The 44,805-nt window shown below is 38.3% G+C and carries 40 protein-coding genes and 1 tRNA gene; 12 read left to right on the top strand and 29 right to left on the bottom strand.

Translation table 11 applies throughout. From position 1 onward, the window contains the following. Window positions 1-74: 74 nt before the first annotated feature. Window positions 75-587: a GNAT family N-acetyltransferase gene (locus tag RTP55_RS09065; RefSeq protein WP_312175919.1), complete on the bottom strand. Its 513-nt coding sequence runs from the start codon at window positions 585-587 to the stop codon at window positions 75-77. Between the two features lie 82 nt (window positions 588-669). On the opposite strand from RTP55_RS09065, the gene rlmN reads away from it, so the two are divergent. The 9 genes from rlmN to RTP55_RS09020 all read left to right on the top strand — a co-directional run bounded on the left by rlmN (window position 670) and on the right by RTP55_RS09020 (window position 12,178). After that, window positions 670-1,857 carry a dual-specificity RNA methyltransferase RlmN gene (gene rlmN, locus RTP55_RS09060; RefSeq protein ID WP_312385680.1) on the top strand — a complete coding sequence of 396 codons (1,188 nt, stop codon included), beginning with the start codon at window positions 670-672 and terminating at the stop codon, window positions 1,855-1,857. A 209-nt stretch (window positions 1,858-2,066) separates the two neighbouring features. After that, window positions 2,067-3,017 (top strand): type IV pilus biogenesis/stability protein PilW, encoded by a 951-nt coding sequence (gene pilW, locus RTP55_RS09055; protein WP_159676350.1) that lies wholly within the window; start codon window positions 2,067-2,069, stop codon window positions 3,015-3,017. A gap of 1 nt (window position 3,018) precedes the next feature. Continuing rightward, window positions 3,019-3,927 (top strand): helix-turn-helix domain-containing protein, encoded by a 909-nt coding sequence (locus RTP55_RS09050; protein WP_099808110.1) that lies wholly within the window; start codon window positions 3,019-3,021, stop codon window positions 3,925-3,927. A gap of 64 nt (window positions 3,928-3,991) precedes the next feature. Continuing rightward, window positions 3,992-5,107 carry a flavodoxin-dependent (E)-4-hydroxy-3-methylbut-2-enyl-diphosphate synthase gene (gene ispG, locus RTP55_RS09045; protein ID WP_312385677.1) on the top strand — a complete coding sequence of 372 codons (1,116 nt, stop codon included), beginning with the start codon at window positions 3,992-3,994 and terminating at the stop codon, window positions 5,105-5,107. 48 nt (window positions 5,108-5,155) lie between these two features. Beyond that, window positions 5,156-6,454 carry a histidine--tRNA ligase gene (gene hisS, locus RTP55_RS09040; RefSeq protein WP_312385675.1) on the top strand — a complete coding sequence of 433 codons (1,299 nt, stop codon included), beginning with the start codon at window positions 5,156-5,158 and terminating at the stop codon, window positions 6,452-6,454. A 65-nt stretch (window positions 6,455-6,519) separates the two neighbouring features. Next, window positions 6,520-7,359: a YfgM family protein gene (locus RTP55_RS09035; RefSeq protein ID WP_312385673.1), complete on the top strand. Its 840-nt coding sequence runs from the start codon at window positions 6,520-6,522 to the stop codon at window positions 7,357-7,359. A gap of 88 nt (window positions 7,360-7,447) precedes the next feature. Then, window positions 7,448-8,686 carry an outer membrane protein assembly factor BamB gene (gene bamB, locus RTP55_RS09030; protein WP_312385672.1) on the top strand — a complete coding sequence of 413 codons (1,239 nt, stop codon included), beginning with the start codon at window positions 7,448-7,450 and terminating at the stop codon, window positions 8,684-8,686. Window positions 8,687-8,887: 201 nt separating this feature from the next. Then, entirely contained in the window at window positions 8,888-10,291 is a 1,404-nt protein-coding gene (gene der, locus RTP55_RS09025; protein ID WP_312385671.1) for a ribosome biogenesis GTPase Der, read from the top strand. Window positions 10,292-10,327: 36 nt separating this feature from the next. Next, complete coding sequence (locus tag RTP55_RS09020) at window positions 10,328-12,178, top strand: sensor histidine kinase (RefSeq protein ID WP_312385669.1); 1,851 nt, start codon at window positions 10,328-10,330, stop codon at window positions 12,176-12,178. 67 nt (window positions 12,179-12,245) lie between these two features. Here the strand turns inward: RTP55_RS09020 and RTP55_RS09015 are convergent, their stop codons facing one another. The 3 genes from RTP55_RS09015 to tsaA all read right to left on the bottom strand — a co-directional run bounded on the left by RTP55_RS09015 (window position 12,246) and on the right by tsaA (window position 14,906). Further along, a complete protein-coding gene (locus RTP55_RS09015; RefSeq protein WP_313379382.1) occupies window positions 12,246-13,385 on the bottom strand; it encodes a D-alanyl-D-alanine carboxypeptidase family protein in 1,140 nt (379 codons plus the stop codon). Between the two features lie 223 nt (window positions 13,386-13,608). Further along, a complete protein-coding gene (locus RTP55_RS09010) occupies window positions 13,609-14,001 on the bottom strand; it encodes an MCR_0457 family protein (protein WP_312385665.1) in 393 nt (130 codons plus the stop codon). A gap of 173 nt (window positions 14,002-14,174) precedes the next feature. Further along, complete coding sequence (gene tsaA / locus RTP55_RS09005; protein ID WP_312385664.1) at window positions 14,175-14,906, bottom strand: tRNA (N6-threonylcarbamoyladenosine(37)-N6)-methyltransferase TrmO; 732 nt, start codon at window positions 14,904-14,906, stop codon at window positions 14,175-14,177. 177 nt (window positions 14,907-15,083) lie between these two features. Between tsaA and RTP55_RS09000 the strand changes: the two genes are divergently transcribed. Beyond that, on the top strand, window positions 15,084-15,860 hold the full coding sequence (locus RTP55_RS09000) for a ferredoxin--NADP reductase (protein ID WP_312385663.1): 777 nt from the start codon (window positions 15,084-15,086) through the stop codon (window positions 15,858-15,860). 72 nt (window positions 15,861-15,932) lie between these two features. Here the strand turns inward: RTP55_RS09000 and RTP55_RS08995 are convergent, their stop codons facing one another. The 20 genes from RTP55_RS08995 to RTP55_RS08900 all read right to left on the bottom strand — a co-directional run bounded on the left by RTP55_RS08995 (window position 15,933) and on the right by RTP55_RS08900 (window position 36,870). Continuing rightward, the gene (locus RTP55_RS08995; RefSeq protein ID WP_312385661.1) at window positions 15,933-17,369 is read right to left on the bottom strand and encodes a capsule assembly Wzi family protein; all 1,437 of its coding nucleotides are present in this window, start codon (window positions 17,367-17,369) and stop codon (window positions 15,933-15,935) included. Window positions 17,370-17,383: 14 nt separating this feature from the next. After that, window positions 17,384-18,598, bottom strand: coding sequence for a DegT/DnrJ/EryC1/StrS family aminotransferase (locus tag RTP55_RS08990; RefSeq protein WP_312385660.1), 1,215 nt, complete (start codon window positions 18,596-18,598; stop codon window positions 17,384-17,386). Beyond that, on the bottom strand, window positions 18,599-19,270 hold the full coding sequence (locus RTP55_RS08985; RefSeq protein ID WP_312385659.1) for an HAD family hydrolase: 672 nt from the start codon (window positions 19,268-19,270) through the stop codon (window positions 18,599-18,601). After that, on the bottom strand, window positions 19,254-20,219 hold the full coding sequence (locus RTP55_RS08980) for an ATP-grasp domain-containing protein (RefSeq protein ID WP_312385658.1): 966 nt from the start codon (window positions 20,217-20,219) through the stop codon (window positions 19,254-19,256). Before RTP55_RS08980 ends, RTP55_RS08985 begins: the two co-directional genes overlap by 17 nt. 349 nt (window positions 20,220-20,568) lie before the next feature. Next, window positions 20,569-21,234, bottom strand: coding sequence for an acetyltransferase (locus RTP55_RS08975; RefSeq protein WP_312385657.1), 666 nt, complete (start codon window positions 21,232-21,234; stop codon window positions 20,569-20,571). Then, window positions 21,224-21,826: a sugar transferase gene (locus RTP55_RS08970; protein WP_312385656.1), complete on the bottom strand. Its 603-nt coding sequence runs from the start codon at window positions 21,824-21,826 to the stop codon at window positions 21,224-21,226. The genes RTP55_RS08975 and RTP55_RS08970 overlap by 11 nt, the downstream gene beginning before the upstream one ends. Then, a complete protein-coding gene (locus RTP55_RS08965) occupies window positions 21,827-22,957 on the bottom strand; it encodes a glycosyltransferase family 4 protein (protein WP_312385654.1) in 1,131 nt (376 codons plus the stop codon). It lies immediately after the preceding gene. Beyond that, window positions 22,954-23,964: a hypothetical protein gene (locus tag RTP55_RS08960; RefSeq protein WP_409418433.1), complete on the bottom strand. Its 1,011-nt coding sequence runs from the start codon at window positions 23,962-23,964 to the stop codon at window positions 22,954-22,956. Before RTP55_RS08960 ends, RTP55_RS08965 begins: the two co-directional genes overlap by 4 nt. 72 nt (window positions 23,965-24,036) lie before the next feature. Then, the gene (locus tag RTP55_RS08955) at window positions 24,037-24,915 is read right to left on the bottom strand and encodes a glycosyltransferase family 2 protein (protein WP_095355341.1); all 879 of its coding nucleotides are present in this window, start codon (window positions 24,913-24,915) and stop codon (window positions 24,037-24,039) included. Window positions 24,916-24,918: 3 nt separating this feature from the next. Next, on the bottom strand, window positions 24,919-25,881 hold the full coding sequence (locus RTP55_RS08950; RefSeq protein ID WP_065252752.1) for a glycosyltransferase family 32 protein: 963 nt from the start codon (window positions 25,879-25,881) through the stop codon (window positions 24,919-24,921). Then, on the bottom strand, window positions 25,881-26,327 hold the full coding sequence (locus RTP55_RS08945) for a glycosyltransferase family 52 (RefSeq protein WP_312385649.1): 447 nt from the start codon (window positions 26,325-26,327) through the stop codon (window positions 25,881-25,883). Before RTP55_RS08945 ends, RTP55_RS08950 begins: the two co-directional genes overlap by 1 nt. Next, window positions 26,287-27,258, bottom strand: coding sequence for a glycosyltransferase family 2 protein (locus RTP55_RS08940; protein ID WP_312385647.1), 972 nt, complete (start codon window positions 27,256-27,258; stop codon window positions 26,287-26,289). Before RTP55_RS08940 ends, RTP55_RS08945 begins: the two co-directional genes overlap by 41 nt. Further along, complete coding sequence (locus tag RTP55_RS08935; RefSeq protein ID WP_312385646.1) at window positions 27,251-28,231, bottom strand: glycosyltransferase family 2 protein; 981 nt, start codon at window positions 28,229-28,231, stop codon at window positions 27,251-27,253. Before RTP55_RS08935 ends, RTP55_RS08940 begins: the two co-directional genes overlap by 8 nt. A gap of 29 nt (window positions 28,232-28,260) precedes the next feature. After that, window positions 28,261-29,547, bottom strand: a complete 1,287-nt coding sequence (locus RTP55_RS08930) for an oligosaccharide flippase family protein (RefSeq protein ID WP_312385644.1) — start codon at window positions 29,545-29,547, stop codon at window positions 28,261-28,263. Further along, window positions 29,547-30,527: a glycosyltransferase family 32 protein gene (locus RTP55_RS08925; protein WP_312385643.1), complete on the bottom strand. Its 981-nt coding sequence runs from the start codon at window positions 30,525-30,527 to the stop codon at window positions 29,547-29,549. Before RTP55_RS08925 ends, RTP55_RS08930 begins: the two co-directional genes overlap by 1 nt. 109 nt (window positions 30,528-30,636) lie before the next feature. Next, entirely contained in the window at window positions 30,637-32,574 is a 1,938-nt protein-coding gene (locus RTP55_RS08920) for a polysaccharide biosynthesis protein (RefSeq protein WP_312385642.1), read from the bottom strand. 44 nt (window positions 32,575-32,618) lie between these two features. Next, window positions 32,619-34,787 (bottom strand): polysaccharide biosynthesis tyrosine autokinase, encoded by a 2,169-nt coding sequence (locus tag RTP55_RS08915; protein WP_312385641.1) that lies wholly within the window; start codon window positions 34,785-34,787, stop codon window positions 32,619-32,621. Between the two features lie 100 nt (window positions 34,788-34,887). Next, complete coding sequence (locus RTP55_RS08910; RefSeq protein WP_312385639.1) at window positions 34,888-35,319, bottom strand: low molecular weight protein-tyrosine-phosphatase; 432 nt, start codon at window positions 35,317-35,319, stop codon at window positions 34,888-34,890. Between the two features lie 16 nt (window positions 35,320-35,335). Further along, window positions 35,336-36,451: a polysaccharide biosynthesis/export family protein gene (locus RTP55_RS08905; RefSeq protein WP_312385637.1), complete on the bottom strand. Its 1,116-nt coding sequence runs from the start codon at window positions 36,449-36,451 to the stop codon at window positions 35,336-35,338. 332 nt (window positions 36,452-36,783) lie between these two features. Beyond that, window positions 36,784-36,870 (bottom strand) — tRNA-Leu (locus RTP55_RS08900). A 242-nt stretch (window positions 36,871-37,112) separates the two neighbouring features. Between RTP55_RS08900 and modA the strand changes: the two genes are divergently transcribed. After that, on the top strand, window positions 37,113-38,066 hold the full coding sequence (modA, locus tag RTP55_RS08895) for a molybdate ABC transporter substrate-binding protein (protein WP_312385635.1): 954 nt from the start codon (window positions 37,113-37,115) through the stop codon (window positions 38,064-38,066). Between the two features lie 40 nt (window positions 38,067-38,106). Here the strand turns inward: modA and RTP55_RS08890 are convergent, their stop codons facing one another. The 4 genes from RTP55_RS08890 to RTP55_RS08875 all read right to left on the bottom strand — a co-directional run bounded on the left by RTP55_RS08890 (window position 38,107) and on the right by RTP55_RS08875 (window position 42,603). After that, on the bottom strand, window positions 38,107-38,526 hold the full coding sequence (locus RTP55_RS08890; protein ID WP_312385633.1) for an HIT family protein: 420 nt from the start codon (window positions 38,524-38,526) through the stop codon (window positions 38,107-38,109). Between the two features lie 70 nt (window positions 38,527-38,596). Continuing rightward, window positions 38,597-39,952 carry a serine hydrolase domain-containing protein gene (locus RTP55_RS08885; RefSeq protein ID WP_312385631.1) on the bottom strand — a complete coding sequence of 452 codons (1,356 nt, stop codon included), beginning with the start codon at window positions 39,950-39,952 and terminating at the stop codon, window positions 38,597-38,599. Window positions 39,953-40,066: 114 nt separating this feature from the next. Further along, window positions 40,067-40,963 (bottom strand): MaoC family dehydratase, encoded by an 897-nt coding sequence (locus RTP55_RS08880; RefSeq protein WP_312385630.1) that lies wholly within the window; start codon window positions 40,961-40,963, stop codon window positions 40,067-40,069. A 257-nt stretch (window positions 40,964-41,220) separates the two neighbouring features. Continuing rightward, complete coding sequence (locus RTP55_RS08875) at window positions 41,221-42,603, bottom strand: 3-oxoacyl-ACP reductase (RefSeq protein WP_312385629.1); 1,383 nt, start codon at window positions 42,601-42,603, stop codon at window positions 41,221-41,223. Window positions 42,604-42,952: 349 nt separating this feature from the next. On the opposite strand from RTP55_RS08875, the gene RTP55_RS08870 reads away from it, so the two are divergent. Next, the gene (locus tag RTP55_RS08870) at window positions 42,953-44,266 is read left to right on the top strand and encodes an acetyl-CoA C-acetyltransferase (protein WP_095355327.1); all 1,314 of its coding nucleotides are present in this window, start codon (window positions 42,953-42,955) and stop codon (window positions 44,264-44,266) included. A 132-nt stretch (window positions 44,267-44,398) separates the two neighbouring features. On the opposite strand, the gene RTP55_RS08865 is transcribed toward RTP55_RS08870, so the two are convergent. Then, window positions 44,399-44,689 carry a YeaC family protein gene (locus RTP55_RS08865; protein WP_036595824.1) on the bottom strand — a complete coding sequence of 97 codons (291 nt, stop codon included), beginning with the start codon at window positions 44,687-44,689 and terminating at the stop codon, window positions 44,399-44,401. Between the last annotated feature and the right edge of the window lie 116 nt (window positions 44,690-44,805).

Genomic DNA, 44,805 nt, shown 5'->3' with positions numbered 1-44,805 from the left:
GTTGAGTATGCCATTTTGTTATTGTAGCACTTCTAGATTTCTTTAACTATATATAGTCCAATTACTTACTAATCTTAAAAAAATGCTCTAGCATATTCTATCACACCCTTTGGTATATCATTCGTTAATAGCAATACTCGAAGCGCACCTTCAGGCACTTCAAACGGAGCTTGTATGCCAAATTTTTCGGCAGATTCATAACCAAACTTTGCATAATAATTTGGATGTCCCAACACAACGACACACGGATAATCTAATTTTTTGATTTGCTCATGAGCAACGTTTATCAAAGTTGTACCGATTCCTTGATTTTGATTGGTAGGCGCTATCGACAATGGGGCGAGTGCCAAAACTTTCGTTTTATCCACTATTGCCTCACTAAACATAATATGTCCAACAATATTGCCCTGCTCATCACACGCAACCAAAGCTAAATTTGGCAAAAAGGCAGTATCTGTTCGTAATTTTTGCACTAAAAAATGCTCTTGATGGTCGCTATATTCTGCATCGGCAAACGCAAATTGAATTAATGTTTGAATGAAGTCAAAATCTTTATTTTCTTCAACACGAACTTGGTAAATACCCATTTTCATCTCCAGTTAATCATGACTTTTTGATTAAATATTGCTATAATAGCAAGTTTGATTATCTACCACCAAACCTATTTCTATGACCGAAAAAATCCCTGTTGTTCAACATTTTCAACCTCAAACCAACAAAACCAATCTACTTGGCATGAGTAAGGCTGAACTTGGACAATTTTTTGCCAAGCTCGGCGAAAAACCGTTTCGCGCCACCCAAGTCATGAAGTGGATTTATCAGTTTGGCGTGACCGATTTTTATCAAATGACGAATTTGTCCAAAAAACTACAAGAAACATTGGATGAAGTGGCAACTGTTTCGCCCCCAACGGTAAAGTTTAAACAATTTAGCGAAGATGGCACCCGCAAATGGGTGTTTGAAGTAGCAGGTGGCTCGCTGGTGGAAACTGTACTCATCCCTGCTGACGATAACAAACAGTTTGGACGTAAAACCTTGTGTATTTCCTCCCAAGTCGGCTGTGCGCTTGACTGCTCGTTTTGTAGCACCGGTAAACAAGGCTTTGAGCGAGACTTATCCCCTAGCGAAATTATCGGACAGCTGTGGGTGGCCAACCAGTCTTATATGGAAAATGTGCCTGTCACTGAACGTGAAAATCGGGTTACCAATGTGGTGATGATGGGCATGGGTGAACCGCTGTTAAATTATGAGCCTGTGGTAGCCAGTATGTCATTGATGCTCGATGATTTTGGTTTTGGATTATCCAAACGCCGCGTCACCCTATCAACATCGGGCATCGTGCCAAAGATGTATGAGCTCGCCAAAGACATTGATGTGGCACTTGCCATCAGCCTACATGCACCCAATGACGAACTGCGTAACGAACTGGTACCCATCAATAAAAAATATCCACTCAAAGAGCTGATAGCCGCCGCTAAATCTTATGTATATGACGAAAACCCCCGTCATAAAAAGCACGTCACCATCGAATATGTGATGTTAAAAGATGTCAATGACACGGATGAACACGCCCGCCAACTGGTCAATCTGCTCAAAGATTTGCCTTGCAAAATTAATTTGATTCCGTTTAATCCGTTCCCGCATGCGCCTTACGGACGCTCTAGTAACAATCGCATCCATGCGTTTAGCAATATCTTGAACCAAGCAGGCTTTGTCTGTACCATTCGCCAAACCCGTGGCGATGACATTGATGCGGCATGTGGACAACTGGTCGGACAAGTCACCGATAAGACCCGCCGTGCAAAACAATGGCAAGAAAAAGTGTCCAAAACGTTACAATCTAAAGCGTCTCATTAAATCTTTTATCATTATAATAGTTTGGCGTGATAAAGGCGCAAGTTAGCCTTATCGGTTGGTGTTATCACGGTTTTTTTGCTATAGTAATAGCCATTTTTAGTAATAGGCTTGTTTTTGCTATTGGGTTTTATCGACAATTAAAAATTGTTATCGACTGTCAAAATTTTTAATTATTCAATTTAGTTCATTTGATTATGAGTAAGTTTGTTATGCCACCATGTCACTCACGTCAAACTCATTTATACCATAGCCAACCTGCTATTTTTTGTCAATTACACGACAACGATATAGATGACGATAAAATGCCGGGCAAATCAAATTTTTTATCGAAGGTTTTTGCGGTAGGTATGATTGGCCTTTCAAGCTTCAGCCTTTGCCTAACCGGTTGTACCACTACCCGACAAGTCACCACGCAGACAGTTACTGCCAGTGACCCCAGTCGTTGGGAAAAAAATCCAGAAGAAATCGCCAGAATTCGCACCGCGATTGCCGCTGAATATATTCGTGGTGGTAAATTAGACGATGCCAAACGACAGTTAGAAAGTGCATTAAAGTCTTATCCAAAGTCAGCAGAAGCCAATGATATGATGGGCGTGTTATTGCAGCAAGAAGGCAGCCCGCGCAATATGCAAAAAGCCGAAGCTTATTTTAAAAATGCTATCGCCCTCAATCCTGACTTTAGTCAAGCAAACAACAATTATGGCGTCTATCTCGCCCAACTCAGTCGTAACCAAGAAGCGATTGCCCAGTTTCAAATTGCCGGTTCTGCGTTAGGGTATGACGGTCGTGCCAGTGCGTTAGAGAATTTAGGGCGTACAGCATTAAAGGTCAAAAACAAACCACTGGCGATACAGTCATTTATCAAAGCACTCGATGCCAATCGCCAAAGCATCGTCGCCCGTACAGAGCTGATTGATATTTTATTGACCGATGGCAAATTTTTGGAGGCGCAGGCACTGTATAATGATTTGGTTAAAATTATTGGTCAAGCCAACCTTGACCCGCGCACTTTATCGCAAGGGATTAGGCTTGCCAAACTTGCGAACAATCCTATCGAAATGCAAAAATTAGCGCAGCAGCTTTTAGACCGCTATCCACTTAGCGATGAAGCAAAGCAGATTCGTTCTGGACTTTTAACCCCAACGTCAACTTGGAAATAAGATGGAAAACAGCAATAACACCGACAATCAACAAAACTCTACCCCTGTTCATGACACAACCCAACTGTTGGGTCAGCGTTTTAAACAAGCCCGTGAGAAAAAAGGCTTATCGATTGACGATGTGGCTGCCAAAACTTTCATTTTAAAAAGTCATCTTCGGGCGCTTGAAGCCAATGATTTTGACGCCTTGCCACAGCCTACCTTTGCGCGCGGTTTTGCCACTACCTATGGGCGTTTTTTGGGTTTGGATAAAAATCTGGTCGCGCAAAGTTTTGATGCCCAGTACCCCGCTACCCTCAAACAAAAATATGCCACGGTCATCAATGCCCCGATGCAGCCGATGGGTACGCTTAATCGTGAAGCGCGTCCCAGTGTGCGTATTAACCCTTTTGTCATTGGTGGAATTTTATTGGTATTGGGGCTTGCGATTTTTATTTTTAATAAAGTTAGCAAAGCACATAATGACTCGGTTGAACAAGCGCCCGCTAGTGCTGTTGCCAGTATGCCAACCCAAGACCAAGTCAGCGGTGCGTCGCTTAACAATGCAGGCTCAGCGATTGTGACAAACACGGTGACTGCCAGTGGCTTGCCCGCTACAGGCTCTGCCATTACCGGTGTTGCGGTGAGTGCTGATAACGCCAGTGGTACAGCAGCGACCGGGCAAGCTGGTGCTAAAGCTTCGATTGACATTTTTGTGAAAGATACCACCAAAATTACCATTGTCGATGCGACAGGCAATACGATTTTAGATGGTGATCAAGCGCGCGGTAGTTACCAATTGACAGGTCAAGCGCCGTTTCAAGTCAATATCGACAAAGCCAGCAACGTGAGCTTGGATTTGAACAAACAACCGATTAAATTAAGCAATTATGCCCAAAACGATAAAGCCAATTTTACGTTAAAACCTTAACGGCTTATCACTTTAAAAATACGCTAAACCATTCGTTATAACAGTTATAATAATAGGAACGCCTATGTCAGCGCATAACCCCATCAAACGTAAACTCACCAAAAAAATCTACGTCGGTAATGTCGCAGTAGGCGGTGACGCCCCCATTAGTGTGCAAAGTATGACCAATACCGATACCTGTGATATCGATGCCACTGTGGCACAGATTCAGCGCTGTGTCGATGCCGGTGCTGATCTGATGCGCGTCTCAACGCCAACGATGAAAAGTGTAAAAGCCTTTGCCGAAATCAAAAGACAAGTTTCTGTGCCCCTAGTGGCAGACGTTCATTTTGATTATAAAATTGCACTGGCGGTGGCTGATGCAGGTGCAGACTGCTTACGTATCAACCCAGGTAATATCGGCAATGAACAAAAAGTGCGTGAAGTGATTGCCGCCGCCAAACATCATGGGATTAGTATGCGTATTGGCGTAAACGCGGGGTCACTAGAAAAAGATATCCAAAAAAAATATGGTGAACCCACGGGTGAAGCCATGCTTGAATCGGCGATGCGCCATATTGATATTTTAGATCGTAATAACTTTGATCAATTCAAAATCTCAGTCAAAGCCAGTAATGTGTTTTTAACCATGGATGCGTATCGGTTGATTTCTGCACAAGTTGACAATCCACTGCATCTAGGTGTGACAGAAGCGGGGGTGTACCGCACCGGTACCGTGAAGTCTGCGATCGCCTTAGGCGGACTACTGCTAGAAGGTATTGGCGATACCATGCGTATTTCGCTAGCTGCTGAGCCAGAAGAAGAAATTAAAATCGGTTTTGATATCTTAAAATCACTGGGTATCCGTAGTAATGGGGTGAATTTTATCGCCTGCCCCAGCTGCTCACGCCAAGAGTTTGATGTGATTCGGGTGATGATGGACTTAGAAAAACGCCTAGAGGATATCCGTGAACCAATGGATGTATCGGTGATTGGCTGTAAAGTCAATGGTCCAGGGGAAGCCAAAGAATCGGATATCGGCGTGGTGGGTGCCAGTCCAAATAGCCTAGTATATAAAAATGGGGAAAAATCACATTTGATTGATACCACCAAGCTTGCTGACGAGATTGAAGCCATGGTCCGTCAAAAAGTGGCTGAGCGTGAAGCCCAGCGCGCCAATGAAATCTTACGGGTTAAATAATTTTTGTATCGTTTATTTTTTTAGTTTGCATTGTTTGGGAAATTGACCATGTTAAAATCCATTAAAGGTTTTAATGATATCTTACATATTGAGACAGAATCTACGCGCCCATCGAGCGAATGGCGCCAACTTGAAAGCAGCCTTATCGATGTGCTCAATCAATTTGGCTTTGAGCAAATACGCCTCCCAATCGTTGAAGAAACCCAGCTATTTGCCCGTGCGATTGGCGATGCCACTGACATTGTCGATAAGGAAATGTATAGTTTTTATGACAAATCCAACCCACCCACGGCATTGACGCTACGCCCTGAAGGCACGGCAGGCGCGGTACGTGCCGTGGTGGAGCATAACTTATTGCGGGGTGACAATCCAAAACTTTGGTACATTGGTCCTATGTTTCGCTATGAACAACCGCAAAAAGGCCGTTATCGTCAGTTTCACCAATTAGGGGTTGAGAGTTTTGGCAGTGAATTGGCGGATGCCGATGCTGAGCTCATTATCATGACCTACCAAATGTGGCAAAAATTGGGTATTTTAGATGTGGTGCAACTTGAGATTAATAGCTTGGGTGAGATAGACGAACGACTGTCGTATCGCAAAGCCTTGGTGGATTTTTTAACCGATAAAAAATCTCAATTAGATGAAGATAGTCAGCGCCGCTTAACCACCAACCCACTACGTATTTTGGATAGTAAAGATAAAAACACCCAACAAATTTTAGAGAATGCCCCAAAGCTTGCTGACTTTTTGGGGGCAGCAAGCCAGCAGCATTTTGAAGCCTTACAACACTATCTTAAAGCAGTCGGCATCAATTTTGTGATTAATCCAAAACTGGTAAGGGGTTTAGATTATTACAATAAAACCGTATTTGAATGGACGACTGACCAGTTGGGTAGCCAAGCGACAGTATGTGCTGGGGGTCGTTATGACGGTCTTATCGGACAAATCAAATCCATTGGCAGTGATAAACCAGCCGCTTCCGAGCCTGCAGTAGGTTTTGCCATGGGGCTTGAGCGTTTGTTGTTACTCATGCAAAAGGTACAGCCGTTTGAGGCAACGCCGGCCTGTGATGTATTTGTGGTCGCCCATCCTGATGTTTACACCGATGCCATCAAATTTGCCCATGAGCTGCGTACACGACGTTCAAATCTTCGCGTGAAAATGGCGAGTGCCACGAGTTTAAAAGCGCAAATGAAAAAAGCCGACAAATCAGGTGCGCAATTGTCAGTGATCATCGCGCAAGATGAAGTCGCCAATCAGCAAATTACCATCAAAAAAATGGCAACCGGTGACCAAATTACGGTCGCGAGTGACATGCTTTTTAGCGAGAATCCAGATTTTATCTAATCTATCCGATTGAGCCAAATTTGATGGGTAACTTATATCAGTAATTTTTTGAAAGGCTTTATGTAATGGTTAAAGACGTACAACCTAAGCTAGTAAATGATGAACAGCAATCCTTAGGCGCGCTTAAACAATATGGTGGCTATATTTTATCCGCTATTATATTGGTATTAGCGGGTTATTTTGGCTGGACTTACTGGCAAAAGCATGGCGGCAATATAGATACCGCAGCGGCGAACGATTTTGCCAAAATTCAAAGCGACCAAAACAACATTGAGACCCTAACCACCCAAGCTGCCAGCGATACCAAAGCACAAGCGCAACTGACTACGGCGCAAACCAATTTGGACAAAGACTTGGGCGAATTTGTGGCTAACCATGATAATTCGGTTTATACATGGCAAGCCTTGATGCTGCAAGCCAAACAGCAAACCGATAAAAATGATTTAAAAGCGGCGGCGGCAACGCTACAAAAAGCATCTCAGTTAACGCTCAAGGATGATGGGCTAAAAGCCATTGCCATTTTGCGCCAAGCACAAGTGCTGTTGTCGGACAATCAAGCAGATGCGGCACAAAAGCGCTTACAAAGCCCCTTACCCGCTGCCTTTGAAGCCAGTAAACTTGAGATTTTGGGGGACATTGCCAACCAACAAGGGGATAAAAAAGCGGCTGCTACTCATTATCAAAAGGCTTGGCAATTGATTGAACAACGTAATCAAAACAACCCAAACCCACAAGACCGTGCATTGCTGCGTATCAAAATGGAAAGCCTAGGCCTAAGCGTCAAACAACCTGATTTAACAGGCGGCGTACTCGCTAAACCTACCCAAGCACCTACCCAAGTTGAAAATGCTGCCCCTGCTGCAGCAACCGCATCTGCGCCCGCTGTTGCCTCAAGTACAAAATAGGCAAAAAATCTTAATCTGACAATACTTTTAAATGGCAACACTTTTAAATGGCAATATTTAAACTTTATCATACGTTACGAGATAAACAATGACTACCATAACAACAAAATCGACCCCATTATCGACAAACTTAATGAAACCTGCCGTATTTGCAACCGCCTTGGTGGTAGCGATGACCCTGACAGGTTGTGACAAATTTAAAAAATCTGACAATGTCCATAAACCTGCCGCGCTTGTAAAACTTGCTAGCAGTCAAAATGTGATTTCTCCGCTATTTAGTCAAGGCAGTAATACAAAAGTTAGCCAACGCTTTGGCAATTTGCGCAACAAAACCACCATCAGCCAACAACCTACCGCGTTTCGCGTGGCGTATGACAACAATGGCTATGTGAATGCGTTAGTAGACGGTAGTGTGCAAGCATTTGATGGGCAAGGCAAAGTGCTTTGGAGTACCAAACTCAAACAAGGCTTAATGTCAGGGGTGGCGCTAGATGAACAATCTCGCGTAGCCGTGGTTAGTGACAGCAAAGGGGTCATCATTGCGTTAGACAGAATGACTGGCAAAGTTATTTGGCAAACGCCTTTAGACACCGTAACCCTATCCCCTGCCCTAATCAGCCAAAACCGTGTCATTACCCTTGGCAATGATGGTAAAATTAGTGCGCTGTCGCTAGAGTCTGGCGCGCCTATTTGGACTTTTAACACCCAAAATCCAAATTTAAGCGTTCGCGGTAGTGCCACGCCGATTTTATTCAATCGCAATACGGTGCTGGTTTCGACAGCCGATGGTCGTATCCATGCCTTAAATATCGATAATGGCGTACCTATTTGGTCAAAACGTTTTGGTATTAGCAAAGGCAGTAGTGATATCGAAAAAATTTCTGATGTGGATGCCACCCCCGTACTAGATGGCAATATGCTGTACGTTGTGTCTTATAGCGGTCAGTTAGTCGCTGCCGATATGGCTTCACAGCAGCTAAGTTTTGTCAAAGAGTTGGCGAGCCTAAAATCAGTCGGCACAGATGATAGTCAAGTTTACGCCACTTCGCTTGATGGCGAATTGGTAGCGATGGATAAAATGACAGGCACGGTTAATTGGCAAACCGATAATTTGTCTTATCGTGGTTTGAGTAACGCGGTGAGTATCGGCAACTACGTGGTGGTTGGTGATGCTATGGGTTATTTGCATGTGTATGACCGCACCTCAGGGGCACTGGTTGACAGAAAACAAGCCAAATCCGACGTGGCGGTATTACAGTTTATCAATAACCGTTTGATTGCCCAAAGCGCAAATGGCGCACTTAGTGTTTGGCAAGTAAATCGTTAATTGTTAAACTGTTCACGCATTTGGCAGTTTTGGCGAGTGGATGAGCAGCCCAGACTGATAAAAGTGTGAGTTTAAATGACAACCCAGCATTGCAGCGCGATGTTGGGTTTGTTAAGTTATAGAAATAATGAATTTTTCAAGCGTGTTTAAAATCTTGCTTGTTGAAAATCTTGCTTTTTGAAAATTTTGGAAATTAAATTTATGAAACCAGTTGTTGCCTTGATTGGCCGTCCGAACGTTGGCAAGTCCACCCTATTTAATCAGTTGACCCGCAGTCGTCAAGCCTTGGTTGCTGATTTGGCAGGTCTTACCCGCGACCGTCAATATGGCGACGCAACCTTTGAAGAAAAATCCTTTATCGTCATCGATACCGGTGGTATTGGCGAAGTGGATGAAGGTGACGGCACCATTGATGATTATATGTCGCACCAATCGCATACCGCTATCCATGAAGCAGATATCATTGTGTTTGTGGTTGATAGCCGCGTGGGTATCACGGGCGCTGATGAAGTTATTGCCAAACAACTTCATACCCTTGGCAAGCCCGTGTTTTTAGCCGCCAATAAAATGGATGGCGTCCATGAAGCGGCGATTCATGAATTTTATGCGTTAGGTTTTGGTGAACCATTTCCTATGGCAGCCAGTCACGGACGTGGGGTGGGCAATTTATTAGAAGCCGTCACTGCTAATATGCCCACCGATGACCAAGAAGAACAAGCACCTGATGGCTTACGTATCGCCATCATTGGCAGACCCAACGTCGGCAAATCTACGCTTGTCAATCGCTTGCTTGGTGAAGAACGTGTGGTGGTTTTTGATATGCCAGGTACCACGCGCGATAGTATCTATATTCCTTACGAGCGTGACAACAGACATTATGTGTTGATTGATACCGCGGGCGTGCGTCGCCGTGGACGTATTGATGAAAAAGTTGAAAAATTTTCTGTGGTAAAAACCTTGCAAGCCATCAAAGATGCCCATGTGGTCATCGTGGTCATTGATGCGCAAGAAGGCATTACCGATCAGGATTTGAACTTGTTGGGCTACGCCTTAGAAGCAGGTCGCGCGATGGTACTTGCCATTAATAAATGGGATGGGCTTGACCAAGACCAAAAGAATTTTGTCAAAATTGAAATGGATCGACGTTTTAACTTTATCCCTTATGTAAAGGTTCATTTAATCTCTGCGCTTCATGGGACAGGCGTTGGCAATCTTTACCCATCGATTCACCGTGCCTATGATGCGGCGATGTTTGATATTTCCACCAGTCGCTTGACCCAAATTCTGCAAGATGCGGTTACTGCACACCAGCCCCCTATGATAGGTGGGCGACGCATTAAATTGCGCTTTGCGCATTTAGGCGGTCATAATCCACCAATTATTGTGATTCATGGCAATCAAACCAGCCAGGTGCCAAACAGTTATCGTCGCTACCTAGAAAACGAATTTCGCAAAGTATTCAAGCTTGAAGGCACCCCGATTCGGGTTGAGTTTAAACAAAACGCCAACCCTTACGCAGGTCGCACCAATACCATGACGGATGCGCAAAAAGAACGTAAACGTCGAGAGGTGCAAAAATTCAAAAAACGCGGCAAAAAACGTTAAGGCGATGTTAAGATTGGCGTTTTAAGGGATGAGTGAATGGTACAGAACACTTTAGGTTATCAAATTGGGGTAAAGCGTATCATTGCGATACCCTTTTTATTGGTTTTATTTATTTGCCTTGCGATTTATACCTTAGTCGACTTGACCCAAACCGTGCAATCTGAAATCAAACAGGCGAGTAAGATAAATTATCTACTTGCCCAGTCTATTGCCAGCAGTCCTAACAGTGTGACAACCGCTAGCATTGACAAACTGTTAAGCGAAATGCCGCAGTACGAAAGCATTGTGTTTTTTCCATTTGATCAGCAGCAGCATCCGACTAACCGTCCAATTAAAGTCACTGAAGTGCTTTTTGAGCGCTATTACGGATTGAGCGAACCTGTTAAAATCAATTTGTTAAAATTAACGCCCAATCAAAGAAACACTAAAGTCGACCAGCTAATTGGCTATAGTAATCTTACCCTTGACCTACAAACTATTCGCCAGCAATGGTTTTGGCAACATTTGCCGTTAATGTTTGTGCTATCATTTATTGCGCTGCTAAATTTGTGGTTTGTGGTGCAAAAGGTGCAACATTTAACCCATCGTTTGCCGAAACTTGAAAATTTAAGCCATCAAATTTTGCAAGATGAGTTTTCACAGGCAGAGGCGTATCGGCTACCAAAGAGTAATGAGGCTTGGGTATTTGAAAAAGCCTTGGTGTATTTGATCAACAAGCGCAAGGCGCAAATTGCCCAAATCGACACCCTGCGCCAAGAAAAAAATACCCTTGAAGAAACCCAAATTAAGCAGCTTGAGCATAGCTCAAAATTTGAAAATATTTTGATTCATGAGTTCAAATCCTCTGTGAGTCGTATCGAATCGGGTTTACAGCTATTACACAATCAATATATCAGCGCTGAGCAAAAAGATGCCGTTGAAATTATTAGTTTGGGTAAAGATGATTTGAACGCTAAGCTGGATCAAATCATCCAAATTAACCGTATCGATAAAGGTCAAACAGGCGTCAGCGCCTACCAATTTAGTCCAACGGCGTTAATCACGCAAATTGTCAATGACTACCAGCCTTTTGCTGCCGAGAAAAATATTGCCTTAACAGCAAAGCCCTATCACGCCGACTATGTCCTAGAAGGCGATATTCAAAAAATCACTTTAATTATTAGTTCATTGGTAGAAAATGCGATTAAATTTACTGATAAAGGCAGCATAACCATCACCTCGCAGTTGCAACATTTACAAACGCAAGTACGGTGGATGTTGCAGATTGAAGATACCGGTATAGGCATTGCCAAGGAACATTTAGAGCAGATTTTTGAACCTTTTTTCCAAATTAATCCTGAAATAAAGCATACCTCCTCAAATAATTCTGCGGGATTATTTCTAGTGAAAAAACTACTAGAACTGATGAAAGGCAGCATCACAGTTACCAGCGAACCTGATGTGGGTACCAATTTTCAGGTATCGTTACTGCTAAAAGATTGCAAACACAATTATGAGCGCAATTTATTGATAAATAAACATATTGTCGTTTGGTATCACTATGAAGATTTATTCGAAAAAGCCAAACGCATGGAAAATGCCGGTGCTAAAGTTGAGACGTTTACCAGTAGCGAACTTCTTGAAGATTATTTGTCCTCTCATACGGTGGATGCGCTGTTTATCTCGCGAAATATTCATTATCAAGCGATATTAGACTTTGTCAGCAAATTTCGTGAGCTTGAACAAAAAGGCAGAGTCACCATTATTTGTGTTTATGACAGCAAAGCGTTAAATCCGCATACCATCGAACTGCTAAAAATAGCGGGGGTTGATTATTTTGTCAAAAAAGAAGTAATAGACGATACACCCGATCAATATATTAAAGAGCTGTCCCATATTTTGAGTTAAAATTTGAGTTAAAAAAAACCCTTCGTTTCATGTGAAGGGTTTTTCTCTTTGTAATTTTTTTTGTAACTTAAAATAAACCTTTAAAAAACACCACGATATGTTGCCACATACGTTTAAAAATTCCTGCTTCTTGAACTTGGGTCTCAGCGACCAGTGGGACAGACGCCACAGGTTTACCATTGAGCATAGCAACCAGCTTACCCACTTCTTGCCCCTGCGCTAACGGCGCTTTGACATCGGCTGGCAAATTGACCACGGTACTGATTTTTTCTTGATCTAGCTTTGGCACTAGGACTTGTAAATTGCCTTTGCTGACGACGTTGACTTTATCGACAGCACCGAAGTTGACTGGCACGCTGCCGTAGTTTTTTTGTGCCGGGGCGGCAATTTTAGTGGCAAAATTACTAAACCCCCAGTTGAGTAAGTTACGCGATTGGTCTGCGCGCTCTTGCACGCTTTTAGTACCCATAATCACTGAAATCAGGCGCATATCACCGCGTTTACTCGACGCTACTAGACAGTAACCTGCTTCGTCGGTATGCCCTGTCTTTAGACCGTCTACCGTTGGATCGGTGAACAATAACGCATTGCGGTTGCCTTGGGTGATGCCGTTATAAGTAAATTGTTTTTGGCTATAGATGGGATAATACTTTTTGCTGTTCTTAATAATGGCTTGGGCAAGTTTCGCCAAATCTTCGGCAGACGCTTGATGGCCTTCTTGTGGCATACCGGTCGCATTCATAAAATGCGTATGGGTCATGCCAATTTTTTTGGCTTCTTCATTCATCAAATCGGCAAACGTGGTTTCGCTACCGCCAATGTGCTGTGCCATCGCTTTTGATGCATCATTACCCGATTGGATAATAATACCTTTTAACATATCAATCACAGGGGCGGTTGTATTGACAGGGACATACATACAAGACTCTTTACTTGAGCCTTTACACCAAGCCTCTGGGGTCATGAGGATGGGTTCATTTTCTTTTAATGCCCCTGATAGCAGCCGCTGCTCAATGATGTAACTGGTCATCATTTTGGTCAATGACGCAGGTGGGAATGGCTGAGCGGCATTTTTTTGAGCCAATACCGTACCCGTATCATAGTCAATTAAGATAAAAGCAGAATTGTCTAGTTCAGGCTGTTGTATGGCGGCATTTGCCTGTACAGTTGTGGCAAAAAAACTGGCGGCGACAAAAGTGCCGACCATCAGACGTTGGGTATATTGCGGTATTGCGATTGCTTTCATCTCACTCACTCTTAGCTCAAATCAAATGCGACCTGTTTGCTTGGACGCTTGGTAAAACAAATTGCCTATATTAGCAAAAAAAATCGTAATTCAACACTGTATTCGGTCTAAAAATCAACGATTTATCCTAAATAAAACCCCCTAAACCAGTTAGGGGGTGGATAGCATAACTTGACTTAAATTATTATTTACTGTTGGCAAGGTCTTTGCATAGTTCAAGATTCTCCGCTTTTGGATAACTGAGTGTCCATTGGCGGGTTTCATTCAAAATTTGCTTGTAATCTTGCTGAGAGGATAAGTACTGCACCGCTAAACGAGGATCGCTGATGGTCGGCATTAATTTTTTTAGCTCGACATTATAAGCAGTGTTAAACGCTGTTTGTTGCGATTTATTCAGCATTGGTGGGCAGATTTCTGATAACACTTGTAATACCGCCACTTCTTCTTTGGTGGTCGATAATTCTGACATATCGATTGCGATGGTATCGCCATTTTTATCTTCAGCGATACCACTCACGGTGACGCCCATTAACAGCATGCCTATCATAGCTTGACTGATTTTGCCCAGTTTAATCATACGGTGTCCTAACGTTATCTAAGTAAAATACAGCCCATATCATACTAAATAATCAAAAAAAATATAGCGAATAATCACGCTAGATAGTCAGTATTTTGTGAACAAGTAAAAATTTTTGAAACAGTGTAGCAATATACTGCTAGATAAAAACTTTCATATCATCATGCCGCGGTTTAGTTTAATAGCTCAATCGCTTGAATTTGCAAAACACTATCCGCTATCTGGCTAAAATGAACATCGACATTTTGATAACGCATGACAAATGTGCTATTAAGCGCTTGTTGTCGATACGCAGGTCTGGGGTCTTGGGCGATGAGTTGCTCGATGGTTTGCCAATCTGTTTGATTCAGCTGACTTTTTATTGCAATATTGGATAAATCCTGCAATAAATCTGGATGCCAATGCACCGACTTGATGATGGGTTTTTGGCTGGCATACCCAGCAATCGCATCATCGATACTATCGCTATAAGGCAAATATGGTTTGATATCAATGACTGGCGTACCATCTATCATATCACCGCCGATGATATGCAGCCTCAAGCCCTCCTCGCTGTTTTTAATATGTGAAAATTTGACCACTGACAATCCAATATTTGCCGGTCGATACATACTTCGACTGGCAAAGACCCCAATCTTTTGGTTGCCACCAAGTCTCGGTGGACGGACTGTTGGCTGAAAATTTGACTGATTTGCATTGATTCGATTTTGATGAAACTGCCATATAATCCAAAGATGACTAAATTGCCCAATGCCTTCAAAAGCACTGAGCACATTGTAGGGCGGCAACATGCTGATAGTAGCGTTGATATCGACAAGATTGGGCTGGCGAGGCGTGCCAAACTTTTGTTTAAGTGGAGAGTTCACAATGCCGATAATCGGCAGGGTAATTTGTTGTGGTAACATAATGGATCGTTAAAATATGATATTTTAAACTATGATTATGCCATTTTTTTACGCCCAAATTCGACTAAATCATCAAAAATTTGCTATCATATCGCCCCAGAATGTCAATATTAACCCGCTTTTTTTATTCTTTATTCACTTTTATTTTTCTCTATGACCAATACAAGGTTGGGCGCTATGTCAAAATTTTATGAAGAAACCGTTACCTATGTGCATCATTGGAATGACACATTATTTACCCTAAAAACTACCCGTAATGCAGGTTTACGTTTTAGGAATGGTGAATTTGCCATGATTGGTCTGGAAGTCAATGGAAAACCTTTGATGCGTGCCTATTCAATTGCTAGCACCAACTATGATGAAGAGCTCGAATTTTATTCTATCAAAGTCCAAGATGGTCCTTTGACGTCTATTTTACAGCATATCAAAGTGGGTGATAAATTATTGGTGAGTAAAAAACCCACTGGCACCCTGGTGCTTGATGACCTAAATCCTGGCAAGCATTTGTATATGCTAGCAACGGGTACAGGGTTGGCACCATTTTTGTCACTTGCCCGTGACCCAGAAGTGTATGAGCGTTTTGAGAAAGTTATCGTGGTGCATGGCGTACGTTATGTGAGTGAGCTAGGCTACCGTGAGATGTTTGAAAAAGACTTGTTTGAAGATGAGCTACTGGGTGAATACGTTAAAGATAAACTCATCTATTACCCCACCGTCACGCGTGAGCCGTTTCGCAATGAAGGGCGTATGACCGATTTAATGAAATCAGGCAAGTTATTCCAAGACATCGGATTACCACCCATCAATGCAAGCGATGACCGCGCAATGATTTGTGGTAGTCCATCTATGAATAAAGACGTGGCAGCACTACTCGATGAATTTGGTCTTAAACCATCACCTCGTATGGGTGGTACGGGTGATTATGTGGTTGAACGTGCCTTTGTCGAGCAATAAAAGTTGAACAGTAAAAGTTAAACCGTAAAATCATAAAAAAAGCCCTACTTGGGCTTTTTTTATAACTCAAAATTAGTAGCTATACTCTAACACCAAATTACCACCCGCATCTTTATCATCGCTGATGCTGTCTTTTTTACCCCAAATACCCAGTTTAACCGAGGTTTTGTCATTATATTTATGTTTCCAATCGGCTTCGACAATATCCAAATCTTGCTTGGTTGGGAAGGCAGCATTAATCACTTGATTAGATTGATTGACTTTGGCGTTGGCGTATTTTAACCCGAGCTGGTTGTTAGCGTTAATATTACCTGATAGCCCCACACTAATGATTTCACCATCCCCACCAATCGGATGACCTAGCGGCAAGCCCTTTTGATAATAACCATCTTTATAAATGCTATGGGTGTAAATAGTATTGGTTTTATCAAGGTCATAGTAAGTATTCGCCCATTCTGCATGCCAGAGCCAAGGCTGTTGAAACAGCGGGATTGTACCTTTTAACCCTGCCAAATACGCCTTTTTACTTGGCAAACCACCTGCTTCATCTTCCCCAATAAATTCACCATAGACACTCGCCGGCAAATTCACCAACGGTTTTAAATTTAGCTGTGCATCAATTCCTGCGATTTGGTTTGAGGGATCTTCATCTTCGCCGCCATTATCATATGTGCCGATTAAAGCCTTACCTAAAGACTTTAGGCTTTCGGACTTATTATCCCCCCCCCACATCAATGAACGCGATGCGCCGATTTGAAACGCTTCATGCGGCTCAAAACTCGCTCGCATGCCAATCAATTTGGTGTGAGGCTCTGCTTTATAGTCTTGTAATTGCCCAGCCGTTATTTGGTAATTAAAATTACCCAATTTTGATAATACAGGAAAATTAATGGGGCTATTATTAGCACGCTGCATTAAAAAGCCCGTGACAGGTCTAGCCGCATCACTGCGAATTAAACTGCCATCAACGCCGTTGCCCCACCATACCGGAATACTACCAAAGGCAAGGCGATGATTGCCTAATTTGGTACCGAGGTAGCTGCCATCAAGATTAGACGACTTGCTAGGCTCATCATCTTCGACATTTAAGGTGCCTTGAATTTTGTAATCAATGTTATCACCTGCATGGCTATGTGACACACTAACACCCAAAGGCGTCACCGTATTGCCTTCTGTATTAAATCCGCTAAACACAGCGCGCTCGTCACCATTGATGTTGCTTACTATTTGTAGCTTGGATACATCGTTGGCTTCAAGCTTTTGTTTAACTTTACCCAGTAACAGTTTGTCATTGTCTGATTTGGGCTGCGCTTGACTCAAGGCGGTCTGTATGGCTTCTGAACTAATCGGCCAAGTTGATATATCAACATTTAGCACACCATTGATTTTTAAAATCTCAAGTGTTTGACGTAGATCACTATCAATTTGAACTAATTGACCTGCCTGACTAAATTGTGAGAGTCCAAGTAGCACACCCAATGAGAGATATTTAACCGTTTTATTTGTCATACGAGGCTCACAATTTATGTATTGGCATTGAATAGAGTGGTTAGTACATCAACCGTGGTAGTCGCAATCGTTTGCATTTCATTTGTTGTCAATGTCGGGTGGATTAAAAACATCAAGCTGGTTTCTCCTAATTCTTTAGCAACTGTCAATCGCGCGTTGGGACGCGATGGATGATTGTCAAATGCTTTTTCTAAATAAATTTCTGAACAAGAGCCAGAGAAACAAGGAATTTTTTTCTCATTAAGCGCATTTAAAATACTATCTCGATTGATATTCTCTGGCAAGTTTTCAGGTCTCACATACACATAGTATTTATAATACGCATGGACAGAATCGCCACCCATGACTTGGTGAAATGCTATATCTGGTATGCGTAAAAATTGTTGCCAACCTGAAAATTGTGTTAGAGCATCACGCAAAATCTTGGCGTTTTGTGTACGAATGTTGGTCCACTCAGCCATTTTTTTAAGCTGAATACGACCAATCACCGCTTGCATTTCCATCATGCGCCAATTGGTGCCAAAGCTGTCATGTAACCAGCGAAAACCCGGTGGGTGTTGTTTATGATAAATGCTATCGTAGTTTTTACCGTGGTCTTTATACTCCCACATTTTTTGCCATAATGCTTTGTCATTGGTCGTGACCATGCCACCTTCGCCGCCTGTGGTCATGATTTTATCTTGACAAAAACTCCAAGCACCAACGTGACCAATACTACCCACTGGTTTACCTTTGTACTTGGCACCATGCGCTTGGGCACAGTCTTCGATGACCCATAAGTTATGCTGCTTGGCAAGTGCCATAATCTCATCCATATCGCAAGGCCAACCAGCCAGATGAACGCAAATGATGGCTTTGGTCTTGTCGGTAATATGTGGGGCAATGGTACGCGCTGAGATATTGCCGGTATCAGCTTCGACATCTGCAAATACCGGCATCGCACCAGCATTGACGACCGTTGAAACACTGGCGATAAAACTACGGGGCGTGACAATCACTTCGTCACCCTCGCCAATACCCATGGCTTGTAACGCAACATCGAGTGCTAATGTACCATTTGCCAGCGCCACTGCGTAGTCTGTCCCTGCCCATGCGGCAAATTCTTTTTCAAACTCTCGACATTCTGTGCCCGTCCAGTAGTTGACTTTATTGGACAATAGCACCTGTGAAACGGCATCGGCTTCTTCTTGGGTAAAGCTAGGCCAAGGGGAAAATTGGGTGTTTAACATTTATTTACCTCTTATTAATTTAACCTTTTTTGAAAAGATATTTTCGATTTCTTGCCAACTTGAAACACGAATATCAGCTAAAAACTCATCAGGCAAGGAAAAATCTTGTTTATGTATATTATTACCTTGGTCATTTAAACATATAGTTAACCAACCCATCATATTTGGAGCAACAAAATCTTTCTTAGTATTGTCAGCTATATAGCAATAACTTTCACAATTCAATAGTTGTTTAACTTTGTCAAAGTTTGCTAGACTGGGTTTCTCGCTACCTATCTCTTCTGAGATAATAATTGTATCGATATATAAATCGAGTCCAAGCGATTTAATTTTGTTACGTTGGGTTATTGACCGACCATCTGTGATAATTGCAAATTTAAAATCATTTCTAAAATTTTTTAAAAAACATTCCACATGTGGATAAAGTTTAAGATGGGGAAAATGAGTTCGATACCAGTTTAAAAGTTGCGATTTATCAACATTATATGTTTTTTCAACATAATCAAAAACATTTTCATTTTTAAAATACTTTTCAATCATTAAGGAATATAATGTTTTATCAATTGGTGCAATTTTTTCCGATATAAATTGATAGGCTGATTTAAGATAGTCAATTTCTGGATACAGGGTATCATCCAAATCAAATACTATTGCATTATTTTTTGAAGTCATGCACTAGTACCTCAGCGTCATACCTTAGCATTAATAAATCTTGCTCCCATGATTTATAGACTTCAATCTCCTTATCAAATAAATATTCTTCTAATACCCACTTACTATAATTTGCTCCAGATAAATAGGTAAGCGGATAACCACCACCGAATCTTGGATTTATTTCTATACCTTTAATGATTGGCTGCTCTTTATGCAAAAATACTTGAATAGTCAAGCAACCCCTCGCACCCTTTAATTTAGCAATATTATTAAAAAAATGCTCTACGATAATATTATTACGAGTAGCAGCTTTATTAACCTCTCCTGCTCTTACAACAAGACGTTGCCTTGGCACTACACATTTTAAAGTTGAATTTTTATCATAGTAACAATCAACCGTGAATTCATCAAATTCATCGTTTGAGATAAGCTCCATGTACATAAGCTTTTCATTTTGGCGATGTTCTTGTGTAATATCGTCCTGGCTATTTGCGATAAAGATTCCTTTACTCAAACTTCCATCACAGGGTTTTACAAATACAGGAAACTCCAAATTATTAAGCGTATATTGCTTCGGCACTGCAATATTATGGTCTTGAAACAGTTGATTGGTTAATCGTTTATTTCTACATTTCTGAATCAGTTCATGGTCACTAACGAGAGCAGTAATACTATGCGATTTAAATTTTTCTGTATTTTTGCTTAGCATTAAAAGTTCGGTGTCTATAGTCGGAATAATAAGTTTAATATTGTTTTCTTCACAAATCTTTATTATTTCATCAATATAGTTTTCGGCTGTGACTCGTGGTACTTTAAAATGACCATCGGAAATATGACAAGCAGGGGCAAGCGTTGGATTTAAATCAGTGGTAAATACTTTTGATTCAGGAAAAATTTTTTTTAATTCAAATTGAAAAGATTGAACTAACGAAACTCGCTGCCCTGCTGAAGTTATAATAATATTCATTTGATATTTCTCTTAAGTTGTGCCCGTAAATTTACTCATCGTTGCTTCACCATCAGCATTGATACCGTCTTTGATAATGACTTTTTTGCTAAAATGCAGGGCAATCATTTGCCATTGCTCATCTGTTAAGTCTGTAGGGTAACTTTTATTTGTTGTCCTTAGATTTCTACACAATACGTTAATATATTTAAGAAAATATAAGCAACTGAACGAAATTATCTTATAATCTTAAGTCCTTCAAATGCCTTATAAACTGGGTTTCAAAAGATTCCATATTATAATTTAAATATATTCCGCTACTTATTATTAATATCTATGAATTATTATTAATATCTATGAATACAGGTTCTTAGTTTTTAATCAAAGGTCTTGCAGGGTTACCGACGACAGTTACGCCAGCGGGTACATCTTTAGTGACGACGGCACCCATGCCAACGATAGCGCCTTTACCAATTATTAATGGCTTATCTGGTGTACCTTGACGTAACACCGCGCCTGTTCCAATATAAGCATGATCTTCTATGTGCACATTGCCATTGCAACTAACCCGTGGCGCAAAAGTAACAAAATCACCAATCACACAGTCATGAGCAATATAACTGAAGTAATTAGCATGAAAATACTTACCAATTTGAATATTTGAGGTAAAATGTACATAGTTGCACACAACTGCACCTTCACCTATATTTACCTCATCCATCTTAATCATTGTGTCTGCATAAACAGACCAAGGTTTTATTCCTAGTAAATCGAGTTTCAACACAAGTTTTTCTCGAATTCTACTATTGGCTATGGCAACAGCAACATATTTATCTTGAGCTGCTAAATTTATAAATTCTTCAAAATTATATACTTTATGACCATTAATTAAGGCACTGCTTGCTCCCTCATCAATGAATACAAGTTCATAACCTGGTGCAGCAAGACAGCTTAATTGTTTTCTAGCTAAGGGCATAACACCACGGCCAAAGCCACTTGCCCCATAAATAGCATACAATATTTTATTACTGCTCATTTTTTTTTCCAGTAAAACGAGTCATGGTAACTTCTTCAGACTGGTTAATACCGTCTTTGATAATGACTTTTATAACGGTTTTTAGCAAGATTTTCATATCTAACCACAATGATTGATGCTCAACATACCATGTATCAAGCCTGAACTTATCTTCCCAACTCAAACTATTGCGACCATTGACTTGGGCGTAACCTGTCACCCCTGGACGCACGTTATGACGTTTGGCTTGTTCGGCATTGTATAAAGGTAAATATTCCATAAGTAAAGGTCTAGGACCAACCAAACTCATATCGCCTTTTAATACATTCCAAAGTTCGGGCAACTCATCAAGGCTACTGGCACGCAGTTTTTTACCAAATTCTGTCAAGCGTTCGCTATCTGGCAGCGCGTTACCTTCTTTATCAGTCGCATCCTTCATGGTGCGAAATTTAATCATCTCAAACGGCTTGCCATGTAAACCCGGACGAATTTGACGAAATAGCACAGGTGAGCCAAGTTCTTTTTTGACTTTATACGCCGTAATCGCAAGTACAGGCGATAGTAGCACAAGGGCAGACGCAGAAGCGGCGAGATCAAAGGCACGTTTTAGCATTTACACTCCTAAAATTTTTAGTAGTCGCTCATTGACCTTGCGAGCATCAAATTTTTCTTGGGCTATTTTATAACTTTCTTCACCCATTACTTGAATTTGCTCTGGATTTTCGATGAAATAAATCATTTTTTCCGCCAAAGCTTCAGGATTCCACTTTGGTACAATAAAGCCATTTTTGCCATCTATCACAGTTTCACGACAACCAGGCACATCTGTGGTGATGATGGCACGCCCCACTGCCATCGCCTCTTGGGTACTGCGTGGCACTCCTTCGCGATAGTATGACGGCAATACAAAAACATGGCTATTAGCTATCCATTCAGAAACATTATTAACCCGCCCCGGATATTCTATAATATTCGATTGGACTAATTCATCTAATTGAAATTTTGTCATTGCCCCGTGTGCGTGCTCATCAATACCACCTAACACTGTGAAAATAGCATTTGGATAGATTTTTTTCACAAGTTTAGCAGCTTCGACAAAATCAAAAATTCCTTTTTCTCGTATCAATCGAGCAATAAATAAAAATCTTGTTTGAGATTCCAAACTAATCGGCTGATATGGATATTCTTTTAGATTCAAGCCAATGCCACCCAAAACCTCAATTTTTTTAACACCAATGTGGTGTGATTTTAATAAATCAATCGGGTCATCTGGGTTAAGAAAGATTACTTTATCGGCTAATGGCAATGCCAGTTTAAATAGAGCGACTTGCACTCGTTGTACGATTTTGGCTTTTCTTGAGTAGCCATTTGGTTGCTCGGTAAAGGCAAAGCCTAAGCCTTCTATCATAGCGATTTTTTTAGGTACTTTGGCAAGTTTGGCAGCGAGTGTGCCATAGATGACAGGTTTGATAAAATAGCTAAGGACGATATCGGGCTGAATTTTTTTGATTTTTTGGTAAAGACTTATCGTGTTAGATAAATCTTCATAAGGATTAAGACCGCCACGACTCAGTTTATAAAATACAGGGATCGCACCTAATAATGAAATTTTAGTAAGTTCTTTTTCATCACTATCTGAAGTGAAGGCGTAAACTTTACAGCCTCTATCAATTAAAGATAAAATTAAATCTTTACGAAAGGTGTAAAGACTAGAGGCAACAGTACCAATAATAATAATTTTCATTTAATCCCCTGTTGTCGTTTCAAATTCAAGATATAAAAAAAGCTAATGTAAATAGCAAAATAATTATACATACGTAGTCTTACGGCTGTACCTAAATTATCATTACCAATTAGCCACACGCTGCCATAAATTACAAAAAATATTAACAAAAATCGTATAAAACTATCTGCCATTTTAATATTTTTAATTACATATTTTAGCATAATGAAAAAAGGGAAAGTTTCTATCAAAAGCAAAATTATAGCCAAGGGGTTAGTAATATATAAACCAAAAAGCTGCCCTAATGTACTTAGAATGAAATTAGGGATAAACATTACGGGATTAGAGAAGTCTAAACCTAATGTAGAGCCACCCTCACCTTCCTCAAAACCAGAACGATATTCTGTTAAACTTTCAAAAATACCAATATAATTAGCTATAAATAATGCAAAAAAATATAAAATAGTAAATAAAAAAATACGTTTTTTTGTTAGCTTAATTTTCCATAAAACTAAAGCCAGTAAAAATGCGTACCCTAAATAAGGGCGCAAAGCCAACAAAAACAACCCTATTAAAATTGCCAGTATATAAAAAAATGAAAAAATGAAAAAACTCGAACTGCTTAAAGACTTTCTTACAACCCAACAACCTACTAAAAAGGATAAAACCATGAATACATCACGATAAATATCAAATGTATAAAAAAAAAGTGTTGGATAGATTAAACACAGCAGAACACTATAAAGGTAATACTTCTGACTGTTTTGGAAATTAAGACCAGACAACTTAGCCACTATAAAAGGAATTATAAATAGATTTATAAATAAAAATAAATAAGAAATTCCATCACGAGAATAGAAGCCAAGATCATTAAAAAACCTTAGAATGACAGGCCAAATATTTACAGCAAGATCAACATAACCTAGTGCATAGGCATCGTAGTAATCTGAATCATCACCACCACTTAAACCTACTTCAAGCAAACCACTATTGACCAATATAAAAAGCAACAACTTTAAAAACAAAATTATTGCAAATAATAGCAGCAAGAATATATTAGGTAGCCTATTTAAAATATTCACAATTCACCAAAAAATAGATTATAGTTTACTTTTAACTTTCTTTAAAAGACTAACAGGAATAAGTGAGGGAATGAAAATTATCAAAGTTACCAAAGGAAATAACTTAAACCCAAATAACCATCTTTTGACCCATGCACGAAAGTTTCTTTTACGACACAAATCGACTAAATGTACAAAATAAATGTATATTAAATATTTTTTTAATTCTTTATTCCTTAGCTTATCTTTATTAACAGAATAATATTCTAATATATATGGATTAACATTATCACGCCCCCCCCTTGAAGAGTCTTCCTCTTGAACAACATTAACTAAACAATAAGGAATATAACAAAAAATGTATTTTTCAGCTATTCTTGCCCATACATATAGATCTTCACCTACTTTTTCCCCTGCAGGGAACCCTCCAATATCCAATAAAATAGACTTTCTCACACATACAGCGGATGTATGCAAGATCGTTTTACGAGATGAAATATCAAAAAAACTATCAATATATCCTTCACTCAAATGCATTATTGAATTTTCATTATTTATTTTATAGCCTGAGATCCATAGTCCCGCATCTGAATATTTATCTATATACTTATTATACATACTTAAAAAATCAGTCTCCCAATTATCATCAGCATCTAAAAAGCAAATAAACTCATATTTACTATTTGCAACACCTACATTCCTTGCTACTGAAACACCTTGATTCTTTTGATCGATTAAAATAATATCTAAATTTGGGTGCGTATTTATAAAATCATTAATCACTTTAAGTGATTGGTCAGTCGAGCCATCATTAACAAGAACCAACTCAAATCTCTTAAAACTCTGCTCACTGATAGATTCTAATGTTCGACCTATGCTATATTCTTTATTGTAAACAGGAATGACTATCGAAAACATTTATTAATCCTTAACCATTTTACCAATAATACTGTTTTTACCAACTAAATCACTTTCTATTAATTGAGGTAATAATTTCCTATCACCAGAAACCAATTTAATTATAGGTGGCAATGGATAAATTTCTAAAACATCATAATTAATAAGTAAATTATGCATTTTTAAAGGTTTCCAACCATAATGATTTTGATAAAAAAAAGCACTATTTTCACATTTTTTTAAATAAAAATTAAAATCACTTTTATTCAATAAAACTATCTGTTGTGTTAGATAGATTAATAGGTATTCTGGATTAGAAATCTTTTGCTTTATTTTTTCGTAATCAATTCTACTAGAAATATATGTATAAAGCTTTTTAGCACCCATTAATTCTATTTTAGAAAACTCTTTCAGCCATAATCCTATAAACTCATTATTTTTTGGTGCAGCTAAAAACCAACTTTCTATAATGGGTCTGTTATAGTCTAATGTTGATGAATTATTGTAAAAAGCTATTAAATCATAATTATGAGCTTCATCCAATAGTGGAAATATTTCATTTAAACTTTTATTTAAAATAGTAGATATATCTATCCATATACCACCATACTTATATAATAAATTCAATCTAATTAAATCTGTTTGATTAGCAATAGGTGTATCAGGAGAAAAATTAAACTCTCTTAAGTATTCAGGCAAATTATGAAAACCTAAAACAACTATATTGTATTCTTTATTTAGCTCATAGATACGATTGACATAAATTTGGATATGAAAAGGAATATTTTCTTCCCCCCAAAATAACCAAATTACTTTAGGGACTTTATGTTTAAATAAAGAACTAGAATTTTTTATATCTAGTATTTCATCTTTTAAATCATAAACTGGAGGTTTATTAGAAAAAATTTTAAAAAGCTTGAAAAACCATTTTAAGAAAAATGGTTTTTCAGATAAGTAATTAAGAAGATTATTTTTAAGTTTTATCATTATATAGACTCAACATTTTTCAATTTAATATTAAATTTGCTTTTAGAAAAAAAATAAAAATCTTTATAACGCATCATAAAATCATCATTATACAAATATATACATTGAACTTTTAAGAGTGAGCTAACATTCAATAATGCACTACTAATAAAACTATAAACCTCAATTTTAACTTCTGGATTTTCAACTAAATATTTAATAATAAAGTCTTCAAATATCAAAATACTATCTACTGTCTCAAAGTTACCTTTAGGGTATTCTATTTCACGAGGATGAGGAAAATAGTAATCAATTTCTATTCTTTTTAGCTTTTCTTCCACAAAATTATGATCAAATTTTTCTTCAATATCAGATAGAGGTTGACCTAAATAAAATTTAACAGTTTTATCATTACTTATTTTTTTTTCATTTTTTAATACCAAATTTTCTTGAATAAAACATTGCACTGATAAAATATATTCCAAATAGAAAAAAAAATTTATTCCCGCGATTTACTATATATTTTTTATCAAATGATGATGTATATAATTGCTCTTTTAAAACTTTCCATCTCTTATTTGCTACAAAAAAGCCCTCCGTTTCATAGCTATTAGCTATATAGTATTGCGCTAAAGATATAAAACTTGAGCTCAATTCGGGCCTATAGTTAAAAAAGCCTATTAGCTTCTCAGCAGCTCCACCTATATCATTTATATTTTTTATAGATTTAATTGCAGTAATTCCATTCGGATTAATTCTATAACCTATATATTCATTATTACAAAAATAAATATTTTTTGCCTTTAAATAAACATAAGGCGTAGTATAAGCATCCTCATAGTTCTTTCCTTCAGGAAATTTAATATCATCAAATAAATTTTTATTATAAACTCTTAACCATGAGAACCATGCAGATCTATTACACAGTTTTTTCCATATCTTTTGATCTAAATTATAAAAGCCATCATTAAATAATTTTGGGAAAAAGTTATTTGATGTATTGCCATTATCATCAAAGCGAATAGCTCTAAACTCAACAATATCCGGATTATGTTTCTTTATTATAGCCAAAATATCATTAAAAAAATCACCTTGAAGTACATCATCAGAGTCAAGAAACGCTAAATATCGACCTTTAGCATTATTTATTCCTGTATTACGAGCGCCACTAAGACCTCTATTCTCTTGACTAAAAATATGAAAATTATTTTTTATATTATCATTTAAATTTAAGATATAATTTTCTATCAAATTAATAGAATTATCTGGACTACCATCATTAATAATAATTACCTCAGTTGAACCATCACTAGGAATAATCTTTACAATTGAATTTAAGCATTCAATAATATAATTTTCCACATTATAAACAGGAACAATTAAACTTAAATTAACCATTTACTAACTTCCTAAAAATACTTAGAAAAATAAGAAAAGAAACACCAAATTTATAAAATAAAAAATTGCCTCTATTTAACAGTAATTTTTTATTCACATATTTATGATAATCAGAAAACTCATAATATGCTTTTATCATTGCAAAAATACCTTTTTTATCTTTTAAGTATGCTAAATAAGTTCGTAATGAAATTACATAAGATATAGAATAAAAATTATTGTTTCTTATTTCATTATAAAAATAATTTATTATAAATTTATAGCTATTAATATTTTTCTGAACATTCTTCGAAGAAGCTGAAAGGAGGCTGCCATTCATATTATATCTATAGTTATAAATTTTTTTATCAGAAAAATAAATGTTATCTAATCTAAGTACCAATGAAGATAAAAACACTGCATCCTCAAAATAAATTCCTGAAATAAACCTATTATTTTTAATAATGGACCTCTTTACAATATATGACCATATATACCAATGATGTCTATTAAAAATTTCAATTTTCAGTTCATCAGTTAAGTCATATAATCCCACTTTATCTAGTAGTTTCATTTCAGAGATTACATCTTGGTCATTGATTAATTTTTTAAATCCTGCCGCTCTGATAGATATAATGTCTGGCTCATAACCATTTATTATCCTAAATAATTCTTTTATATAATTTCCATCCAAAATATCATCTGAGTCAATAAACCCCACATATTCTCCACATGCAATATTCAGTGCTTTATTTCTTGCAGCGCTTTGACCTTGATTTTTTTGGCTAAAAACTTTAAATTGTTTAGCTTTATTTTTTGGTAAATTAAAAATTAATTCATCCAGTATTTTTTTTGAGTTATCTGTTGAACCATCATCAATGATTATAACTTCAACTTCATCAGTAATTTGATTTTGTATACTATTAATGCACTCAGATATATAACTCTCAACATTATACATTGGTATTATCAAGCTTAATTTAATCCATGACATCTTTATACCTCATATAGTAAAATTTCGAATTATTTGATTATATTGATTCCAATTGTTCTTAAAAGAATCTCTTTCGCTCTTAAAGGTTTATAAAGCAAATTAATTATAAAACTTGAAATGAACTCAGTAATAACAATTGCATAAGCACCGCCAATAACACCATATAATCTTACTAATATATATGTAAGAGGCACATTAATAATACAGGTTAACACCATTTTATTTGCCAAAAATTTATAACCTCCATATTTTAATGTCAATCTAAAGAAGAAAAATCCCATGACTGAAAAGTAATTTGCTAAGAGTAGATAGTAAAATATCTCAATTGAAGGGATAAACGCATCGCCGTATAATTTAGTAATAATGAATTTACCAAATAAAGCTAACATTGTAATAATAAAAATACAAAAAATACTAATGCTTCTAAACAATCTTACTGATTTTTTTAGTGATTTTTCCTCATCCCTTTCATTATAAATGCCTGATAGATAAGACATCATAAGAGTAACAGGTACAAAATACCAACAACCTGCTAGCGTTGAAGCGATTGAATAGTAACCAACTTCCTTAGTACCTTCGAGAGAAGCTAAAATCAAGTTAGCACATTGCGTATAAATTGTGACTGATAAACTCGATACAACTAACGGAATTCCAACTTTTAAAAAATATCTGTAATAACTAATAAAATGAATAAGCTTTAATTTAGGATTTTGCAATTTAACTTTAGAACTAAAGATTAACTGTCGTAATACAAACGGTACAAAAGCAGTAAGAATAATTGGAATTGATAATAATTCAATAGGCAAGTTAAATTTTACTATCAAATATCGTGAAATCAAGCTAATTAGGATACCAACTGAATTTGCCATTACATTATACTTAGAAAGCAAAATAGCATCCAAATGAATAGCTCTAATATCAATTACACCAATATACACTGCTAAACAGGTTGCCACGAAAAACACTGTATGCTGACCACTACCATAAAAATAAAACCAGCCCAACGTTAAGACAGAAAAAGGTATATAGATACTGCTTATAATATAAATTGCATTTACAATTAATTGGCTATTTTGATAAGATTTTTTGCTTGCCTGCTTAAAATAAATTTGATCTATCCCTAATATTGCTACCGCTCTTATAATAGCAAAAATAGTGCCTGCTAATGCTAACTCTCCATATACCGAGGGACCTATATATTTAGCTACTAATGAAGTGACAAATATTAAGCCAAAGAAACTTAAACCTTTTTCACTAACCATCCATAAAGAATTTTTTAATCGTTCATTTAATATTTTTTTTAGGCTATTTTTCATTAGTGTTTTTTATTCTCTAATAATGAGCCGTAAATACTATTATTACTTACTAAGTTATTTTGTAATAAAACATTTAGAAATATACGTTCAAAGGAAGTGATTTTTACGATTGGTAATCCATTGATTTTATCTATGTTTTTAAATGCTAAATAGCTATTTATCTTAATAGCATTCCATTTCACATTTTCATGAATCAAAAATGCATTATTTTCGCATTTTCTTAAATAAAAATTGTATTGATTAGGGTAATTTAATAATAATAACTGGGCAGCTAAATAAACTAAGAGATAGTCAGGCCTATCTATAGATTGTAAAATTTGAGTATAATTTGGATGTTCCTTTAATTTAAAAAAATATTTTTTTGCTCCCATAGTCAATAAAGGTGCTAAAGCCTCATACCATCTTTTTATAAATTCATTATTGGGCGGGGCAGCTAAAAACCAACTTTCTATGATGGGTCGAGAAAAATCAGTTGTTGATTTTTCACGATAAAAAGCAATCAAATCAAAATTATTAATATTATCAATTTGTAAAAACCAAGAAAGCGGTTTTAACAATATAGTGGTGATATCTAGCCAAATACCCCCATATTTATAAAGTAGTGCCAATCTAATTAAATCGCTTTTATTTGCTATAGGTATTTCGACGTTTTCGTCAAATACTAACTCATCCACATACGAATTTAAATTTTCAAAAGTTACTAAATTTAACTCATATTCAGGATTATCAATTTTTATACGTTCTTTAAATAGATTAACTTCTGCAGGAATACTTTCACTGTCCCAAAACATCCAAATTATTTTTGGTATATCAGCATTTTTTTTATTATGATTTCTAATAACAATATCTTTTTCTAAGTGGTCTTTATAAGTTAATTTAGAAGATTCATTGAAATTAAATGTCATCCTTTCTTTTAAAAAAAGAAAATATAATGCAAAGTCATAAATACCTAAATTTTTTAATAGTTGAGTCTTATTCATTGCAGTTAAGCCATATTAAATATATAAAATTTTAGATGTGAATAGAGATTTCATTAAATTAAATAAGCTAAAATTATTACTAATTTTTTATATTATAGATGCCTATTAGCTAAGGATTACTTCTATTCCTATATCCTTCAACAAAATATTCAAATTTTTGCCTTAGCCAATATAAGTCTTTTTCATTATTATATTGTTCGATAATATGGTCTATGAAATCATTAAGTTCAATCTTAGCAAAACTACGTTCTCGAGCTTGCATGATTAATGGATGCTGGGTGGATTCGATATTATCACCATCAATAATAAGCTCTTCATACAGCTTTTCACCCGGTCTCAGGCCTGCAATGACTATTTCAATATCACCATTCGGATTATTTTGGTCTTTAACTTTAAGTCCACTCAACGTAATCATACGTTTGGCCAAGTCCATAATCTTGACTGGCTCACCCATATCCAGCACAAATACCTCGCCACCATGCGCCATCGCACCTGCTTGGATAACGAGCTGAGCAGCCTCAGGAATAGTCATGAAATACCTTGTCACGTCTGGATGCGTCAAGGTGATAGGCCCTCCTGCGGCAATTTGTTTATTAAACAGCGGTACGACAGAACCTGATGACCCTAATACATTACCAAATCTGACCATACTGATGGTAGTTGTTGATTGGTCTGCAGCCATCGCTTGACATGCCAACTCTGCCATGCGTTTGGTCGCACCCATAACATTGGTTGGTCGGACGGCTTTGTCAGTTGAGATGGCCACAAAAGTCTCCACGCCCGCACTCACTGCGCCTTTTAAAGTATTGTAAGTACCAACAAAATTATTAATTACACCCTCGTATTCGTTACTTTCGACGATAGGGACATGTTTATAAGCGGCTGCATGGTAGATGGTTTGAACCTTGTACTGGTTGCACAACAGTTCAATAAGTTTTTGATTGGTAACACTGCCTAGATGAACATAGAGCGGCGTTACAGTTAGTAGTTGTCTTTCCTGCTGTATATTTTTGGCAAGTTTTTGTAGTTCACCATGTATGGCATACAGCGCATACTCCGACAGTTCAAATAATACCAGGGCTTTTGGTTGCTGCTTTAATATTTGGCGACATAACTCACTGCCGATTGAACCGCCCGCCCCTGTGACCATCACAACTTTATCTTTGATGTTTTTGGCAAGTAGCGATGTATCCGGTTTAACCGTATTGCGTTGTAGTACATCTAGCACATCAACCGGTTTAATATCTGATAATTTGATACGACCACTGGTGATTTCTTCCAAACTTGGAATTTCACTAATTTTAACTGGTACATTTTCTAATTGCTTAACAATACGCTCTTGGATATGACGTTGATGGCTGGGGAGTACAAAAAATACATGATTGACTTCTAAGTCTGTGATTAAAGACTCAAGGTTATCTTTAGGATAGACTTTAACCCCTAGTACCCTAGCACCAATAAAGTTATCATTGACATCGATAATCCCAACTATTTTAAATTGGTGAGTTTGATGAAGTACATGCATCAAATCTTTGGTTATGTGACCCACACCGTAAATCAATACATTTTCTTTTTTTTGTGCATAGAATTCAGGATGCAATGTTCTTGAAATAATAAATTGCAAAACAATTCGGCTATTCCATATCCATAAATAAAGCAAAAAAACATGGATAGCGGTCGCCGCTCTAGGAATATCAGGTGTTACCCCTAAAAAAATCAGTATTTGACTAATTAATAGATAACCTAACAAAACTACGAGCGCCCAGCGCATACGCTCATCTTGAAAAACTCGAATAACATGCGAGTAAAACTTAGTAACCGCTAAAAAGATAACAGGTAAAGCGCCAAGTAGCATAATTGACAAGATATTGGTATGAAAATCAAATTTTGCATACCTTAGGGCAATCGCTAAAATCAAAGTAATAATAGATGCAATATAATCTATCACAAACAGACTTACTACTTTTAGCCAGCGAGGCTGCTCAATCGCATTGGATAATACGGTAAAAGCTAAAGGCGCTTTAGTAGCGCTAGTTGTATTGCTCATATAAAACCTAGTAGATGATATGGCTATTATTCATCTTTATATCGTTAATTTTTTGATTTATATTCATAACCGTAATGATAATTATACGCACCAATTAAAGACTGCTTAGCATCATTGAAAATAATCCCTTCTACTTTTACATTCGCACGTTGTAGTTTTTCGATCGCATAATTTACCTGTTTTAGGTTTGATACCTCATATCTTACGACAAATAAGACTGCATCCACCAATTGCCCTATCGATAGCGCATCTGAAGTACCCATTACAGGTGAAGTATCGATAATGATATAATCATAAAACTGACGATAAAAATCTAGAAGCGCTTTCATTTTTCCGTTTAATAATAATTCTGAAGCGTGGCTATGGCCTTTGCCCCTAGGTATAAAATGAAGATTTTCATATAGTGTGGTTTGAATCATATAGCTGCTATTAGCCGCATCAATCGTATCATCAACCAAATAATCAACCAATCCATTGATATTTGGCAAATTAAATCGATCTTGCAGATGACCTAACCTAGCATCCGCGTCAATTAACAGTACCCGTTTGCCTGTCATCGCCATTGCCACGGCAAGATTTGCTGAAATAAATGACTTACCAATACCAGGGCCTGCACTCGTTATCAATAACGTATTGCCATCGGTTTTTGTTGCATTAAACAATAAATGAGTGCGAATGGACTTAAAGCCTTCACTGACCATCCCTTCAGGTTCAATTTGCTCAACCAACGGAATTTTAGTTGATTTACTTTTTAACAACCGCGTTAATCGAGGCGAATGAGGAATGACACCAATCACCGGAATATCTGTATTGTTCTCTAGTTCTTCTAAATTTTTCACGCCCGCGAACAGCAATGATTTTAAGAATGCTAGCCCGATGCCTAACATCAAACCTAACAGTGTCGCAATTAGGACAATTTGTGCTTTTTTTGGTGCGATAGGTTCATAGGTATTAATAGGTAAATCTATAATGCGTACATTACCCAACTGTCCAGATTTGACAATTTGTAATTGCTCGTAATTTTTGAGCATATTTAAATAAATCTCATTGCTAATCTTAACGTCACTCGATAATTCTAAAAACTGACGTTGAACCTCTGGAATACGCGTAATATTTTGTTTAAGAGCATCTTCTTTGTCTTTCAGCTCTTGTATTTGCATATTTAATTGCTTTAATACCGGATATTCATCCGTATAACGCTCAGATAATTCGGCTCGTTTTAGCTCAAGCTCACGTAGATTAGTTTCAATTGTCGCTCTTTGTGTGACAGCCAATTCCGCTTCTTTATCGATATCAACGGTTGCATTTTGTTCACGAAAATTATTAAATTTTGCTTCAGCTTCGGCAAGTTTTGATTTGAGTTTAGGCAGTTGCTCTTGCATAAACGCGAGAGTTTTAGTCGTTTCCGCGCTACTTTTATCAAGATTTTGCGTTTCATACATTTTAACAATGCGCGTTAATGTATGGGTGATTTCATCTTGATTAGCGCCTGTAAGTGAAGCGTCTAAAATGCCAGTTTGTTTGCCTTTTTCAGCGACTGCAAGTGTAGTACGTAAATTACTAATCGCTTTAGCAGGTGTAAGTTTACTTAAATTGTAAGAGTAACCGGGTGCTAATGAGGTGACTTGAATATCTATATTACCCGCACTCGTTTTGAAACGCGATGCTGTTGCAACTTTACCGGTAAACTCAGCGCCATCAGGCGAAATCAGTTTAAAATTTTGGCTGTCAATTGCTGTCAACACGAAATTCTTGTTTTGATAAGCTAATGGTACATTAAATTCAGCTATCCAAAGTCCCACCTTTAAGTTACCCACACCATTGTCTGTATGACTAACTAAAGAACTTTTCTTGGTAAGTAATTTGTCTAAAAAACTGTCTTTAAGCTGATTGACATTTAAATCTAAGTGCAATTGGTTAATGACAGGCCACAGAATCATGCGAGAATTGATGATTTCTACTTCTGTTTGCGCAGAGCTATCCTGAGCGTTTAGAAGACCTACAACATCCTCACCTAACGCAGAAACGCCTGAGGATTTTTTGTCAACTTGGATCAATGAGTTTGTTTTATAGATTGGCGTTGCCGATTGGGCATAATAAATACCGCCTAATAAACCAAGTAACAGCATTGATAAAATTAATTTCCAATGATTTAACAAAACTGCGATTAACGCTCTTAAATCAATTTCATCATCATTCACTTTCTGATCCATGCTTACTCACTTGATGCTAAACTACGATAAAATACATTTTAATTGTTACAGAATAAATAAATCTTTCTTATAATTTCGAAAAACTGGCTAGCGTCAGAATTTACGCTAATTTATCCTTCCAACTTTCTACGGCTCTACTAAGCACTTGTCGACTTTCATAAAATTTATCGATAGGTAGTTTATAAGGATCGGCTACATTTTCGTTTATCCAGTGACCAATCCGATATACTTTGCCACGTTGGCTTGAGTAATTTTGTTTTATCCAATTCTCTTGGTCTTTGGACATACAGAGTACTAAATCAAAGGTTTGCATCAATTCTTGGGTAAGCTGCTGGGCGCGATGACTACGCATATCAACATTCCATTCATCCATCACTTGAATGGCTTTGTCATCTGCCCCTTCGCCCACTAATGCGCTTAATCCCGCTGATTTTACAGTCAAATTAGGATGCTGCTTCTGTAATAGCGCTTCACCGATAGGACTACGGCAGATATTACCGACGCATACCACTAAAATTTTTTTAAATGACATAATAAAAACCTAGCTATTAAAATTGTCTTACAACTCCAGGTAATGCCGCTGAAGGAAGGATTTGACTAAGAATACGATTCCAGCGTGTTAAACCAGTTGGGTCTACATACACCACATCACCCGGTTGCATTTTAAAGCGATTTGCTAAAGAAAAATTTGTTAGGGAAGTCATATCAACATAATAGATATTAGCATTATTCGACGAATTTTCACGTAATACATAAACTTTTTTAGCATTTGCAGTAGTACCAATTAATCCATTCGCCTCCCCTATGACGCCCGCCAAATTGATACCGTTTTCAGGAATTTCAATATTACTGATTTTGTTAAACTCGCCCATGACAGTAATTTTATTTTCGGTCAAATCACCGATTTTGATTGTGTCACCATTACGGATTATCACTTGATTAGGAGAATACCCAGCATTTTGCAGTGACTTAAAACCAAAGTTATAGCTTCTACCGTCGCGTATCAGCTGAATGTTATTGGTATCTGAGGTATTAATGGTGCCACCTGCCATACTGATAGCGGTATAAAGATTGATGGGCTGATCAGCAATGTCAAATTGCCCAGGCGATTTTACTTGTCCATCAACATAAAATTTATTACCACGGTAGGAAAGTACACGAACTTGTGGATCTGGATGTTTAAGATAACGTGATAAACGAATAGTTAATTGACTAGTGAGTTCAGCTACTGTAAGCCCCTCTGCCTTTATTCGTCCTATCATTGGAAATTGAATATAACCGCTTTGATCAACTAAAAAGCCATTACCGTAAATGCTATTACCTGCTGCTGAACTAGTACCAACAACTTCAGGATATCCCGGAAGATTAATTCCTAATACATCTCCTTTAGCAATACGATTATATACGCCCCCGTCTCTTGTCAATGGAGGAAAAGAGACCGTTTTTTTAGCAAAAATATCAGGAGCGGGTATATTGTTTACACTTAACTCAGCCACATTAAATCGTATACCATTATCTGCAACAAATGAAACAGGTTGATCTGGCGTCATGACTTCTGGCAGTTTACCCGAATACATTCCACTAGTAATAGCGGTTTTAGAACTACAGGCGCTAATAGATATAACTAATAATAAAGGCGATAGTTTTATGAGCTTTGCTAACATGTGACAATCTCGTAAGATAAAAGGCTCGTAGGATAAAAGGCAAAATCTAACAGTAAACCAATAATAGTGCGTAATTGTAATCAAAGTTGAATGCTACACGCTTGTAAATTTTGTAAATTTAAGTAAGCAATATGACCGTCATCACCACTTAATTTTTTTATTAGCCCCTAACAAAAGTATTAGTACTGCGACTGAGTAACAATTAATCCATTATAGCATTATAGATTTGCTTGATAAACAATTAATAATAATACCTAAATCATTTATACGCTAAATTTTTATCCAGCAATTTTAACTCAAAAAAAAAGCCCCTGTTATTAGGAGCTTTAATTTGGTACCAGTGGTCGGACTCGAACCGACACGCTTTTAAAGGCAACGGATTTTGAATCCGTCGTGTCTACCAATTTCACCACACTGGCATAGATGGCTATAGCTTTTTAGTTTATCTGTAATTGGCTATGTGGGGTGGTATTTTAGCAACTTTATTTTTTTTTGCAACAACTTTTTCAATTATTTCTCCCTCAGAATAAGAAATACCTAAAAAATAATTTCTCAATAAAATCGATACGTTTTTTACACACTCACTTACTACTTTGTATAGTATTCTTGTCCGCCTCTAAATCATAATATCGCTAAAAACTCGGGTTGAATTTGTTAATTTATGACTTTTAATCAAACTGCCTCGATCTGTTTGAATACAATGCTATGTATTATCACAGCATTAATGGCAGGTTGTAATTCATCAAATAACAATCAAAATTCAACGTCGGCCAATAACCAATCTACCAAAGAATCTACCAAAGAATCTACCAAAGCTATTTCAAACAATGCGCCTGCTACCCCTTCACCTAAAGTGATTCAGGATCTACATATAGCTGCTTTTTCCAATCTTCGCATGGTATTGCCTATTTTGGTATCAGATTTTAATCACAATTATCCGAATATAAAGATTCAAATTACCTTTGAGCCCAATGCTGCGCTCTATAATACGGTAAATGCCAATCCCCAAAACTTTGATATTTATTTATCGGGTAATCAGACTTACCCAAAGCAAATGCTTGCCAGTGTTAAGGGTGCTAAATCATCGCCCTTCACTTATACCCGGGGTCAACTAGTGCTTTATAGCCATAAATACCCCATGGACATTAGCCCCACAACCACGCTCGATCAGTTGATGCTCGACAATAAACCCTTTAGTTTAGCGATAGCCAATCCAGAGAATTTAGCTTATGGCGTGGCAGCAGAAGCCTGGTTGGTCAATCAAAATCTTTATAATAATATCCAGTCTAAGATTGTCTATACCAATACGCTAGATGAAACTTTTGCGTTAACGGATAGTGGAAAAGCAGATTTTGGATTTGTAAGTCTCTCGCAAGTGTTGAATAAACCCAATAACATTGCCCTTCAAAATGTGAATACGCTAAGCAATAACTATTTAATACTGCCTAAAGATAGTTATCCGCCAATTCTGCAAGATGGGATAATTTTGAATCACCCTGAAACCAGTCAAATCTTTGTGGATTATCTTAAATCAGCAAAAGCACAAGATGTTTTAACCGATGCGGGGTTTTTACCTATTTGCACCTCTACCACCATCTTACCTGCTTGCAAATAGGCGGTTAGGTTTTAACCATTTGCTACTTACAAGCAGTTAGTTAATTTGCTATCGCTGATTTTAATTGATTAGCTAATGCTGCTAGGCGTTCATGATCGCCTTGACGATTTTCATGCAATCCAAGATGATAGATACTGCTTGGAATCAAATGAATGTGGTAATGAAATACCGATTGTCCTGCCTCTGCATTATTTAACTGCATCTGCACAATACCTTGGCGGTTAAATATCTTGCGCTGCGCTGCCATGACTCTTTGCGCGGTGCTAAACACTGCCGCAATGTAATCTGCTGGCATATCCGACAATTCAACGGCTTCACATTTTGGAATGACTAAAACATGCCCTTCTGCCATTGGCATGATATCCATAAAGGCAAGCGTTTTATCATCTTCATAAACTTTATGGCTAGGAATCTCGCCACGAAGAATTTTGGCAAAAATATTTTGATTATCATACTGCATTGATTACATTCCTTTTCTTATTTAAATCAGACTAAAAAACGAGGCTAAGAAATAAGCCCTAGCAATTAGGCTAAGCAAAAAAATCTAATATGGTTTCATTCAAGATAAATTGTCGATCATCACCTAGCATAGTCACATCATAATTATGTACAAAGCTGACTGATAGCGCACGGCTGGGATCACACCAGGCCATTGACCCGTTGTAACCCATATGTCCAAATGCATCAGACACATCATGAAACAGACTAAACACGCGATGATAACCGAGTCGCCATGCCATGACCGCTGGCATGATTTTGTCAAATTGCTCATTGTGAATGGTTGAAAGCGCCTTAAAAACAGCAGAATTTATTAGCGTTTTACCTTGCCAAACACCGCGATTTGCAAGCATGGCGTAGACTGTTGCCAACGCTAGCGCACTGGCTACACCATTTGCGGCAGGAATTTTCGCCTGCAGGGTGACAGGGTGATAATAATTAAATTGTCTGCTACCGATGGGTACCAGTGCCGACTTGTAGTCTTCAATATTGATATTAGCAGGTTGAAAATACAGCGCGTTAATGGCCTGCGTCGTCAAAGGACTGTCCGATTGAGACAATGTTAACCATGCTGGGTAAAAAGGCAGTGATTGATAAAATTGTAGCGTTGAGTCAGCATCTTGAGTGAGTAAAGGTTTAGCTTGAGTCTCTTTGGCACGTATTTGACCGGCAACCTGCTCGACTTTGTCTTTGGGTACCCCAAAATAGACTTGACCGACCAAATTAAGCGGTTCCAATAAATAATACTCTAGCGCGTGCTGCAGCGGTAATTGCGTTACTTTTTCAATCAGCCCACCCAATACCCAGCCTGATACCAAGGCACTATAAGCCGCGCTAGAATCCGCATTGGAAGCCGCACTGGATTCGGTTGATTGATTAACAGAATCTTTATTAGCTAAACTACTACCTGAGCTATGCGTATTAGTTGGACTATTTAACGCCATTTGCTCAACATTACTGAGCATCAATTGCCAATCTAGCATGTCTTTGGCATGTTCGGTAATACTGACAATATTAAATAATCCCGATTCGTGCGTTAGTATATCGCGCAAAGTGACGCTATCTTTGCCATTTTGGGCAAACGCTGGCCAATAACTAGCAAGGGTTTTGTCATAGGCTAAAAGGTTTTGACTCACTAAAATATGAATCAACGTAACCAGTATTCCCTTGCCTGTCGAAAAATTCAGCGACAGGGTGGATGGCTGCCAAGGGGTAATTTGCTGGTTAGTTTTATCAATATTTGCTACGCCATGGGCCAGTTGAGTGACCGCTTTACCTTGATGAAAAATGACAAGACTGCAGCCACCTACCTTTTGATTAAGATCAAATTGTGATAACAGTTGTGCTAGGCTTTGATTGAGCGCTTGATAATCCATTAAATCCTTCATTGCTTCAATAGCATCCTAAAAAACCATTTCCTAAAAACCATTGTGCTAAAAAACACCTTGCTAAAAAAATAGCCGCTTAACATTGAACCCTTATTGACCTTCTTTTTATCGCTATTATTTAGCCTGCGCTTGGGTGATTTTCCCAATCAAATTGGCTTTTGGTGTAGTAGAATCATACACACCAAAATCCACCTGCTCATCACGATTATCAAATTTTGCGATAAACTCCACCTCAGAGGGCAAAAAAATCGGCAATTTAAACGTCACATCACAGGTAAAGCTCTCTGGCAAATCGCCCAACGCCCCCAAGCATTTGGCTTTGGTCCACATACCATGGGCAATGGCTTTTGGAAAACCAAATGCCTTGGCGGATAAAGGATGCAAATGAATCAGATTAAAATCCCCAGAGATAAACGCATAGCGACGCCCGATATCTTCGGGAATTTCCCAAAATTCATGCATATCGTTGTCATCAAGTGTGGGCTTGGCTTCTACTTGCGTCGTCGATGATTTTTGAGTCGTTTTTTGACGTTTTTGGCGTGATAAATACGTCGAAGTCCCTTCCCAAACCAGTTCATCTTTTTCAAAAACTTTAGTCACAAAATCAAATTGCTTACCACGATCATGGTCGCGCAGGTTAGCAAAGCTCACCGCCATTTTAAAAATTGCGCTATCTTTAATGCGCCGATATTGGGTAACACTGTTTTGCACATGAATCAAGCCGAGCATAGCAAAGGGAAATGGCTCTTTGACCATCATGTTCATCTGTAACGACTGCGACAGCACCGCAAAATACGTCGGGGGCACATAGCTATTGTTTTCAAAACCACAAATCCTCCGGTAATCGGCTAAGTTATCATGGTCGATTTCAAGCATATTGACGCTATAAGTAGCATTGGGCAACACCGCATTGGCTGATTTATCTTGGTCGCCAATGGGTAAAAAACTTTTAATAATATTGGCATAGGTGGTGTGCGGCTTTGGCAAACGACTAAAATTTTGGTCTGACATACAGACTGTCCTTACTTTTTTACTTTTTAAGCTTGAGCCAAAAAATGGCTATTTGATTAGATAGTGTTCGGGTATATTCCATTACTTTTCATTACCGTCAGATCTCAAAATCTGAGAACTTAACTTATTATAAACCAATGTCACACTCTAATTGTTGATTTTTTGCATAAAGCTTAGTTTAAGTTTGACTTAGAAAAAATAATGAAAAAAAATCAGTAGCGATATTTTCGATACTGATTTTTTCAGCCCGTCAATAATTACGCACCCAACACACTTTGACCACAGACACGGACAATGTTGCCATTGATGCCGCCCGATGCAGGGCAAGCCAGCCAAGCAATGGTTTCAGCCACATCAATCGGCAAACCGCCCTGGCTCATTGAGTTCATCCTGCGACCTGCTTCTCGAATCGCAAAAGGTATCGCAGCGGTCATTTGGGTTTCGATAAATCCTGGGGCTACCGCGTTGATGGTAATACCGTTCTTCAACGTAGGCGCAGTCGCTTGTACCGCGCCAATCACGCCAGCTTTGCTCATGGCATAATTGGTCTGTCCCAAATTGCCGGCAATACCACTAATGGATGATACACATACAATTCTCGCGTTTTCATTGAAACTGTCATGACTGAGCAGATAATCATCAATTTTTTCTTCTGCATTGAGATTGACGTTCATGACGGCATCCCACATGTTATCATCCATTTTTGCCAATGTCTTGTCACGGGTTATGCCGGCATTGTGGACAATACCATCTAAGCCGCCACGTTTGGCTGCCGCTGCGGCTATTTTTTCGCCAGCATCGTCGGCTGTGATATCTAATGTTAAGGTAGAACCGCCTATCTCACCTGCCACTTTTTGCAAGTCCGATTGCTGTGCAGCCACATCGACACAGATGACATGTGCGCCATCACGCGACAATACTTTCGCGATGGCTTCACCAATACCTCGGCTCGCACCAGTCACCACCAGTGTTTTACCTTTTAAAGGCTTTTGCCAATCAACCGTGACTGGGTTGCCTTCACCCACTCTCACCACTTGTCCTGACACATACGCAGAACGCGGTGAGGCAAAAAAACGTAAAGTAGATTCAAGGTTTTGCGCCGCATTTGGGTCTACATAGATAAGCTGGCTTGTGATACCGCGCTTAAACTCTTTACCGACGGATTTGACAAATCCTTCTAAAGCACGCTGGGCGGCTGCCTGTGCGATACTGGTGCATTTTTCAGGTGGCAAGCCAATGACGATAACGCGACCTGAGCGGTCAATCGAACGCGCAATCGGATGAAAGAAGTTGTAAACTTGTTTCAGCTCATGGGTTGTGTTAATACCTGAAGCATCGAAAATAGCCACTTTAAAATACTGATTCGCGCCAAACTGCTCGGCGTCAATCGTCGCATTTTGTAAAGCATCACGCGCTGACTCATTGAGGTCTAGATAGACATCCGCTTGCACATTGGCCAATACTTTGGCGATGTCATTTGCCAGGACAGCGTTTTCACTGACCCCAAAAATGACACTGCCTGTCACAGGTGCTTGACCGTCTTTATAACGCTCAAGGCTGATTGGCATCGGTAGCCCCAAATTTTGGGCAATCTTACGTCCCAATGGATTTTGCACAAATTCGGAATAATGGTCTGACATAAGGACTCCTTTGAAGAATTAGTTTTGCTTAGGCTATTAGATAAGGCTCAATTAAAAAGTAAGTTAAACACTCAATTAAATACAGCTGCTAAACCTATTTACTGTGTAAATTTTATACCAATCAAGCAGCCTTGAATAGTCATATCAAATAAAATTTTATTGGTTTTATTGATTTATATAAATTATCGTTATATATATACCTTTAGGCGATATTTTTGTCTAAGTTTTATGGTAACATCACTGCAACTTAAAAAGTTTAGTTATTTTTAAAAAATTTAGTTATTTTTAAAAAGTTATTTGGTTTAAGCTTAGCCAATTTTTTTAATTGATTGCTCAAAAGGACTTTTCTATGGACAATTTTCAACATCCCACTCACCAGCCTACTGGCAAAAAGGTCGCTATTTTAGGTGGCAACCGTATTCCATTCGCTCGCTCAAATGGCCAATACGCCAATGTCAGCAACTCTGAAATGTTGACAGCTGCGCTTAACGGCTTGGTGGAACGCTATAACTTACAAGATAAACGCTTGGGTGAAGTTGTGGCGGGCGCGGTCATTAAATTAAGCCGTGATATCAATCTCACCCGTGAATGTGTGTTAAGTACGGCGTTAAGTCCGCAAACGCCTGCTTACGATGTGTCACAAGCGTGTGGCACTGGACTACAAGCGGCTTTCGCAGTGAGCAATAAAATCGCCTTGGGGCTGATTGATTCAGGGATTGCAGGCGGTGTTGACACCACTTCTGATGCCCCTTTAGGCATTGGTGATGGGCTGCGTAAAGCGCTGTTAAAACTTAATAATGCCAAAACCAATAAAGATCGCTTACAAGCGTTATTAAGCATTAATCCAAAAGACTTGATTGATGCACCGCAAAATGGTGAACCGCGTACTAAATTATCGATGGGTGACCACCAAGCCATCACCGCACTTGAATGGGCGATCACCCGTGAAGCGCAAGATGAGTTTACCTTTAATAGTCATAAAAACTTGGCGCGTGCGTACGATGAGGGTTTTTTTGATGATTTAATCACGCCATTTAAGGGTTTAACACGCGACAATAATCTACGTCCTGATATTTCGTTAGAAAAATTGGCGTCATTAAAACCTGTATTTGGTAAGAAAAATGCCAACCCAACCATGACGGCGGGCAACTCAACACCGTTGACCGATGGCGCATCTTGTGTGTTATTAGGGACAGATGAGTGGGCTGCAGCGAATGGATTAAAACCGCTTGCTTATCTCACCTACCAAGAAACCGCTGCAGTTGATTTTACAGGTAAAAAAGGTGTTAAAGAAGGCTTATTGATGGCACCTGCGTATGCTGTGCCACGTATGTTGGAACGTGCAGGATTAACGCTGCAAGACTTTGATTATTATGAAATTCATGAAGCATTTGCCTCACAGGTATTGTCTACGCTTGCTGCGTGGGAAGACGAAAGTTTTTGTAAAGAGCGCTTAGGTCTTGATAAGCCACTTGGCGCGATTGACCGCAGTAAACTTAACGTAAATGGCTCATCACTTGCTGCAGGACATCCGTTTGCCGCAACGGGTGGTCGCATTCTTGCCAGCACCGCTAAACTACTGGATCAAAAAGGGTCAGGTCGTGCGCTGATTTCTATCTGTGCGGCGGGCGGACAAGGTGTGGTCGCCATTTTAGAAAAATAATCAACTAGCTAATACCAAGTACTTATACTTAAGTACTTATACCTAAGTACTTAAGTATTCAAATAATTGATAAATAAGTACTTAAAAAATAGTGTAAAAAAGGCGAGATAACGAACTCGCCTTTTTTATCGCCTAACTAAATTTGATCGGTTTTTCGCCATCTTCATCTTGCGGTTTATTTGGGTAGTGATGATCATGACCGATATCACAGTCTTCTGCCGCTTTTTTGGGTCGATGAATATAGCCAGTGCGCTCTTCTACGCCCAAAAATTCATGCTCCCACACCATCACCGCTTGCATACAAGTTTGACGCTGTTCCTCCGTCAACTTTCGACCATCTTCCCATTTGCCAAGCGAAATCGCTTGACGAAATTTTTCAACAATTTCAGGCGTTAACGCTGATAAAATCGCTTGTTTATCCATGACTGAATTGTCCTTATACCCTTGAATAAATCAGAATAGTTTAAAAAAATTTTGCTAAATAAACCCCACTCTCAACACTTTTAAGCGGGGTTGAAACAAAGAAGGCATGAACTTAA

Source organism: Moraxella sp. CTOTU47579, from assembly GCF_032004885.1.
Classification (GTDB): domain Bacteria; phylum Pseudomonadota; class Gammaproteobacteria; order Pseudomonadales; family Moraxellaceae; genus Faucicola; species Faucicola tetraodonis.
This window is presented reverse-complemented; position numbering and strand designations above follow the sequence as displayed.

Bases quoted from the DNA above. Each gene is read 5' to 3' on its own strand.
- RTP55_RS09065 (WP_312175919.1), bottom strand. From the start codon at position 587: ATGGGTATTTACCAAGTTCGTGTTGAAGAAAATAAAGATTTTGACTTC.
- rlmN (WP_312385680.1), top strand. From the start codon at position 670: ATGACCGAAAAAATCCCTGTTGTTCAACATTTTCAACCTCAAACCAAC.
- pilW (WP_159676350.1), top strand. From the start codon at position 2,067: ATGCCACCATGTCACTCACGTCAAACTCATTTATACCATAGCCAACCT.
- RTP55_RS09050 (WP_099808110.1), top strand. From the start codon at position 3,019: ATGGAAAACAGCAATAACACCGACAATCAACAAAACTCTACCCCTGTT.
- ispG (WP_312385677.1), top strand. From the start codon at position 3,992: ATGTCAGCGCATAACCCCATCAAACGTAAACTCACCAAAAAAATCTAC.
- hisS (WP_312385675.1), top strand. From the start codon at position 5,156: ATGTTAAAATCCATTAAAGGTTTTAATGATATCTTACATATTGAGACA.
- RTP55_RS09035 (WP_312385673.1), top strand. From the start codon at position 6,520: ATGGTTAAAGACGTACAACCTAAGCTAGTAAATGATGAACAGCAATCC.
- bamB (WP_312385672.1), top strand. From the start codon at position 7,448: ATGACTACCATAACAACAAAATCGACCCCATTATCGACAAACTTAATG.
- der (WP_312385671.1), top strand. From the start codon at position 8,888: ATGAAACCAGTTGTTGCCTTGATTGGCCGTCCGAACGTTGGCAAGTCC.
- RTP55_RS09020 (WP_312385669.1), top strand. From the start codon at position 10,328: ATGGTACAGAACACTTTAGGTTATCAAATTGGGGTAAAGCGTATCATT.
- RTP55_RS09015 (WP_313379382.1), bottom strand. From the start codon at position 13,385: ATGGTCGGCACTTTTGTCGCCGCCAGTTTTTTTGCCACAACTGTACAG.
- RTP55_RS09010 (WP_312385665.1), bottom strand. From the start codon at position 14,001: ATGATTAAACTGGGCAAAATCAGTCAAGCTATGATAGGCATGCTGTTA.
- tsaA (WP_312385664.1), bottom strand. From the start codon at position 14,906: ATGTTACCACAACAAATTACCCTGCCGATTATCGGCATTGTGAACTCT.
- RTP55_RS09000 (WP_312385663.1), top strand. From the start codon at position 15,084: ATGTCAAAATTTTATGAAGAAACCGTTACCTATGTGCATCATTGGAAT.
- RTP55_RS08995 (WP_312385661.1), bottom strand. From the start codon at position 17,369: ATGACAAATAAAACGGTTAAATATCTCTCATTGGGTGTGCTACTTGGA.
- RTP55_RS08990 (WP_312385660.1), bottom strand. From the start codon at position 18,598: ATGTTAAACACCCAATTTTCCCCTTGGCCTAGCTTTACCCAAGAAGAA.
- RTP55_RS08985 (WP_312385659.1), bottom strand. From the start codon at position 19,270: ATGACTTCAAAAAATAATGCAATAGTATTTGATTTGGATGATACCCTG.
- RTP55_RS08980 (WP_312385658.1), bottom strand. From the start codon at position 20,219: ATGAATATTATTATAACTTCAGCAGGGCAGCGAGTTTCGTTAGTTCAA.
- RTP55_RS08975 (WP_312385657.1), bottom strand. From the start codon at position 21,234: ATGAGCAGTAATAAAATATTGTATGCTATTTATGGGGCAAGTGGCTTT.
- RTP55_RS08970 (WP_312385656.1), bottom strand. From the start codon at position 21,826: ATGCTAAAACGTGCCTTTGATCTCGCCGCTTCTGCGTCTGCCCTTGTG.
- RTP55_RS08965 (WP_312385654.1), bottom strand. From the start codon at position 22,957: ATGAAAATTATTATTATTGGTACTGTTGCCTCTAGTCTTTACACCTTT.
- RTP55_RS08955 (WP_095355341.1), bottom strand. From the start codon at position 24,915: ATGTTTTCGATAGTCATTCCTGTTTACAATAAAGAATATAGCATAGGT.
- RTP55_RS08950 (WP_065252752.1), bottom strand. From the start codon at position 25,881: ATGATAAAACTTAAAAATAATCTTCTTAATTACTTATCTGAAAAACCA.
- RTP55_RS08940 (WP_312385647.1), bottom strand. From the start codon at position 27,258: ATGGTTAATTTAAGTTTAATTGTTCCTGTTTATAATGTGGAAAATTAT.
- RTP55_RS08935 (WP_312385646.1), bottom strand. From the start codon at position 28,231: ATGTCATGGATTAAATTAAGCTTGATAATACCAATGTATAATGTTGAG.
- RTP55_RS08930 (WP_312385644.1), bottom strand. From the start codon at position 29,547: ATGAAAAATAGCCTAAAAAAAATATTAAATGAACGATTAAAAAATTCT.
- RTP55_RS08925 (WP_312385643.1), bottom strand. From the start codon at position 30,527: ATGAATAAGACTCAACTATTAAAAAATTTAGGTATTTATGACTTTGCA.
- RTP55_RS08920 (WP_312385642.1), bottom strand. From the start codon at position 32,574: ATGAGCAATACAACTAGCGCTACTAAAGCGCCTTTAGCTTTTACCGTA.
- RTP55_RS08915 (WP_312385641.1), bottom strand. From the start codon at position 34,787: ATGGATCAGAAAGTGAATGATGATGAAATTGATTTAAGAGCGTTAATC.
- RTP55_RS08910 (WP_312385639.1), bottom strand. From the start codon at position 35,319: ATGTCATTTAAAAAAATTTTAGTGGTATGCGTCGGTAATATCTGCCGT.
- RTP55_RS08905 (WP_312385637.1), bottom strand. From the start codon at position 36,451: ATGTTAGCAAAGCTCATAAAACTATCGCCTTTATTATTAGTTATATCT.
- modA (WP_312385635.1), top strand. From the start codon at position 37,113: ATGACTTTTAATCAAACTGCCTCGATCTGTTTGAATACAATGCTATGT.
- RTP55_RS08890 (WP_312385633.1), bottom strand. From the start codon at position 38,526: ATGCAGTATGATAATCAAAATATTTTTGCCAAAATTCTTCGTGGCGAG.
- RTP55_RS08885 (WP_312385631.1), bottom strand. From the start codon at position 39,952: ATGAAGGATTTAATGGATTATCAAGCGCTCAATCAAAGCCTAGCACAA.
- RTP55_RS08880 (WP_312385630.1), bottom strand. From the start codon at position 40,963: ATGTCAGACCAAAATTTTAGTCGTTTGCCAAAGCCGCACACCACCTAT.
- RTP55_RS08875 (WP_312385629.1), bottom strand. From the start codon at position 42,603: ATGTCAGACCATTATTCCGAATTTGTGCAAAATCCATTGGGACGTAAG.
- RTP55_RS08870 (WP_095355327.1), top strand. From the start codon at position 42,953: ATGGACAATTTTCAACATCCCACTCACCAGCCTACTGGCAAAAAGGTC.
- RTP55_RS08865 (WP_036595824.1), bottom strand. From the start codon at position 44,689: ATGGATAAACAAGCGATTTTATCAGCGTTAACGCCTGAAATTGTTGAA.